A 56,170-nucleotide genomic window follows, 5' to 3' on the forward strand; every position below is an offset into this window, starting at 1 on the left:
CGCTGGGCTCATAACCCAGAGGTCGCAGGTTCAAATCCTGTCCCCGCTACTGAAAGACCGAGGGCCGGATCCATTGAGGATCCGGCCCTCGGTCGTATGCGCGCGCCAGTCGTGTACGCGCGCCGCACGGCGAAGGCCCGGCACCCACAGGTGCCGGGCCTTCGTGCGAGAAGGAGCGGGCGCTACGCCGTCGCCACGCAGTTCGGGCACACGCCTCGGTACGTGACCTCCACGTCCGAGATCGTGAAGCCGAAGCGCTCCGAGTCGGGGAGCGCCGAGAGCGGGTTCCCGATCGGGTGCACATCGCGGATGGCGCCGCAGCGGGCGCACACCAGGTGCTGGTGGGGGCGGTGCGCGTTCGGGTCGTACCGCTTGGCTCTGCGGTCCGTCGAGACCTCGAGGACCTCACCGAGCGAGACCAGCTCGCCCAGGGTGTTGTAGACGGTCGCCCGGGAGATCTCCGGCAGCTTGTCGACGGCGCGGGCGTGGACCTCGTCCGCCGTCAGGTGCACGTGCTCTCCGTCGAGGACCTCGGCCACGACACGCCGCTGCGCGGTCATCCGCCAGCCGCGTCCGCGCAGTCGTTCCAACAGGTCACTCATACAGCCAGCCTAACAGGCAAGGGGACCAGGTCCCGAACGGGTGTGACTTTGGAAGCTTACTTGACTTAGACATTGTCTATCGTAGGATCGAGTTCGGCATACGCCAAGGGACAGGACTTGCACCAGATGACGCAGGAGGCGCACGTGACGCAGGGACCCCTCACGACCGAGGCAGGCGCACCGGTCGCGGACAACCAGAACAGCGAGACCGCGGGCGTCGGCGGACCGGTCCTGGTGCAGGACCAGCTGCTGCTCGAGAAGCTGGCGCACTTCAACCGCGAGCGCATCCCGGAGCGCGTCGTGCACGCCCGGGGCGCGGGCGCCTACGGCACCTTCACGGTGACCGCCGACGTCACGAAGTACACGCGCGCCGCGTTCCTCTCCGAGGTCGGCAAGGAGACGGAGACCTTCCTCCGCTTCTCCACGGTGGCCGGCAACCTGGGCGCGGCCGACGCGGTGCGCGACCCGCGTGGCTTCTCGCTGAAGTTCTACACGGAGGAGGGGAACTACGACCTCGTCGGCAACAACACCCCGATCTTCTTCATCAGGGACGCCATCAAGTTCCCGGACTTCATCCACACGCAGAAGCGCGACCCGTACACGGGCTCGCAGGAGGCCGACAACGTCTGGGACTTCTGGGGCCTGAGCCCGGAGTCCACCCACCAGGTGACCTGGCTCTTCGGCGACCGCGGCATCCCGGCGTCGTACCGGCACATGGACGGCTTCGGCTCGCACACGTTCCAGTGGAACAACGAGGCGGGCGAGGTCTTCTGGGTCAAGTACCACTTCAAGACGGACCAGGGGATCAAGAACCTGACCGCCGCGGACGCCGAGGTCCTCGCGGGCAAGGACCCGGACTCCCACCAGCGCGACCTGCGTGAGTCCATCGAGCGCGGCGAGTTCCCGTCCTGGACCGTGCAGGTGCAGATCATGCCGGCGGCCGACGCGGCGAACTACCGCTTCAACCCCTTCGACCTCACCAAGGTCTGGCCGCACGAGGACTACCCGCCGATCGAGATCGGCAAGCTGGAGCTCAACCGCAACCCGGAGAACGTCTTCGCGGAGGTCGAGCAGGCCATCTTCAGCCCCGCCCACTTCGTGCCGGGCATCGGCCCGTCCCCGGACAAGATGCTCCAGGGCCGCCTGTTCGCGTACGGCGACGCCCACCGGTACCGCGTCGGCATCAACGCCGACCACCTGCCGGTGAACCGCCCGCACGCCACCGAGGCGCGCACGAACAGCCGGGACGGCTTCCTGTACGACGGCCGCCACAAGGGCGCGAAGAACTACGAGCCGAACAGCTTCGGCGGCCCCTTCCAGACGGACCGCGCGCTGTGGGCGTCCACGCCCGTCAGCGGCGGCACCGGCAACCACGAGACCCCGAGCCACGCCGAGGACGACGACTTCGTGCAGGCGGGCAACCTATACCGGCTGATGTCGGAGGACGAGAAGGCGCGGCTGATCGAGAACCTCGCGGGCAACATCGCGGGCGTCTCCCGTGACGACATCGCCGAGCGAGCCATCGACAACTTCCGTCAGGCGGACAGTGACTTCGGCAAGCGCCTGGAGGCCGCGGTCCAGGCCCTCCGCGGCTGACCGCAGGCGTTCCTGCCGTAGGCGACGGGCCGGATCCCCGCGGGGGTCCGGCCCGTCGGGCGTGCTCAGGCCAGGGTCGCGGCTTGACGGCGTATCGGTGCCCAGCAGCGGATGATGTCGCGTACGGAGACGATGCCCGCGGGCTCGTCGCCGTCGAGCACGATGAGGTGCCGGAACCCGCCGTGCGACATCGCGTCGGCGGCGTCCTCCAAGGTCCAGGTCGGCGCGGCGAAGACGACGTCGGTCGTCGTGTGCGTGCCCGCGGTCTCGGTGTCCGGGTCCTGGCCGAGGCCGAGGGAGATCAGGACGTCGCGCTCGGTCAGGATGCCGAGGCCGTAGGTGTCGGGGTCGAGGACGACGGCCGCGCCGACGCGGCGGGCCGACATCAGCCGGGCGGCCTGCCGGAGGGTGTGGGCGGGGCCGATGGTGAGGACCATCGTGCTCATGGCGTCGCGGACGAGCATGGGCTGGAGCCACCTCCTTGGTGAACCCGTGGTCCACGCGATGCCGAAGGATTGCCTCCGTTTCACGACGGAGGGGGTCTCCCCGTCATCGACTTGGAGAACGGGTTCACAAGTTCACAAGTGGGAGAACTCTCAGAGTCGCAGGCGTGCGGAGCGGCAACAAGAGGGCGTGCGGGGTCAGTTCGCCGGACGCCACGAGCGCCGGTTCACGTCGGCTCCCCGCACGCCGACGGCGGCGGTCCGCGTCGGCGGCGCCGGGGTCGGCGGTGCCGGATTCAGCGGTGCCGGACTCAGTAGCGCTGGTTGAGGTAGCCGAGCAGCTCGTCGTGGAGCAGGCCGTTCGACGCCGCGGCGTTGCCGCTGTGCGGGCCGGGGGTGCCGTCGAGGCCGGTGAAGCTGCCGCCCGCCTCCGTCACGACGATCGCGTTCGCCGCCATGTCCCAGAGCGAGAGCTCCGGCTCCGCGCACAGGTCGACCGAGCCCTCGGCGACCATCATGTACGGCCAGAAGTCCCCGTAGCCGCGGGTGCGCCAGCAGGCCCGGGTGAGGTCGAGGAAGCCGTCGAGGCGCCCCTGGTCCTCCCAGCCGCTCAGCGAGGAGTACGCGAGCGAGGCGTCCTGGAGCCGCGAGACCTCGGAGACGCGCAGCCGCGTCGCGGACGTCAGGCTGCGGCCCGTGTACGCGCCGCCGCCCTTCGCCGCCCACCAGCGGCGGCCGAGCGCGGGTGCCGAGACGACGCCGACGACCGGCTGATAGCCCCCCTCGCCCGCTTCCATGAGGGAGATGAGCGTGGCCCAGACGGGTACGCCGCGTACGTAGTTCTTGGTGCCGTCGATCGGGTCGATGACCCAGCGGCGCGGGCCGGTGCCCTCGATGCCGTACTCCTCGCCGAGGATCGCGTCGCGCGGCCGTGCCCGCTGGAGCTGGCCGCGGATCAGCTCCTCGGCGGCCTTGTCGGCCTCGCTGACCGGCGTCATGTCCGGCTTGGTCTCGACCTTGAGGTCGAGGGCCTTGAACCGGTCCATGGTCGCGGCGTCGGCGGCGTCCGCGAGGACGTGGGCGAGGCGCAGATCATCGTGGTAGTCGGGCATGGGTGAACAGTATCGATCTCGATTCGGACGGGCCACAGCGCGTATCGGGCGGTGCCCGCAGGAACCCTTGACAGTGCCCGTGGGCGCGTCAACTCTGACGAGCAGGACCGCAAGGGCCGTCCAGGCCCGGGGCAGCGGGAGGCGACGATGCCTGCAGCGCGGGAGTCATTGCTGGACGCGGCCTACACCGCGCTGGCCCGCAGGCCGTGGGCCGGGGTGCGGATGGTCGACGTGGCAGCCGTCGCCGGGGTGTCCCGGCAGACCCTCTACAACGAGTTCGGCAGCAAGGACGGTCTCGCCCGGGCACTGCTCCGGCGCGAGACCGACACGTATCTGCGAGGCGTCGAACGGGCGCTCGCGCAGGCCCGCGACCCCGTGGACCGGCTTGCGGCGGTGAGCGCGTGGACGATCGGGGCGGCGCGCGACAACGTTCTGGTGCGGGCGGTGCTCACCGGCTTCTGGGGCGAGCGGCTCCCGATGCCGAGCCGGGCGGTCGTGTCCAGCTCCCCGGTCCCCGCCCAGCGCCGCGCCGACGCGGGCGTGCCCACCCCCGCCGAACTCCTGGCCCAGGTCAGGGACCGCGCGATGGCCGCCCTCACCGAGCGGGGCCGCCCCTCGGAGACGGAGGAGCTGGCGCGGGCGTGCGAGAGCGCGGTGCGGGTGGCGCTTTCGTACGTGGTGGCGCCCGCGGGGCGGGAGGAGGACCCGGCGCGGCTCGTGCGGAGGGTGATCGCGGGGGTGGCGGGCCGCTAGCCGGCCGGTGTCAGTGCGCCGAGCCCGAGAGCTGGAGGCCGATGACGCCGACGATCACCAGCGAGATGGAGACGATCTTCAGCGTGGAGACCAGGTCGCCGAGGAAGATCATGCCGTAGATCGCCGTGCCCGCCGCCCCGATGCCGGTCCAGACCGCGTACGCCGGGCCCACGTCCAGCTTCTTCAGGGCCAGCGTGAGCAGCCCGAAGCTGCCGAGCGCGAAGGCCGCGAACGCGATGGTGGGCCAGAGCCGGGTGAAGCCGTGCGACAGCTTCAGGCAGACCGCGAAGCCCGTCTCGAGGATCCCGGCGACAATGACCAGCAGCCACGCCATGGTTGTGCCTCCCACGTCCGTACGTTCCGTGACCGCTTCACCAAAGCTTGATTCAATCTTGGTGCGATTATGCACTTACCGGAGCGACGGGGGCGTAAACAACGCGGAGATCAGGGCGAGATGACGGAGCGTCGGACGGCCGGGCCCGCCGGACGGCTCAGTCGCCCTCGTGCCGCTCCCGCGTCGCGAGCAGGCGGCGCAGCGAGTACAGCCGCGCCGGATCCGCGTGCCCCGCGGCCACCCACTCGTCGAGCGCGCAGTCCGGTTCGTCGTGGCTGCACGCGCGCGGGCAGTTCTCCGTGCCGGGCTCCAGGTCGGGGAAGGCGTGGATGACGCGCGACGGGTCGACGTGGTGCAGGCCGAAGGAGCGCACGCCCGGGGTGTCGACGACCCAGCCCGCGTCGTCGGGCAGCGGCAGCGCGAGGGCGGAGGTGGTGGTGTGCCGGCCGCGCCCGGTCACCGCGTTCACATGGCCGGTGGTGCGCCGCCGCTCCGGCGGGACGAGGGCGTTCACGAGGGTCGTCTTGCCGACGCCGGAGTGGCCGACGAACGCCGTGATCTTCCCGGCGAGTTCGGCGCGCACACGGTCGGCGGCGTCGCCGTTCTCCAGTTCGTCGCGGTTGGTGACGACGTAGGGGATGTCCAGGTCCCCGTACAGCTCCAGGAGTTTGTCCGGGGGCGCGAGGTCGGACTTGGTGAGGACGAGCAGCGGGGTGAGGCCGCCGTCGTAGGCCGCGACGAGACAGCGGTCGATCATGCGGGGGCGCGGCTCGGGGTCGGCGAGGGCGGTGACGATGGCGAGCTGGTCGGCGTTGGCGACGACCACGCGCTCGTAGGGATCGTCGTCGTCGGCGGTGCGGCGCAGCACCGAGGTGCGCCCCTCGATGCGGACGATGCGCGCGAGGGTGTCCTTCTTGCCGGACAGATCGCCCACGATGCCGACGCGGTCGCCGACGACGGCGGCCTTGCGGCCCAGCTCACGGGCCTTCATGGCGACGATGACGCGGTCCTCGACGAGGCAGGTGAGACGGCCTCGGTCGACGGTGAGGACCATGCCCTCGGCGGCGTCCTCGTGCTTGGGGCGGATGTGCGTGCGCGGGCGGTTGCCCTTGCGGTTGGGGCGGACGCGGATGTCGTCCTCGTCCGGGTTCTTGCCGTAGCGGCGCATGGTCGTGATCGCCCGTCAGTTCCCGAGCATCCCGGCCCACAGCTCGGGGAAGTCGGGCAGCGTCTTGGCGGTGGTCGCGACGTTCTCGATCTGTACGCCGGGCACGGCGAGGCCGATGATCGCGCCCGCGGTGGCCATGCGGTGGTCGTCGTACGTGTGGAAGATGCCGCCGTGCAGCTTGCGCGGGCGGATGTGCAGGCCGTCGGCGGTCTCGGTGACGTCGCCGCCCAGCTCGTTGATCTCCTTGGTGAGCGCGGCCAGGCGGTCGGTCTCGTGCAGACGCAGATGGGCGACGCCGCGCAGGGTGGAGGGGGAGTCGGCGAGGGCGGCGACGGCGGCGATGCCCGGGGTGAGCTCGCCGACCTCGCTGAGGTCGACGTCGATGCCGTGCACCGAGCCGGAGCCGGTGAAGGTGAGGCCCTGCTCGGTCAGCTCGCAGGAACCGCCCATCTCGGTGAAGATCCGGCGCAGCGCGTCACCGGGCTGCGTGGTGCGGGCGGGCCAGTCGGGGACGGTGACGCGACCGCCGGTGACCAGGGCCGCGGCCAGGAACGGCTGGGCGTTGGACAGGTCCGGCTCGACGGTCAGGTCGCGGCCGAGCAGGGCTCCGGGCGTGACCCGCCAGACGTTGGGCTCGCCGCCCGCCTCGGGGGTGTCGACCTGGGCGCCGCACGCGCGCAGCATGTCGACGGTCATCCGGATGTGCGGCATGGAGGGCAGGGCGCTGCCGACGTGCCGCACCTCCACGCCCTGGTTGAAGCGCGGGCCCGAGAGCAGCAGCGCGCTCACGAACTGGGACGACGAGGAGGCGTCGATCTCGACCTGGCCGCCCTCCAGGGCGCCGCCGCCGTGCACCGTCAGGGGCAGCGCGCCGGGGTTGCCGTTGGCGGTGTCGTCGATGCGGGCGCCGAGGGCGCGCAGCGCGTCGATCACGCCGTGCAGGGGGCGCTCGTACGAACGGGGGTCGCCGTCGAAGCGGATCGGGCCGTCGGCGAGGGCGGCGACCGGCGGCAGGAAGCGCATGACCGTGCCCGCGTTGCCGACGTCGACCGTGGCCGGGCCGCGCAGGCCGGAGGGGATCACACGCCAGGCCTCACCGGAGCCGTCGGGGCCCACGCCTTCCTCGATGCCCACGCCCATGGCGCGCAGCGCGGCCGCCATCAGGAGGGTGTCGCGGGAGCGCAGCGGGCGGCGCAGCCAGCCCGGCTCGGCGGCGAGCGCGGCGAGGACGAGGCCACGGTTGGTGACCGACTTCGAGCCCGGCACGTGGACCGTCGCGGCGACGGCTCCGCTCGCGTGCGGGGCGGGCCAGAGGGCGGTGTGTGTCGGGTTCACGGTCATGCTCACACTTTAGTGGCTGGCGCCGACCGCAGATCTTGATCAAAAGCGGCGAAACCCAGGCGAAACAGAGAACGGGTAGGGAGCGCCCGGGCACCATGGGGTCGCCAGGCCCCGGCGCCCGGATGCCGCGGCACGGCCGGCCCGTCCGGCCCGCCCGACGTCACGCCGTGAGCAGCCAGCGCGCGCCCCCTATCAACGAGCACAGCGAGACGGCGTGGAACAGGAACAGCCACATTCCGGCCGGGACGTGCGTGAGCCGCGACAGCTGGTCCGCGTCGGAGTCGCCCGCGCCCCCGTGCCTGCGCTTGGCCTGCAGCTCGAAGGCGGGACGCACGCCGCCGAGCAGCAGGAACCACACCACCGTGTACGCGAAGGCCGCCTGCACGTCCGTGTCCGCGAGCCAGGAGACGCCCAGGAACACCCCGCCGGAGACGATCACGGTGAGCGCGCCGTAGGCGTTGCGGATCATCACCAGCATGGCGACGAGCAGGGCCGTGGCGACCCACAGCAGCGCCGTGATGCGGCCCTCGCCGAGCAGCGCGGCGCCCGCGAGGCCGAGCAGCGGCGGCGCGGTGTAGCCCGCGGCGGCGGTGAGGATCATGCCGAGGCCGGTGGGCTTGCCGCGGCTGACGGTCAGGCCGCTGGTGTCGGAGTGCAGCCGGATGCCGTCCAGGCGGCGGCCGGTGAGCAGGGCGACAAGGCCGTGGCCGCCCTCGTGGGCGATGGTGACGGCGTTGCGGGAGACCCGCCAGACGGCGTGCGGCAGGACGGCGGCGAGGGCGGCGGCCGCGGTGACGAACACGAGCCACTGCTCGGGGGCCGCCTGGGTGCCGGTGAGGCGGTCCCAGAGGTCGCCCAGGCTGGCGGAAGCGGAGGTGTGCATTGCTCGGTTGGCTCCCTGTCGTAGGCCGCGGCGTGGCAGTGTTGCACGTATGTGCGGACGGTATGCATCGAGTCGTGGACCAGAGGATCTCGCAGGAATCTTCGAGATCGAGAAGTGGGAGCCGGAAGAGGCCCTGGAGCCCGACTACAACGTCGCTCCCACCAAGGAGGTCTACGCCGTCCTCGACCGTCCTCTTAAGGACGCCGAGGACCGCCGTCCGGTTCGTCAGCTGCGCAAGCTGAAGTGGGGACTCGTACCGTCCTGGGCGAAGACGCCCGAGGGCGGCGCGCGGATGATCAACGCCCGCGCGGAGACGGTGCACGAGAAGCCGTCGTACCGGCGGGCCTTCAGCACGCGCCGGTGCGTGCTGCCCGCGGACGGCTATTACGAGTGGGTGACCGGCCAGGCCGAGCGGGACCTGGAGGTCGAGGGGAAGAAGAAGCGGCCGCGCAAGCAGCCGTACTTCGTCACCCCGGCCGACGGGTCGGTGTTCGCGATGGCCGGGCTCTACGAATTCTGGCGGGACAAGACGCTGCCGGACGAGCACCCGCTCGCCTGGTGGGTGACCTGCTCCGTGATCACCACGGAGGCGGAGACCACGCCGCTCGGCGTCGCCCCGGAGGAGGGCCCCAAGGCGCTCGCCGACATCCACCCGCGCATGCCCCTGATGCTGACCCCCGACCGCTGGGACGCCTGGCTCGACCCCGCCCGCACGGACGTGGACGACCTGCGCCCCCTCCTGGAGCCGCCCCCGCAGGGCCTCATGCGGGCGTATCCGGTGTCGACGGCGGTGAGCAGTGTGAAGAACAACGGGCCGGAGCTGCTGACGGAGCTGGAGGGTCCGGAAGAGGGCACACTCTTCTGACGTGACCAAGAGCGAGTCGGCCGGTACGGCCAGAAGCGGGGCCGGTACGGCCAGGACCGAGACCGTCGAGACCGACGCCGGAACGGCCAGGATCACCTGGCACCCGGCGAAGAAGAAGGCGCGGCTCGTCCTCGCCGTCAGCCACGGCGCGGGCGGCGGCATCGAGGCACGGGACCTCCAGGCCCTCGCCGCCGCCCTGCCCGCACACGGCGTGACCGTGGCCCTGGTGGAGCAGCCCTGGCGGGTGGCGGGCAAGAAGGTGGCGCCCGCGCCCAAGACCCTGGACGTCGGCTGGCGGGGGCTGTGGCCCGCGCTCACGAAGCCCGGCCTCCCGGTGATCGCGGGCGGCCGCAGCGCCGGGGCCCGCGTGGCCTGCCGCACGGCCGCCGAGCTGGGCGCCGCCGCCGTGCTCGCGCTCAGCTTCCCGCTGCACCCGCCGGGCAGGCCGGAGAAGTCCCGCGCGGACGAACTCCTCGGCGCCGGGGTGGCGACCCTCGTCGTCCAGGGCGGCAACGACCCCTTCGGCAAACCGGCGGAGTTCCCCGCCGGCGACGCGTACGAACTCGTCGCGATCCCCTTCGCCGATCACTCCTTCGCCGTGCCCAAAAGGGCGGACATCGGACAGGACGAGGCAGTGAAACGCATCACGGACGCCGTCGTCCGGTGGGCGGGAATGTTGGGTGCGTGACGGCTGTTGTCGCCAGCAGACCCCCACAGCCGTTCGTACGAGAGGGAGCCCACCGCATGGGATCGACCATCTGCCCGAACCGCTCCACCACGTCTGACCTGGAGTGGACGGTGCTGAGCGCGCCCAAGGCCGCGCCTATTCGGGCGGCGCGCGGAGGGGGTCGTCGTCTATCCTCCGATTCGAGTGGGGCCGCTTTCGGACCCGCCACGTCGTTGGAGGAGGTGGGTCCGGTCACTGGGACCGACGCAGGGACCGAGAACGGCCACGCCGAGCAGTCCGGGCAGCCCGAGGAGACGGCCGCGGAGCGCACGGCCCGCTTCGAGCGGGACGCGCTGATGTTCCTCGACCAGATGTACTCCGCGGCGCTGCGCATGACGCGCAACCCGGCGGACGCGGAGGACCTGGTGCAGGAGACCTACGCGAAGGCGTACGCGTCGTTCCACCAGTTCCGCGAGGGCACCAACCTCAAGGCGTGGCTGTACCGCATCCTCACGAACACGTTCATCAACTCGTACCGCAAGAAGCAGCGCGAGCCCCAGCGCAGCGCCGCCGAGGAGATCGAGGACTGGCAGCTCGCGCGTGCCGAGTCGCACATGTCCACCGGTCTGCGCTCGGCCGAGTCGCAGGCGCTCGACCACCTGCCGGACTCCGACGTGAAGAACGCGCTGCAGGCGATTCCGGAGGAATTCCGCATCGCCGTCTATCTCGCGGACGTAGAGGGCTTTGCGTACAAGGAGATCGCCGACATCATGGGTACACCCATCGGTACGGTGATGTCCCGTCTTCACCGCGGCCGCCGCCAACTCCGCGGCATGCTGGAGGACTACGCGCGTGACCGCGGCCTGGTCCCGGCCGGTGCCGGGGAGTCGAACGAAGCGAAAGGCTCGGGCTCATGAGCTGCGGAGAGCCGCACGAGACTGACTGCAGTGAGGTCCTGGACCATCTCTATGAGTTCCTGGACCACGAGATGCCGGACAGTGACTGCACCAAGTTCGAGACGCACTTCGAGGAGTGCTCTCCGTGCCTGGAGAAGTACGGCCTCGAGCAGGCGGTCAAGAAGCTGGTGAAGCGCTGCTGCGGCCAGGACGACGTGCCCGCCGACCTGCGGGCCAAGGTCATGGGCCGGATCGACCTGATCCGCTCGGGCCAGGCGGTGCCCGACCAGGATCTGACGGCGGCGCCCGTGGACGGCGCGGCCGCCCGGGTCACCGAGGCCTGATCTGGCCCCCCGGGCCCTGACCCGGGCGGCGGATTTCGGCCGCCGGTCGTTCGTTTCTCTTCTTTCTCACGCGCTTTCTCACTCGAAGGTGCTAATTCGCGGCTGCGAGCCGTGGCATGCCCGAACCCCGTTCTAGTCTCCGGATCTCCGGATCTGGATCGGGGGAGGAGGCGGCCATGCGCTCGGTTCCGGCACGGGCCCGCGGATACGTCCTGTGCGTCGCCCTCGGCGGCGCGGCCTGCGTCGCGCCCGCCCTTGCCCCCGACACCCGGTGGACCGTCGTCGCGCTGCTCGCCGCCCTGTACGCTGGGGGCGAGCGCGCCGTCAGACACGAGGTCGCCGCCCGCACGTTCTTCCCCGTCCTGCTCGCCGGGGTCTTCCTGCTGCCGCCCGCGGCCGCCGCCCTCGTCGCCGTACCGGGAGCCCTGTGCGCCCGCGTCGAGCGGCAGCCGCGGTGGCTGCGCCGGGCCTGGCGCGCGGCGCAGCTCGCCCTGGCCGCCTGGGCCGCCGGACAGACGTACGCCGTGCTCGACGGCCCCCCGGCGGCCTCGGCGCCCCACTTCCCGTACGTCCTGCTGCCCGCCGCGGCCGCCGTGCTGGCCTTCGCCGGGGCCCTCGCCGCGCTCGACGGCGGGATCCTCGTGACGGCGGAGCGGGTGCCCGCGCGGACCGCCTGGCACGGACTGCTGCCCCGCTCGCTCGCGCCCGTCGCCGTGCACGGGCTCGCCGGGCTGATGATGGCCGTCCTGTGGCAGAGCCCCTACGGCCCGCCCGCCGCCCTCCTCGTGCTGCTTCCGATGGGCGTCTCGTGCTGGGTGTTCGCCCAGTACCACCGCGAACGCGCCGCCCACCAGGCCACCATCCGCGCGCTCGTGCAGGCCGTCGACCTCAAGGACCGCTACACCCGCGGCCACAGCGAGCGCGTCGGCCGCGCCGCCGTGCTGATCGCCCGTGAACTCGGCATGGCCGACGAGCGCGTGGAGGTCCTCCGCTTCGCCGGGATCCTGCACGACGTCGGCAAACTCGGCGTCCCCACCCGGCTGTTGCGCAAGGAGGGGCCGCTGACCCCGCAGGAGCGCCGGGTCATCGAGCTGCACCCCGAGTACGGGCACGAGATGGTCCGGGGCATCGGCTTCCTCGGCGACGCGCGGGCGGCGATCCTGCACCACCACGAACGCATCGACGGCAGCGGCTACCCCTACGGCCTGACCGGCACCCAGATCCCCGAGTCCGCCCGCGTGGTCGCCGTCGCCGACGCCTTCGACGCCATGACCTCCTCCCGCTCCTACCGCCGCGCCCGCCCCGTCCCCGCCGCCGTCGCCGAGCTGGAACGCTGCGCCGGAGCCCAGTTCGACGCGGCGATGGTCCGGGCCCTCGTGCGGGCCCTGGACCGCCACGGGTGGGACTCGGAGGTGACGGCCGGGGGCGGGGCCGAGCCGGACGACCTCGCGGCCGCCCCCGACCCCGCCCCCGAGGCCGGTGCCGCCCCGCGCCTCCCCGAAGCGTTCCGCCCCCTCCGCCGGTGACCCCGCGCAGCGGGGCGCGGCTGCCCGCCGTCGTGACGGGCGTGGTCCGCGGCGCCGCCGGGCTCCTCGCCGCCGGGGCGCTCGGGGCGACCCTCTGGGGCGGGGCCGAGGAGCCGGGGGTCGCGCTGGCCTTCGGGGTGCTCATAGCCGTGGGGGAGCTGGCGCGGTGGGGGAGCGGTGCGGAGCGGGAGCCCGCACCGCTCGGGTCCGCGGGCGCCCTCGCCTACGCCCTGCTCGGGGAGTGCGGCGGGCGGCCGACGCACCACGGGGTCCTGCAGGTCGTCGCCGTCGTCGTCGCGGCGGGCCTGGTCGCGGCCGTGCCGCACGTGGCGGTCGGCCGCGGCCCGTCCCTCGACCACATCGCCCGCCGGGTCCTCGCCGTGGCCTTCGCCGCGCTGTGCTTCCAACCCCTCTACAACTCGGGGCAGTTGGAGGCCGTCGCCGGACACGGACCCGGGTACGCCGCCGTCATCGTGACGCTCCTCGCGCTCACCGCGCTGTGCGACGCCGTGCTCGCCGCCGCCATGGCGCACGCCCGGTCGGGGTGGCCGTTCGGGCCGCTGCTGCGGGACGAGCTGCGGGGCATGGCCGGGATCGGGTCCGCCGTGTGCGCGACGGGGGCCGTGATGGCGCTCGCGGTCGCCGTGGCCGGGCTGTGGGCGCTGCCCGTCTTCAGCCTGCCGCTGCTCCTGACCCAGCTGGCCTTCCGCCGGTACGCGGCCGTCCGGACCACCTACCGGCAGACCATCGCCTCCCTCGCCCGCGCCACCGAGATCGCCGGGTACACCCCGCCCGGCCACGCCCGCCGCGTCGCCGACCTCAGCCGCGCCACCGGCCGCGAACTCGGCCTCACCGGCCCCGACCTCGGCGTCCTTGAGCACGCCGCCCTGATGCACGACATCGGCCAGCTCTCCCTCGTCGACCCCGTCCCCGCGGGCGCCACCGCCGCCCTGCCCGAGGCCGAGCAGCGCCGGATAGCCCTGCTCGGCGGCGCCGTCGTACGCCAGACAGGTGTCCGCTCCGACGTCGCCGTGGTCGTGGAGCGCCAGGCCGATCCGTACCGCGACCAGCCGCTCACGGCGCGCATCGTGCGGGTCGCGAACGCATACGACGAGATGGCTCGGGAACACGGGCCGCAGGGGCCACTCAGCGCCCTGGAGAGGCTGCGCCTCGCCACCGGCAGGGACTACCAGCCGGAGGTCGTGGAGGCCCTGGCCCGGGTGCTCGCACGGGGCCGGGGGCGGCCGGGGGAGCGGCGGCAGGTCCCCGGGCCGCCGGAGCCGCCCCAGGAGGGCTCCGACGGGCTCCGTGAGGGGCCCGTGGGGGAGCGCGGGTGACGGCGCGGTGGTGTGTGCCACGTGCCGTCTGACCCCGTGCCCAGCTGGGTAACCCATGGGTAATGAGCGGTCGTCCGACGGTCCGTGGTTGGATGCGAAGGAAGCGCGTGAGCGCGACAGCACGGCAGCGGGGAAACCCCGACAAGAGCTGGCAGGCGGGAATCGTGAGGATCTTCGGCAAGGGACGGCACCGGCCCTCCGCCTCCTGGCGGCAGGCCACCGACCGGGCGTTCACGCTCATCGGCGACGGCCGCTACGAGGACGCGGGCGCGCTCCTGACACGTGCCGCCGATCTCGAACCCTGGCTGTCCGAGTCCTGGTTCAACCTCGCGCTCCTGCACAAGTTCCGGCACGACTGGGAGCAGGCGCGGGCCGCGGGCCTCAGGGCCGTGGCGCTGCTCGACCGCTCCGCAGGGGCCCCCGACTGGTGGAACGTGGGCATCGCGGCGACCGCGCTCCAGGACTGGCCGCTCGCGCGCCGCGCCTGGCAGGCGTACGGCCTGAAGGTGCCCGGCGGTGTCGCCGCCACGGGTGAACCCACGGGCATGGAGCTGGGCAGCGCGGCCGTGCGGCTCTCGCCGGAGGGCGAGGCGGAGGTCGTGTGGGGCCGCAGGCTGGACCCGGCGCGGATAGAGGTGCTCTCCATCCCGCTGCCGTCCTCCGGGCGCCGCTGGGGCGAGGTCGTCCTGCACGACGGGGTGCCGCACGGCGAGCGGACCACGGCCGCCGGGCACGCGTACCCCGTCTTCGACGAGATCGAGCTGTGGGCGCCCTCGCCGGTGCCCACCTGGGTGGTGCTCCTCGAGGCCGCCACCGAGGAGGACAGGGACGCCCTGGAGCGGCTCGCCGCCGACGCCGGGTTCGCCGCCGAGGACTGGTCGTCGTCCGTGCGGCTGCTGTGCCGGATGTGCTCGGAGTCGCGGATGCCGAGCGACGAGGGGGACGGGGAGCACCTGGACCCCCACGACCACAGCGAGCCCGGGCACCCGGGGCCGCTCGGGCACCGCAGCCCGGGGGCGCTGTGGGTGCCGGAGCGCGAGTGCGGGCTCGCCGCGCCGGCCGGGCTCGTGCGGGGGCTGCTCGACGGGTGGGTGGCCGACAGCCCGGACTCGCGCGACTGGCGGGACCTCGAGGAGGTCTGCTAGCCCCTGGGCAGAGCCTGTCCGGCACGTGCCGACGCCGTACCCTGTACGGGCACCACAGGCAGCGGTTCCCAGGAAGAAGGCATACGGCGGACATGGCGCAGGACACTGAGCAGAGTTTCACGGGTGGAGTGCTCCCGGTGGACGACGAGGGCTTCGTCATCGACACCGAGGACGCCGAGGAGCGCGAGACGGCCTACCGCGAGCGCGGCACCTCCCGGCCGATCACGGTCGTCGGCAACCCGGTCCTGCACAAGGAGTGCAAGGACGTCACCGCCTTCGACGACGAGCTCGCGAAGCTGGTCGACGACATGTTCGCCAGCCAGCGCACCGCGCAGGGCGTGGGCCTGGCCGCCAACCAGATCGGCGTGGACCTGAAGGTCTTCGTCTACGACTGCATGGACGACGACGGCGTCCGGCACGTCGGCGTCGTGTGCAACCCCGTGCTCCAGGAGCTGCCCGCCGATCAGCGCAGCCTGGACGACTCGGGCGAGGGCTGCCTGTCCGTGCCCACCGCCTACGCGCCGCTGGCCCGCCCGGACTACGCCGTCGTGACGGGCCAGGACGAGAAGGGCAACCCCATCCAGGTGCGCGGCACCGGCTACTTCGCGCGCTGCCTGCAGCACGAGACGGACCACCTGTACGGGTATCTGTACATCGACCGTCTTTCCAAGCGGGAGCGCAAGGAAGCGCTGCGGCAGATGGAGGAAGGCACACCGCGCTACCCCGTGGTGCCGAATGACTGAACTGCGCCCCGGTTGAGGCGCACGTTAAGCACGTGACAGCAGCGGCCCCTGGTCGGGAACACCCCACTGACCAGGGGCCGTTGGTGTACCCGTGCAGAACCGGACAGGACTAGCCCGCGATCGGACGCCGGTGATCCATATTCAGTCACGTAAGGGGATGTTCTCGGCACACCGGGGTAGTGAATGGCGCAAATCTGTTCCCTGAACGGTCAGTTGTGGTGCTGAATGGAAAGCGCGGGGATACGCAACGGCGCGCGCCCGGCACGGCGGGAGGGGCGTGTGTCATCAGGCGGTCGAGAGGGGTTTGTTCGTGCCTGCTTCCTCACGCAGCACTTCACGGTCGGACCGGACGGCACGGGTACCGACAAGGCTTCCGGCATATGCGGCGGAACGCGTACCGCGGCAACGCCGCAAGCCGACCGGGCCGATGCGTCCGGGCGTTCGAACGCGGGCGGTATCGGTACCGCCCCCACTGGCCCTTCCGGTGGTGGAGTCGGAGTTTCCCCGTCATCTGCATCCGTATTGGCCAAAGCTTCAGGAGAACTCGCGGGCTTGGCTCCTGGAAAAGGGGCTCATGCCCCCCGACAAGGTTGCGGCATATGCCGACAGCCTTTGCTACACCGACCTGGTAGCTGGGTACTACATCGGTGCCCCGGACGAACTGCTCGCCGCCATCGCGGACTTGAGCTCCTGGTTCTTCGGCTGGGACGACCGGCACGACCGCGACGCGGTGCACGGCAGGACGACGCAGTGGCGGCGGCTGTGCCAGGGACTGCACGCGACGCTGGAGCACCCACGGCAGCAACTGGCCCATCCGGACCCACTGGTCGCGGGCTTCGCGGACTGCGTCCTGCGGCTCTACTCGCACCTCGGGCCACGCTGGAACGCGCGGTTCGCCCGGCACTTCCACCCGGTGATCGACGCGTACGACCACGAGTTCGGCAACCGGCGCACCGGGACCGTCCCGGCCGTCGAGGCGTATGTGGAGCTGCGGCGCCTCACCTTCGCGCACTGGGTGTGGATCGATCTGCTCGAACCCACCGCACGATGCGAATTGCCGGACGCCGTCCGTAAGCACCCGGCATATCGCGCGGCGGCGCTCGCGACCCAGGATTTCTCCGCCTGGTACAACGACCTCTGCTCGCTTCCCAAGGAATTGGCGGGCGACGAGGTGCACAACCTCGGGATATCCCTCATGCAGCACGAGGGACTCTCGCTCCAGGAAGCGGTGGCGGAAGTGCACCGGCGCGTGAGCGAATGCGTCGAGGATTTCCTGGCGGTGGAGCCGGAACTCCTTTTGCTGGCCGATGAGATGTCGGCCGAAGGCGCGCACGGAAGGCGCATCGGAGCCGCGCTCCAGTCCTGTGTCTTCAACATGCGGAACTGGTTCAGTTCCGTGTACTGGTTCCACCATGAATCCGGCAGGTATCGCGTCGACAGTTGGGACGACAGGGCCCTTCCTCCGTATGTGTCCGACGCCGGAATTCCCGAGTTCGTGAGCACCGACCTGGCAGAAACCGATCCCTCTGGTGGTGAAGAATGACCGTCGAATCCACGGCATCAGCGATACCCGCGACCACGGCCACCGCGCAGCTCCGCACCCCACCGGTGGTGCAGGGCGGAGCACCGGTTCTCGGCCACGCCTGGAACCTGGTGCGCGACCCACTCGGCTTCCTCGCCGCCCTGCGTGACCATGGGGATCTCGTCCGGATCAGGCTGGGGCCGAAGACCGCGTACGCGGTGAACGATCCCGAACTGGTCGGGCGGATGCTGAAGAGCCCGGAGTACATCGTCGGCGGGCCCCTCTGGGACACCCTGGAGGTCCTGCTCGGCAAGGGCGTTGCCACCAGCAACGGCCAGGTGCACCGCCGCCAGCGCCGCATGATGCAGCCCGCGTTCCGGCCCGAGCGCATCGTCGACTACGCACGTGTGATGGCCGAGGAGGCACAGGCGACGGCGGCCCGCTGGGACCACGGCGGCACGGTGGACGTGAGCGCGGAGATGTTCCGCACCGCCGTGCGCATCGTGTCCCGCTCGCTCCTGGAGGTCGACTCGATCGGTGAGAAGGCGGACCGCATCAGCGACTCGCTGCACACCGTCTTCGAAGGTCTCTACCGCCGCATGGTGCTCTCCGTCGGCCCGCTCTACCGCGTGCCGACCCCCGCCAACCGGCGCTTCGAGCGTGCGCTCGCCGATCTGCACGCGCTCGTCGACGAGATCATCGCCGAACGCCGCGCCCTCGGCACCGGCCAGGAACAGGACCTACTGGCCGAATTGCTCGGAGCACGCGACGAATCCGGGGAGCCGCTCGCCGATCAGGAGATCCACGACCATGTGGTCTCGCTGGTGGTCGCGGGTGCGGAGAATGTCGCGTCCACGCTGGCGTGGACGTTCCATCTGCTCACCGAACACCCGGAGCAGGAAAGGCGGTTGGTTGAAGAAGTAAATTCCGTGACGTCGGGACGTCCGGTGGCCTTCGCCGATCTCAAGGAGCTGCCGCACACCCGCAATGTCGTCACGGAAGCGATGCGTATACGTCCGGCCGCGTGGATTTTCACGCGCCGCTCGGTGGCCGAGACCGCTCTCGGCGGCTATCGGATTCCGGCCGACGCCGACATCGTCTACAGCGTGTACGCGATGCAGCGCGATCCGCGTTCGTTCGAGCGGCATCTGGAGTTCGACCCGGACCGCTGGAATCCGGAACGCGCCGCGAGCGTGCCGGAGTTCGCGATGATGCCGTTCAGCGTCGGCAACCGTAAGTGCCCCGGGGATCACTTCAGCCTGGCGGAGCTGACCCTGATCCTGGCCACCGTCCTGCCGAAGTGGCGGCTCAGCCCGGTCGGGGCGACCGACACGGCCACCAAGGTGGGCATCACACTGCACCCGAAGAAGCTGGTCCTGCGCGCCGAACGGCGCTGACCCGGGGCCCGCGGCCGACTCGCCCCCGTCGTCAGGCGGCCGAGTCGGCCTCGGGCCCGCGGAACGTACGGCGGTAGGCGTTGGGTGTCGTGCCGAGCGCGCGGACGAACTGATGGCGCAGCGCGGCCGCGTTCCCGAAGCCGGCGCGGCCCGCGATCGCGTCCACCGTCTCGTCCGTCGCCTCCAGCAACTCCTGGGCGTGAAGCAGGCGTTGCCGCAGCAACCAGCGGTAGGGCGTCGTGCCCGTCTCCTGCTGGAAGCGACGCGCGAACGTACGCGGCGACATATGGGCGCGGGCGGCGAGCTGGTCGACGGTCAGCTCCCGGTCGAGGTGGCGCTCCATCCACGCGAGCACCTCGCCGACGGTGTCGCAGCGGGTGCGGGGCAGCGGCCGCTCGATGTACTGGGCCTGGCCGCCGTCGCGGTGCGGCGGGACGATCATCCGGCGCGCGATGGCGTTGGCGACCTCCATGCCGTTCTCCCTGCGGACGAGGTGCAGGCAGGCGTCGATGCCCGCGGCGGTGCCCGCGGAGGTGATGACCGGGTCCGCGTCGACGTACAGCACGTCCGGTTCGACGATCGCGCGCGGATGGCGCCGCTTGAGCTCCTCGGCGTGCCGCCAGTGCACGGCGCACCGCCGCCCGTCGAGCAGTCCGGCGGCGCCGAGCACGAAGACGCCCGTGCAGACGCTCAGCACCCGGGTGCCCCGGTCGGCGGCGCGGCGCAGCGCTTCGAGCAGGTCGGGCGGGAACTGTCTGGTCACGTAGGAGTCGCCGGCCGGGATGGTGATGAGGTCGGCCTCTTCGAGGCGGTCCAGGCCGTGCGCGGTGGTGATCGAGTACCCGGCGTGGGTGGAGAGCACGGGGCCCTCGGCGGAGGCGACCGCGAAGTCGTACACCGGCAGCCCCTCGTCGCTGCGGTCGAGGCCGAACACCTCGCACACGACGCCGAGCTCGAAGGGATGCACACCGTCGAGCACGACGGCGGCCACGTTGTTCAGCATCCTGCCAGTGTGCCGTAGGGCTGGCAGGAAATCGAGGTTGTGCGACAGTCCTGCCACTGCCGACGGAGGACGGCCGGCGCGAGAGTGGATGTCATGAACGCACACGACGCACTCAACACGCTGGCCGTCCTCGGAGTCTTCCTGCTCATGGCGCTGCCCTCGCTGATCGGCCACGCGCACGACCGGCGGATCGACCGCCAGCTGCGCGAGGCCGAGCGAGGGCAGCAACAGCTCTCAAGCCGGAGCCCGGCCCAGGACCCGGTGCGGAGCCCGACCCGGGGTCCGGTTCAGGACCTGACTCAGAACTCGTCGTCGAAGGAGACCGAACCCTCCACGGCGACCTGGTACGCCGACGGGCGCCGCTCGAAGAAGTTGGTCAGTTCCTGAACGCCCTGCAGCTCCATGAACGAGAACGGGTTCTCGGAGCCGTAGACCGGCGCGAAGCCGAGGCGCTGGAGGCGCTGGTCGGCGACGCACTGCAGGTACTCGCGCATCGACTCGGTGTTCATGCCGGGCAGGCCGTCACCGCACAGGTCGCGCGCGAACTGCAGCTCGGCGTCGACCGCCTCCTTCAGCATGTCCGTGACCTGCTGCTGCAGCTGGTCGTCGAACAGCTCCGGCTCCTCCTTGCGGACGGTGTCCACGACCTCGAAGGCGAAGCTCATGTGCATCGTCTCGTCGCGGAACACCCAGTTGGTGCCGGTCGCGAGGCCGTGCAGCAGACCGCGGCTGCGCAGCCAGTAGACGTACGCGAAGGCACCGTAGAAGAACAGGCCCTCGATGCACGCCGCGAAGCAGATCAGGTTCAGCACGAACCGGCGCCGGTCGGCCTGGGACTCCAGGCGGTCCAGCTTCTCCACCGAGTCCATCCACTTGAAGCAGAACTCGGCCTTCTCCCGGATGGACGGGATGTTCTCCACGGCCGCGAAGGCGGCGGCGCGGTCGTCCGGGTCGGGGAGATAGGTGTCGAGCAGCGTCAGATAGAACTGGACGTGCACGGCCTCCTCGAACAGCTGCCGGCTCAGGTAGAGCCGCGCCTCGGGGGAGTTGATGTGCTTGTACAGCGTGAGCACGAGGTTGTTCGCCACGATCGAGTCGCCGGTCGCGAAGAACGCGACCAGACGGCCGATCAGGTGCTGCTCCTCGGGCGTGAGCTTGGCCAGGTCGGCCACGTCCGAGTGGAGGTCGACCTCCTCGACGGTCCAGGTGTTCTTGATCGCGTCGCGGTAGCGCTCGTAGAAGTCCGGGTAGCGCATGGGGCGGAGCGTCAGCTCGAAGCCCGGGTCGAGCAGGTTCTTCTCACCAGTCGTCGTGGTGGTGTGGTTCGCGGACTGGGACATTACTGGCAGGCCTCGCAGGACTCGGGGTTTTCCAGGGAGCAGGCGATCGCCTCGGGGTCGGTCACCTGCTGGGGGACGGGGGCAGCGGCGGCGGCCTGGCCGGACGCCGCGCGGGCGATGCGCGTCGCCGGGCGCGAGCGCAGGTAGTACGTGGTCTTCAGACCGCGCTGCCAGGCGTAGGCGTACATCGAGGAGAGCTTGCCGATGGTGGGCGTCTCCAGGAACAGGTTCAGGGACTGCGCCTGGTCCAGGAACGGCGTGCGGTCGGCGGCCATGTCGATGAGGCCGCGCTGGGGGATCTCCCAGGCCGTGCGGTACAGGTCGCGGACGTCCTGGGGAACCCAGGTGAAGCCCTGCACCGAGCCGTTGGACTCGCGCAGCGCCTCCCGGGTCTGCGCGTCCCACACGCCGAGCCGCTTCAGCTCCTGCACCAGGTAGGAGTTGACCTGGAGGAACTCACCGGACAGGGTCTCGCGCTTGAAGAGGTTGGAGACCTGCGGCTCGATGCACTCGTACACGCCCGCGATGGACGCGATGGTGGCGGTCGGCGCGATGGCGAGAAGGAGCGAGTTGCGCATGCCCGTCTCGCCGATACGTTCCCGCAGCGCCGCCCACCGGTCGGGCCAGGTCAGCTCGACGTCGTAGTGGTCGGGGTGCAGGACGCCGCGCGCGGTGCGGGTCTTCTCCCAGGCGGGGAGCGGGCCGTTCCTCTCGGCGAGGTCGGCGGACGCCTCGTACGAAGCGAGCATGATGCGCTCGGCGATCCGGGTGGAGAGGGCGCGCGCCTCGGGCGAGTCGAACGGCAGCTTCAGCTGGAAGAAGACGTCCTGGAGGCCCATCGCGCCCAGGCCCACGGGCCGCCACTTGGCGTTGGAGCGCCCGGCCTGCTCGGTCGGGTAGAAGTTGATGTCCACGACGCGGTCGAGGAAGGTGACGGCCGTGCGCACGGTGGCGTCGAGCCGCTCCCAGTCGATGTCGCCGCTCGCCGTGTCGACGAACGCGCCCAGGTTCACCGAACCCAGGTTGCACACGGCCGTCTCACCGTCGTCCGTGACCTCCAGGATCTCCGTGCAGAGGTTGGAGGAGTGGACGGTGTGGCCCGGCTCGGCGGTCTGGTTGGCGGTGCGGTTGGCGGTGTCCTTGAAGGTCATCCAGCCGTTGCCGGTCTGCGCGAGGGTGCGCATCATGCGGCCGTACAGCTCACGGGCGGGGATGGTCTTCTGCGCGAGACCGGCCGCCTCCGCCTTCTTGTACGCGGCGTCGAACTCCTCGCCCCACAGGTCGACGAGCTCGGGCACGTCGGCGGGGGAGAACAGCGACCACGCCTGGTCGGCGGCCACGCGGCGCATGAACTCGTCGGGGATCCAGTGCGCCAGGTTCAGGTTGTGGGTGCGCCGGGCGTCCTCGCCGGTGTTGTCCCGCAGCTCCAGGAACTCCTCGATGTCGGAGTGCCAGGTCTCCAGGTAGACCGCGGCGGCGCCCTTGCGGCGGCCGCCCTGGTTCACGGCGGCGACGGAGGCGTCGAGCGTCTTCAGGAACGGCACGATGCCGTTGGAGTGCCCGTTGGTGCCGCGGATCAGGGAGCCGCGCGAGCGGATGCGGGAGTACGAGAGCCCGATGCCGCCGGCGTGCTTGGAGAGCCGCGCGACCTGGTGGTAGCGGTCGTAGATGGAGTCCAGCTCGTCGAGCGGCGAGTCGAGGAGGTAGCAGGACGACATCTGCGGGTGCCGGGTGCCGGAGTTGAAGAGCGTCGGCGAGGACGGCAGGTAGTCCAGACGGCTCATCAGGCGGTAGAGCGCGGCGACCTCGTCCAGGGCGCGCTCGGAGGCGTCCTCGGCGAGACCGGCGGCCACGCGCAGCATGAAGTGCTGCGGGGTCTCGACGACCTTGCGGGTGATCGGGTGCCGGAGCAGGTAGCGGCTGTGCAGGGTGCGCAGGCCGAAGTAGCCGAAGCGGCGGTCGGCGCCGTCGGCGAGCGCGGCGTCCACGAGGCCGTCGAGGGCTTCCGCGTGCAGGGTGGTGAACTCGGCGGTGCGGTCCGCGATCAGGCCCTCGCGGTGGCCGACGGCGACGGACTGGGAGAACGACGTGACGCCCTGCGAGGCGGCTTCCTCGCGGATACCGATGGTCAGGAGCCGGGCCGCGAGCTGGGAGTACGCGGGGTCCTCGGAGATGAGCCCGGCGGCCGCCTCGGTCGCCAGCTCCCGCAGCTCCACCTCGTCGGCCTTGGCCGAGCGGCCGCGCAGCGCGGCGGCGGCGACCCGGCCGGGGTCGGCGTCGGGGAGGTCGGCGGTGAGGTCGGTCAGGACGCGCAGCAGGGCGGTCCCCGGTCCGTCGGTGGTCTGCGCGGCCTGCTCGGCCTCGGCCTGCTTGCCGGCCTGCGCCGACTTCTGGGCCTGCGCTGACGCGGGTTCGGCGGGCGCGATGGTCACGTGGTGCTCTCCCTCGCTCGGCTCTGGGCCTTCGAGGGGGCGGGACGGCACGGACGCGCCCGCGCAGGGGCGACTCCGCGTCCACCAACCCATTCCGCGAGGCCCGGACGTCTCTGGCACCGGGACCGGACGGTCCAGGTGCGCTGTCGGCAGGTCGTCGGACTCACCGGCGCATGTTGCGGGCGCGAGCGCACAAATGCGTACCAGTACACCGTTGCGGGACAGTTCCGGACTTGCACCGGATTCCCCTGCGGCGACAGCGAGGACGAGCATACATCTTGTGCTGGCTTTCGGTGCCACCCCTAGATGTTGTGTCGGAGGGTAGCGGCGTTGTCGCGGGACGGGGCGCCCTGAACCTCAACTCGGGGGCGGGGCGTGGCATTCCAAGGGCGCGTCCGGTTGCCGCCCGGGGCCCGCTCGGAGGTGGCCGAGGCCCCGCTCAGAGGCCGCCCAGGCCCCGCTCGGCCGTCACTGCGGCGCCGTTCAGCCGCCCGCGCCCGGCGGGTCCTGGGGTGCGCCGTCGCCGTCGCGTGGGATGTCGCCGCGCTCCACCGGCGCGGCGGGGGAGGTCTTCTTCGGCAGTACGGCGTCCAGCTCGGCCGCGTCCGCGCGATGGGCCTTCTCGGCGGCGGCGCGCAGGGTGTCGCGGTCCACGAGGCCGGGGTCGGCGGAGAGCTGGATGCGCAGGCCGTGCTCGGAGCGGGCGTACTCGTGCCAGGAGCCGGACGCGTCGGTGCTGCCGGACGAGCCGGGGCCCGGCGTGCGGTACCAGCCCTTGCCGTCCTTCTCGCAGCGCTTCGCGGGCGGGTAGAGGCCTCGGCAGGACTTGTCGTCGACGGTGCCCCGCTCCACGCCGACCTTGATCTGTGCGCCCCCCTCCTTCGCCACGTACACCGCCTGGAAGCCGTCGTCCCCGAGGACGCCCACGGACTGCTCCGCCAGTGTGAACCCGTCGGCCTCGGTCACGTACACGTGCGCCGTCCGGGTCTGGGCGGCGCGGGCGCGGTCCTCCAGCTCGGCGCGGGAGGGCGTCGATCCGGCGGCGGAGCCCGGGTGCTCGGAGCCGCAGCCGGTGAGGGCCAGGGGCGCGAGCAGCAGCAGGGCGGCGGGGAGCAGGAGGCGAGGGCGCGGCATGGGCCCATTCTTTCGTACGCCGGTTCGGGGCCGGAGGCGGCACGGCGAAGGCCGCCGCGTCCCGAACGGAACGCGGCGGCCTCCAGGGTGGGCGGGAGCCCGGGACGTCAGTGCCCGGCGCCCACCTTCGGCAGTTCCACCGCCACGCCCTTGTCGCCGGCGTCCGCGGTGTAGTCCTCCGGGGACGTCTCGTCGACGCCGTCGGGGGCGCCCACGGCCTTCAGGACGAAGGTGAGGACGACGGTCACGACGACGTTCAGGACGAAGGCCGTCAGGCCGATGTAGCCGATCTCACCGATGCCCGGGATCTCCTTGGACGAGCCGCCGAAGTGCTTCTGCGTCGGCGAGGCGACCCCGTACGCGGCGACCGTCCCGTAGACCATGCCGACCGCCCATCCGGCGAGCAGCGCCCACCGGTGGAACCAGCGCGTGAACAGGCCGCCGACGAGCGCGGGCATGGTCTGCAGGATCCAGATGCCACCGAGCAGCTGGAAGTTGATGGCGACGGTCTTGTCCATGGTGAGGACGAAGGCGAGCGCGCCCACCTTCACCAGGAGCGAGACCAGCTTGGAGACCTTCGTCTCCTGGGCGGGTGTCGCGTCGGGCCTGATGAAGTCCTTGTAGATGTTGCGGGTGAAGAGATTCGCGGCCGCGATGGACATGATGGCGGCCGGGACGAGCGCGCCGATGCCGATGGCCGCGAAGGCGACGCCCGTGAACCAGTCCGGGAACATGTCCTCGAACAGCTGCGGGATCGCCAACTGCCCGTTCTCGACCTTCACCCCGGCCGCGATCGCCATGAACCCGAGCAGCGCGAGCAGTCCGAGCATCAGCGAGTACAGCGGCAGGATGGTGGTGTTGCGGCGGATCACGTCGCGGCTGCGCGAGGAGAGCGTCGCGGTGATCGAGTGCGGGTACATGAAGAGGGCGAGCGCGGAGCCGAGGGCCAGGGTCGCGTACGTCCAGGTGCCCGCTTCGCCCGGCACGAGGGAGCCGACGGGTTTGCCGGTGGCCTCGTTCGTCGCGGAGAACTTCTCGTTGGCCGCGCTGAAGATGTCGTCGAACCCGCCGAGCTTGATCGGGATGTAGATGATGGCCACCACGATCACGATGTAGATCAGGGTGTCCTTCACGAACGCGATCAGCGCGGGCGCCCGCAGACCGGACGAGTAGGTGTACGCGGCCAGCACGCCGAAGGCGATGAGCAGCGGCAGGTCCTTGATGAACCAGTTGGTGTCCTCGCCGCCGCCGACGCCCATCACGTCGAGGACGGCCTGGATGCCGACCAGTTGGAGCGCGATGTACGGCATCGTCGCGAGGATGCCGGTGACCGCCACGGCCAGCGAGAGCCCCTTGGACCCGAAGCGGCCCCGGACGAAGTCCGACGTCGTCACGTACCCGTGCTTGTGCGAGACCGACCAGAGCCGCGGCAGGAAGGTGAAGATCAGCGGGTAGACGAGGATGGTGTACGGCACGGCGAAGAAGCCGGCCGCGCCCGCCGCGTAGATCGCCGCGGGGACGGCCACGAAGGTGTACGCGGTGTAGAGGTCGCCGCCGAGCAGGAACCAGGTCACCCAGGTCCCGAACGACCGGCCGCCCAGGCCCCATTCGTCGAGGCTCTGCTCGTTCTCGGCCTTGCGCCAGCGGGACGCCAGGAAGCCCATGACGGTGACCGCGAGGAAGAAGAAGATGAAGACGGCGAGCGCGACGCCGTTCACGCCGTCGTTCACCGGGACGCACCTTCCTTGAGGGCCTTGCGGGCCCGCTGGTCACGCTGCCACAGCTGGTAGGCGATCATCGTGAGCGCGGTCGAGATCAGCACCCACAGCATCTGGTACCAGTAGAAGAACGGGATCCCGATGAAGGTCGGGTCGGCCTTCGCGTACGAACTCACCCAGAGCATGGCCACGAAGGGCGCCACGAGGCAGAGGGCGATGACCACGCGGACCGGCGTGACCACCGGCTGTCTCACTTCAGGCGCAACTGGCACTTCAGGCGCATCTGACATACCGCGGCTCCGTTCCCTCACTTATCCCGTTCTTAACGTGCGGGAAATCTAAGTCAGAGATCTCGCGGCATGGAACCCCCGTCCGTATAACGGACGGGTACCGGAAGTGCCGTCGTGCCTGCTCAGCAGCAGCGGAAGCCCTGTCTGGGGTCCGACTCCTGCCGGTCCGTCCGCATCCGCTCGAACGCGCGGCGGCTCGGCACGACGGCGTCCGGATGATCTTTGCGGATGTGCGCCACGTACCGCTCGTACGCGGACTCGTCGGTCAACTCCCTTACGTACCAACGGAGTCCGCGCAGCGCACGCAGGAGCGGACCGCTCATGACGAGCCCGCGGTTTCCCGCTCCCCGGCCGACGCCAGTTCCGCCTTCTCCTCCTTCGTGGCGAAAAGACCGGCGGGCGCGACCGTCTTGGACTCCACGAACGGCGCCTCGCTCAGCTTCGAGGAGAGCGGATCGCGGATGTGGCGGACGCAGATGCGGAGCGCGTCGGCGATCACGATCACGATGAGGAGCGCGAGCGCCGCCGAAAGGACGCCGTCCACGGTGGAGTTGGTGACGACGGTGTGCATGTCGTCCATCGACTTGGCGGGCGGCAGGACCTTGCCGTCGTCGATGGCGTCCTGGTAGATCGAGCGCTGCTTGAAGAAGCCGACGCGCGGGTCGCTGGAGAACACCTTCTGCCAGCTCGCGGTGAGCGTCACCGTCGCGTCCCAGACCAGCGGGATCCCGGTGATCCAGGCCCACTTGAGACGGCCGGACTTCACCAGGAGGGTGGTGCAGACGGCGAGGGCGACGGCCGCGAGCAGCTGGTTGGCGATGCCGAAGATCGGGAAGAGCTGGTTGATGCCGCCGAGCGGCTCGTGCACGCCGACCCAGAGGAAGTAGCCCCACAGGCCGGTCACGGCGGCGCTGGTGAGGACGAGGCCGGGCTTCCAGCTGATGTTCTTGAAGGGCTTGTAGACGTTGCCCAGCATGTCCTGGAGCATGAAGCGGCCCACGCGCGTGCCCGCGTCGAGCGCCGTGAGGATGAACAGCGCCTCGAACATGATCGCGAAGTGATACCAGAAGGCCTTCAGGGAGCCGCCGGTGACCTTGGAGAAGATCTCCGAGACGCCGATCGCGAGGGTGGGCGCACCACCGGTGCGCGAGAGCAGCGAACTCTCCTCCACGTTCTTGGCGGCCTGCGCCAAGTCCTCGGGGGAGATGGTGTATCCGAAGCCCGCGACGGCCTTCGACGCCTCCTGCACGGTGTCGCCGACCACGCCCGCGGGCGCGTTCATCGCGAAGTAGAGGCCCGGGTCGATGATCGACGCGGCCACCAGGGCCATGATCGCCACCGCCGACTCCATCAGCATGGAGCCGTAGCCGATCATCCGGACCTGCGTCTCCTTCTGGATCATCTTCGGCGTCGTACCGGAGGAGATCAGGGAGTGGAAGCCGGAGAGCGCGCCGCACGCGATGGTGATGAACACGAACGGGAAGAGCGAGCCCGCGAAGACCGGACCGTCGCCGCGCGAGGCGAAGTCGGTGACCGGGTCCATCTTCAGCGTCGGCAGCGCGATGAGCACGCCGAGCGCGAGCAGCACGATGGTGCCGATCTTCATGAACGTCGACAGGTAGTCGCGCGGCGCGAGCAGCATCCACACCGGCAGGATCGAGGCGATGAAGCCGTACGCCACCAGCCAGATCACCAGCGTCGACGGCGCGAGCGTGAACGCCTCCGCCCAGGAGGACTCCGCCACCCAGCGCCCCGCGATCAGCGCGAAGAGCAGCAGCGCGACCCCGATGAGCGAGACCTCGCTGACCCGTCCCGGCCGCAGGATCCGCAGGTAGAAGCCCATGAACAGGGCGATCGGGATGGTCATCGCGATGGAGAAGGTGCCCCACGGCGACTCCGCGAGCGCGTTCACGATCACCAGGGCGAGCACGCCGAGCAGGATGATCATGATGGCGAAGGCGGCGAGCAGCGCCGCGGCCCCGCCGAACGGGCCGATCTCGTCCCGCGCCATCTGACCGAGCGAGCGGCCGTCGCGGCGGGTGGAGAAGAACAGGACCACCATGTCCTGCACGGCCCCCGCGAAGATCACCCCCGCGATGATCCAGATCGTGCCCGGCAAATAACCCATCTGGGCGGCGAGCACGGGACCGACCAGCGGCCCGGCGCCCGCGATGGCCGCGAAGTGATGACCGAGCAGCACCCGCCGGTCGGTCGGGTGGTAGTCGATGCCGTTGTCGAGCCGCTCGGCGGGCGTGGCCCGGCGCTTGTCGACCTTGAGCACCTTGTACGCGATGAACTTCGCGTAGAAGCGGTAGGCGATGGCGTACGAGCCGAGGGCGGCGGCCACCATCCAGGCGGCGGACACCTCCTCGTCCCGGGAGAGGGCGAGTACGGTCCAGCCGGAGGCGCCGATCAGCGCGACGACTGTCCAGAGGGCGATGCTCTTGGGGTTCGCTGTGCGCACGGGCCGTCCTCCCGTTCACGATCTGCGGTGACGGGAGGACGGTAGGACACGAACGTGATCCGCGCTACAGGGCGGGCGGGATCAGTCCTGCGGTCGTTTGAGCCGGGCCACGAACTTGTACCGGTCGCCCCGGTACACCGACCGCACCCACTCCACCGGCTGGCCCTGGCCGTCCAGGGAGTGCCGCGACAGCATCAGCATGGGCAGGCCGACGTCGGTGCCGAGCAGGCCGGCCTCGCGCGGGGTGGCGAGGGAGGTCTCGATGGTCTCCTCGGCCTCCGCGAGGTGCACGTCGTACACCTCGGCGAGCGCCGTGTAGAGCGAGGTGTACTTCACCAGGGAGCGCCTGAGCGCGGGGAAGCGCTTGGCCGACAGGTGCGTGGTCTCGATGGCCATCGGCTCGCCGCTGGCCAGGCGCAGGCGCTCGATGCGCAGGACGCGGCCGCCGGTGGCGATGTCGAGGAGGCCGGCGAGGGTGTCGTCGGCGGTGATGTAGCCGATGTCGAGGAGCTGGGAGGTCGGCTCCAGGCCCTGGGCCCGCATGTCCTCGGTGTACGAGGTGAGTTGGAGCGCCTGCGAGACCTTCGGCTTGGCCACGAAGGTGCCCTTGCCCTGGATCCGCTCCAGGCGGCCCTCGACGACCAGCTCCTGCAGGGCCTGGCGGACCGTCGTGCGCGAGGTGTCGAACTCGGCGGCGAGCGTGCGCTCGGGCGGGACCGGGGTGCCGGGCGGCAGGGTCTCGGTCATGTCGAGCAGGTGCCGCTTCAGGCGGTAGTACTTCGGCACCCGCGCCGGACGTACCGACTTGCCGGGGCCCGAGCCCTCCGCCGTCGTGGCGGCGGCCGGGGTTCCCGTCACGGACGCTCCCCCCGTCACGGACGTGCCCGCCCCGGCCTGGGTACTGCCCGCCTCTGTGCCCATGCTCCGCCTTCCCGGCTCCTGTGCTGCTGTTGTCACCGGCTCCTGTGCTGTGGTCACCGGGTCCTCCGTCTGTCGCGGCTCACATCGTGGCACGGTCCGGGGCGAGGGGCTCCCTCCGCTCGTGCGAAGGGCGTGCGAGGCCGCGTTCCCGGGGTGACTCCGGGGGTGCGACACGGGCCCGTACCCACTCAGGTGTCGGTCCGATAACGGACGTGACTGCCCTTCTTATACACCCTTGACACCTATAAAGGTCTAGGCCAAGCTCCCCGTACTGGTCTACACCATTAAAGACCAGGTCCAGTCCCACGGGCAGTCTTTCGGTCCTCTTGGTCGCTGCGGGTGGGGGGTTGGCTGGCATCCAAAGGAGGATGACTGTGAAGCGCAAGCTCATAGCGGCTATCGGTGTCGCGGGCATGTTGGTCTCGGTCGCGGCGTGTGGCGGCGACGACAAGGACGACAAGAAGTCCGGGGCGGACGGCTTCAAGGGCGAGACGCTGACGCTCTGGGCCATGGACGGCTCGACGCCGGACCAGTGGCAGAAGGACGTCACGGCGGCCTTCGAGAAGAAGACCGGCGCGAAGCTGAAGTTCGAGGTCCAGCAGTGGAACGGCATTCAGCAGAAGCTGACGACCGCCCTCTCCGAGGAGAACCCGCCGGACGTCTTCGAGATCGGCAACACCCAGACCGCCGCGTACGCCAAGACCGGTGGCCTCGCCGAGCTCGATGACCTCAAGGAGAGCATCGGCGCCGACTGGACCGAGTCGATGAACAAGGCCTCGGTCATCGACGGCAAGCAGTACGCCGCCCCGTGGTTCGTCCTCAACCGCGTCGTCGTCTACAACAAGAAGGTCTGGGCCGACGCCGGCATCAAGAAGACCCCCAAGACCCGCGCCGAGTTCCTCAAGAACCTCAAGCAGATCGGCGAGAAGACCGACGCCGAGCCGATCTACCTGCCCGGCCAGAACTGGTACCACTTCGTCGGCCTGACCATCGGTGAGGGCGCCGAGCTGGTCAAGAAGGACGGCGACAAGTACGTCTCCAACCTCGACGACCCCAAGGTCACCGCGGCCATGAAGACGTACAAGCAGTTCGCGGACCTCTCCAAGGCGCCCAAGAACAAGGACGAGGCCACCCCGCAGCAGGCCGAGGTCTTCGCCAAGGGCAAGACCGGCGCCTTCATCGGCATGAGCTGGGAGGCCGCGACCGCGATCAAGGCCAACAAGAAGATCGAGAAGGACATCGGCTACTTCACGATCCCCGGCGCCACGGCCGACAAGCCCGAGGGCGTCTTCCTCGGCGGCTCCAACTTCGCCGTCGCCGCGACCAGCAAGAAGCAGGAGCTCGCCAAGGAGTTCCTGAAGATCGCGCTGTCCGACAAGTACGAGGGCGCGCTCGCCAAGGAGAGCGGGGTCATCCCGAACAAGAAGGCCCTGGAGTCCAACCTCAAGGGCAACGCGGCCGCCGAGGCCGCCGCTCCCGCCACCGCCGGCGGCGGCACCACCCCGCTGATCCCGGAGTGGGGCGCGGTCGAGAACCCGCCGAACCCGCTCAAGAACTACATGACCGCGGTGCTCAACGGTAAGTCGCCCGCCGACGCCGCCGAGCAGGTCGAGGGCGAGCTCAACAAGCGCCTGTCGCAGAAGCAGTAGGAACTCCAAGAACACTGACCCCGCCGGGGGCGGCGGGTGAACCGACCCCGCTGCCCCCGGCGTCCCCATGCGTTCTCCGCGCTGCCCGGCGCGCCCCTGCGTTCCCCGCGCTGCCGCGGCCGCCTTCCGCGCCGCCCACAGCGTTTCGCGTTGCCCACGAAAGAGATGGCGAGCATGACCGTGCAGAAGACCGAACGGCCGCCCTCCGGCCCGACGGAGGTGCAGACACCGGACGGCGGGTCACGACCAAGGGGCCCGCGCAGGTCCTCAGGACGTCTCGCCGGCCTGACGCCCTATCTGCTTCTTGCCCCCGCGATCATCGTCACCCTGCTGCTGCTCGGCTGGCCGCTGGTCAACAACGGGATCCTGTCGTTCCAGAACCTCAACATGCGGCAGTTCATTCTGCACTTGACCGAGTGGAACGGATTCGACAACTACAAGGAGATCCTCACCGGCGAGGACTTCTGGCGGGTCACCGGCCGCTCGGTCGCCTTCACCGCCGTCAACGTCGCGCTCATCATGATTCTCGGCACGTTGGTGGGACTGCTCCTCGCCCGGCTCGGCCGCAAGATGCGCACGTTCCTCCTGCTCGGCCTCGTCCTCGCCTGGGCGATGCCCGTCGTCGCGGCGAGCACGGTCTACCAGTGGCTGTTCGCGCAGCGCTTCGGCGTCGTCAACTGGGTGCTCGCCAAGATCGGCTTCGACTCGATGGCCGACCATGACTGGCTGGCCACGCAGTACTCCACGTTCTTCGTGGTCCTGCTGCTCATCGTCTGGATGTCCATCCCCTTCGTGGCGATCAACCTGTACGCCGCCACGACCACCATTCCCAAGGAGCTGTACGAGGCCGCGGCGCTCGACGGCGCCGGGGCCTGGAAGCAGTTCACCCAGGTGACGCTGCCGTATCTGAAGCCCTTCCTCTACGCCACGACGTTCCTGGAGATCATCTGGGTCTTCAAGGCGTTCGTGCAGGTCTTCACGATCAACGAGGGCGGCCCCGACCGGCTCACCGAGATCCTTCCCGTCTACGCCTACATCGAGGGCATGGGCAACCAGCACTTCGGCATGGGTGCCGCGATCGCGCTGCTCACCATCATCATCCTGCTGGCCATCACCTCGTTCTACCTGCGGATCGTGCTCAAGCAAGAGGAGGACGAGCTGTGAAGCGCTCGCTGATGGGCCGTCTGTGGCCCAACCTGGTCGCCGTCGTACTCTTCGTCTTCTGCGTCTTCCCCGTGTACTGGATGTTCGCGACGGCCTTCAAGCCGACCGGCGACATCATCTCCGAGGACCCGGTCTGGTTCCCGACCGACGCCACGCTCGAGCACTTCAAGACGGCGATGGACGCCGACCACTTCTGGACCATGGTCGTCAACTCCCTCACCGTGACGATCCTCGCGGTCGTCTTCTCCCTCATCATCGGCGTGACGGCGGCGTTCGCCCTCGCCCGGATGCGCTTCAAGGGCCGGCGCGGCTTCATCATCGGCTTCATGCTGGCGCAGATGGCGCCGTGGGAAGTCATGGTCATCGCGATCTACATCATCGTGCGCGACGCGGACATGCTGAACAGCCTGATCCCGCTGACCCTCTTCTACATGGTGATGATCCTGCCCTTCACCCTCCTCACGCTGCGCGGCTTCGTCGCCGCCGTGCCGAAGGAGCTGGAGGAGTCCGCCATGGTCGACGGCTGCACCCGGATGCAGGCCTTCCGCCGGGTGATCCTGCCGCTGCTCGCGCCCGGCCTGATGTCGACGTCGCTCTTCGGCTTCATCACCGCCTGGAACGAGTTCCCGCTGGTCCTCGTGCTCAACAAGGAAGCCGAGTCCAAGACCCTGCCGGTGTGGCTGTCCAGCTTCCAGACCGCCTTCGGCGACGACTGGGGCGCCACCATGGCCGCGGCCTCGCTGTTCGCCATCCCGATCCTGATCCTCTTCGTCTTCCTCCAGCGCAGGGCCGTCGCCGGTCTGACCGACGGCGCTGTGAAGGGATAACGCACCATGACCTCCAGCTTCACCTCCGGCGCCCCGGACACCCTGACCCGCGACGCCCTGACCGTCCTCCAGCCCGGCTTCGGCGGCACCACCGCCCCCGACTGGCTGCTGCGCCGCATCGGCGAGGGCCTCGCCTCCGTCGGCCTGTTCGGACGCAACATCCAGACGCCCGAACAGGTCGCCGCGCTCACCGCCCAACTACGGGCCGAGCGCGAGGACATCGTCGTCGCCATCGACGAGGAGAGCGGCGACGTCACCCGCCTCGAGGTGCGCACCGGCTCCTCCTTCCCCGGCAACCACGCGCTCGGCGCCGTGGACGACGTCTCGCTCACCCGGGGCGTCGCCGCGGAGCTCGGCCGCCGCCTCGCCGACTGCGGCGTCACCTTCAACTGGGCGCCGTCCGCCGACGTCAACTCCGACCCCGGCAACCCGGTCATCGGCGTACGCTCCTTCGGCTCCGACCCGGACCTGGTGGCCCGGCACACCGGCGCCTACATCGAGGGCATGCAGTCCTCCGGCGTCGCCGCCTGCGCCAAGCACTTCCCCGGCCACGGCGACACCGCGGTCGACTCGCACCACGCCGTACCGCACATCGACGTCGACGCGGACGTCCTGAACGCCCGCGAACTCGTCCCCTTCCGCGCGGCCATCGCCGCCGGTACGCGCGCGGTGATGAGCGCCCACATCAGCGTCCCCGCCCTCGACCCTGAGCTGCCCGGCACCCTGTCCCGGCGCATCCTCACCGACCTGCTCCGCGGCGAACTCGGCTTCGACGGCCTGATCGTCACCGACGGCATCGAGATGCGGGCCATCTCCGGGACCTACGGCATCGAGCGCGGCACCGTCCTCGCCGTCGCCGCGGGCTGCGACGCGATCTGTGTGGGCGGCGGTCTGCACGACGAGCTGACGGTCCTTCGGCTGCGGGACGCCCTGGTGGCCGCGGTCCGCGCGGGCGAACTCCCCGAGGAGCGGCTCGCCGACGCAGCCGCCCGGGTGCGCGCCCTCGCCGACTGGGCCTCGGCCTCGCGCCGGGCCGCCGCGGGGACCCAGGCCGACCCGGAGATCGGCCTGCGCGCGGCCCGCCGCGCCCTGACGGTCACCCACACCGAGTCCTCCGCGGGCACGCTCACCGAGGCGCCCTACGTCGCCGCCTTCACCCCTCTGGCCAACATCGCCGTCGGCGACGAGACCCCGTGGGGCGTCGCCGCCGAGCTGACCCGCCGTCTGCCCGGCACGGAGACCGGCTCCTTCAGCGGCGACGACGCGGGCGCCAAGGCCCTCGCGGCGGCGGGCTCCCGACGCGTGGTCGCCGTCGTCCGCGACGCCCACCGCCACCCGTGGATGGCCGCCGCCGTCGACCACCTCCTCACGGCCCGCCCCGACACCGTCGTCGTCGAGATGGGCGTACCCCAGTCCAAGCCCACCGGCTCCCTGCACATCGCCACATACGGCGCCGCGCGGGTCTGCGGGCAGGCTGCGGCGGAGGTCCTGACAGGCGCGTGAGCGCCTGCGGCGCGAGTCCGGGGTGGTTCGTTCACCCCCACCCCGGCCCGAGCCTGAGCCCGGCCCGAGCCTGAGCCCGGCCCGAGCCTGAGCCCGGCCCGAGCCTGAGCCCGGCCCGAGCCTGAGCCCGGCCCGAGCCCGAGCCCGGCCCGAGCCCGAGCCCCCGGTCCGAGCCTGATCGCGGCCCGAGCCCGAGCCCGGCCCGAGCTCGATCTCGCCCGATCCCGATGACCGGGCGGCACCTGTACGCAAACGGCGCCGGGCACCCCACCACTGGCGGGGCGCCCGGCGCCGTGTCCGTAACCGGCCGGAGGCCTAAAGCCCCTGCCACGCCGGCTTGTTGGCGTACGTGTGCCGGAAGTAGTCCGCCAGCTTCAGCTTGGACGCGGCGGCCTCGTCCACGACCACCGTCGCGTGCGGGTGCAGCTGGAGCGCCGAGGCGGGGACCACGGACGCCACCGGACCCTCGACCGTCGCCGCCACGGCGTCGGCCTTGCCCTCACCCGTCGCGAGGAGCACCAGGTGCCGGGCCTCCAGGATCGTGCCGATGCCCTGCGTGATGACGTGGTGCGGGACCTGGTCGATGTCGCCGTCGAAGAACCGCGCGTTGTCCACCCGGGTCTGCTCGGTCAGCGTCTTGATCCGGGTCCGCGACGCCAGCGACGAGCACGGCTCGTTGAACCCGATGTGCCCGTCCGTGCCGATCCCCAGCAACTGCAGGTCGACACCGCCCGCCTCCGCCAGCGCCCGGTCGTACGCCTCACACGCACCCTGCACGTCCGCGGCGCTGCCGTCCGGCCCCATGAAGGCCGACTCGTCGAGCCCGAGCGGCGCCACGACCTCACGCAGCACCACCGAGCGATACGACTCCGGGTGCCCGGCCGGCAGCCCCACATACTCGTCGAGCTGGCAGATCCGCGCCCGCGACGCGTCCACCTCGCCCGCGCGGACCTTCGCCGCCAGCGCCTCGTAGATGGGCAGCGGGGTCGAGCCGGTGGCGACACCGAGCAGGGCGTCGGACTTGCGGCGCACGAGGGCGGCCATGGCCTCCGCGATGAGCTCGCCGCCTGCCTTGGCGTCCGGGACGATGACAACTTCCACGCTGAGCCTGCCGATCTGGTGTAGGTGAGGAGCGGGACTGGCGCTCGGAGGAGTGTGGTATAGACCAATCTAGCAGAGCTGTACGGCCCAGGTGCAGGGGCTGGACGCCCGGGGTTGCAGGGGGCGGACGCTGGGGATTGCGGGGGTTGACGCCAAGGACGCCCACGACACCAGCGGTTTCCCAACCGCACACGCGTACGTCCACGTACGGCCACGTACGTCCATGCTCCGGCCCGAAGCCCGCCTCCGCCCGATGAGCCAGAACACCCTCGCCCGCCCCGGACTCCTGCCCACCGCCCCCCGACGACCGGCCTTCGGCGCCCGCCCCAACGACCGACCCTCGGCAACAGCCCGGCGACCTACCCCCCCACGGCGTCGAACTTGGCTCAGCCCGCAGCCGTGGACCCGCCCCCCCGGGCAGCCAGCCCCACCACCGCACCCCGCCTCCCGCGCAGGGCCCAGCCTCCCGCACGCACGGCCCCCAGCCCGGATCCGCCCCCCCACCCCACCCGGAGGGCAAGCGCTCCCGGCCAGTAGCAAGCACAGTGGGAAGCATGACTGCGATGTCGTCCTCCCCTTACAGCGAGCAGCCCGGCCGCATCATGTCCCGTGAGATGGCCGAACAGCCCGAGGTCCTGCGGCGGCTCCTCGGCACCGGTGCTCCGACGATCCACGAGACCGCCCGACAGGTGGCCGCGCAACGCCCCCGCTTCGTCCTCCTCACCGCCCGTGGCACCTCCGACCACGCCGCCCTCTACGCCAAGTACCTCCTCGAAGTCCGCCTCGGTCTGCCCTGCGGCCTCACCTCCATGTCCACGACCACGGCCTACGGCGCCAAGCCCGACCTCCGGGACGTCCTGGTCGTCACCGTGAGCCAGTCCGGTGGCTCGCCCGACCTCGTCGCCTCCACCCAGGCCGCCCGCGAGGCCGGGGCCATCACCCTCGCGGTCACCAACAACCCCGACTCTCCGCTCGCCGCCGTCTCCGAGCACCACATCGACATCCTCGCGGGCCCGGAGAAGGCCCTCCCGGCCACGAAGACCTACACCGCGTCCCTGCTCGCCCTCTACCTCTTCATCGAGGGGCTGCGCGACGGCGACGGCGCCGCCGCCGGCCCGCTGCCCGATCTCGCCGCCGACCTCCTGGCCCGCCAACCGGAGATCCGGACGCTCGCCGCCCGCTACCGCTTCGCCGAGCGCATGGTGATCACCTCTCGCGGCTACGGCTATCCCACGGCCAAGGAAGCCGCCCTGAAGCTGATGGAGACCAGCTACATCCCGGCCCTGGCCTACTCCGGCGCCGACCTTCTGCACGGCCCCCTCGCCATGGTCGACAACATCTCGCCGGTCATCGCCGTCGTGCCGGACGGCAGGGGAGGGGAGGCGCTCCAGCCCGTCCTCGACCGGCTGCGGGGACGCGGCGCCGACCTCGTGGTCATCGGGCCCAAGGCCCAGGTCGAGCAGGCCTCCGCCGGATTCGCCCTGCCGACGGACGGGGTCCCCGAGGAGGTCCAGCCCATCCTGGAGATCATCCCGCTCCAACTCCTCGCCTACGAGGTGACGATCGCCCGCGGCCAGGACCCGGACGCGCCCAGGGCCCTCGCCAAGGTGACGGAGACGAGATGAGATGAGGCGGGGCGGGTGATGGGGGAGGGGTGAGGCGGCGGGGAGGGGAGGGGTGAGGCGGCGAGGGGGGAAGGGCCTCCCGGTGGCCCGGTCCGGGGCGCACCCATCCTCCCGACGCCCGCCCGTGTCCTGCTCCTGCCCCGCCGGGCCGAGGCCCTTCAGCTCAGCGACCCGCCCGTCGCGTCGAGCCAGTGCCCCGTCACCCACCGCCCGTCCTCCGAGGCGAGGAACGCGACCGCGTCGGCTATGTCCTGCGGTGTCCCGACCTTGCCGAGGGCCGACATGGCCGCCGCGCCCTCCCACGCTTCCTTGTTCTCCTCGCCGCGCAGCCAGGCGGCGTTGACGTCCGTGTCCACGATGCCCGGGGCCACGGAGTTGACCGTGATGCCGCGGGCGCCGAGCACCTTCGACAGGTTCTGTGTGAAGACGTCCAGGGCGCCCTTGGTCATGGCGTACGTCATGATCTGCGGCATCACGGCGGCGCGGGAGAGGCCGGACGAGATGTTGATGACGCGCCCGCCGTCCCGCAGCCGCTCCGCGCCGAGCTGGGTGATGAAGAACGGCGCCTTGACGTTCACCGCGAACAGCCGGTCGTGCTCGTCCTCCTCCGCTTCCGTGAACGAGCGCGACGTGCCGATTCCGGCGTTGTTCACCAGGATGTCCAGGCCGTCCGCGTGCGCGTCGAACGCCGCCCACAGCGCTGCCGCGTCACCCGGCACGCCCAACTCCGTGCCGATCGCGAACGCGGAGCCGCCCGCCTGCTCGATCGCCGAGACCGTCTCCTTCGCGGCCGCCTCATTGCTGCCGTAGTGCACGGCGACCCGCGCGCCGTCCTGGGCCAGTCTCTCGGCGATCCCTCGCCCGATGCCCCGGCTTCCGCCCGTGACCAGGGCGGTCTTGCCCGCGAGCCGCTTCGCCCGCGCCCCGTCTCCCGCGCTCGGCTCCGCCGCCTCGGCAGTCTGCGCGGTGGTGGTCTTCTCCGTCAGCGCACCCATGATCAGGCGCCCCCCAACTTTCTCTAGCGGTCGCTACACAAAGAACCGTACCGGATCGCCGACCGCTTTTCTAGCGACCGCTATAGAATTTTCCCCATGGCGACGAAACAGCGAGGCAGGCCGCGCTCCTTCGACCGCGAGACGGCGCTGGAGAAGGCCCTGCGCCAGTTCTGGGAGCACGGGTACGAGGCGACGTCCGTCGCCGACCTCACCCGCGAGATGGGCATCGGCGCCCCGAGCCTGTACGCGGCCTTCGGTGACAAGCGGACGCTCTTCGAGGAGGTCCTGGTGCGCTACGCCGGCTCGTACGGAGCCTTCGGCGGGCGCGCGCTGGCCGAGGAGCCGACGGCCCGCGCCGCGATGGAGCGCGTCCTGCGCGAGGCCGCCGACTCCTTCACCGAGCCGGGGCAGCCGCACGGATGCCTCGTCATCCACGCGGCGACCAACTGCACCACGCCGGAGATCGAGCAGACCCTGCGCGAGCAGCGCAATGCGAACGTCGGGACCTTCGCGGCCCGCATCCAGCAAGGCATCGACGCGGGCGAGATCGCCGCCGGCGTCGACGCCGGGGACGTCGCCCGCTACGTCGGCGCGGTGTTCCAGGGCCTGTCCCAGCAGTCCCGCGACGGTGCCACCAGGGAGAACCTGCAGGCCGTGGTCGACCTGGCGATGCGGGCCTGGCCGGAGGCCTGAGCGCGGCCTGGGGGAGGTCCGGGGGAGGCCTGGATGAGGGCGGGCCGGGAGGAGGGCCGGGAGGCGGATCGGGAGTCGGAGCGGGCGGCGGTCGCGGAAGAGGTCGCGGCGGCGGTCGGGTGAGGTCCCGGCCCGGGCTCCCCGCCGGGCCCGGCCCTGCCCCTCATGCTGGCCCTGCCCCCGATTCTGGAGGAAGATCCGACAACAAACCGTGTCCCACGCATAGACATGGGAGAATGGTCTAGTCCACAATGCGGGAGTAAAGCTCCGCTCTTCCCGCACAGAAGAGCGGCCGAGGAGCCGGTGCTCTCTGCCCTGACCGCGCCGGGCACTCCTCAGTCGGCGGCCGGTACCGCACATTCTGGCTGCCGATGCACCTGAAGGGCCGCGGTGTTGGGGTCGGGTTGAGGGTCCCGCCCCGGCGCCGCTGCCCGACGGGGACCGGCGCCGCCACCACGTACGGCCGCGACCATCGACCCCGTACCGAACATCCCGTACCGGGAGACGAACACCCGGGCCCGTCCGGACCGCCAGGTACGCTCGCACACGTGCCCTCCATGAACGACCTCGTACGCCAGCACACGGCCCTCGGCGACTCCGACCTCGAGTGGCTCCATCTGCTGGTCTCGGAGTGGCAGCTGCTCTCCGACCTCTCCTTCGCCGACCTCGTGCTGTGGGTGCCCACGCGCGACGGCACGCGCTATGTCTCCGTCGCGCAGATGCGGCCCAACACCGGCCCGACGTCCTACCAGGACGACATGGTCGGCCACCTCGTCCCGCGCGGCCGCCGCCCGCTGCTCGACGCGGCCCTCGACGAGGGGCGCATCGTGCGCGAGGGCGACCCGGAGTGGCGCGAGGAAGTGCCGGTGCGGGTCGAGTCCATCCCCGTACGCAGGGAGGGGCGCGTCCTCGGAGTCATCGCCCGCAACACCAACCTCCTTACGGTGCGCACCCCTTCGCGCCTCGAACTCACCTACCTCCAGTCGGCGTCCGACCTCGCGCAGATGATCGCCGCGGGATCGTTTCCCTTCGAGGGGCAGCAGGTCGACATGGACGCCTCCCCGCGCGTGGGCGACGGACTGCTGCGCCTGGACGCGGACGGCATCGTCCAGTACGCCTCGCCGAACGCCCTCTCCGCGTACCACCGCCTCGGCCTCGCCGCCGACCTGGTGGGTCACCACCTGGGCAAGGCCACCGCCGAACTCGCCCCGTCCCGGGGCCCGGTGGACGAGGCCCTGACCAAGCTCGCCAGCGGCTGGGCGCCCCGCGAGTTCGAGATCGAGGGCGGCGACGGCGTGATCCAGCTGCGCGCCATCCCGCTCAAGCCCAAGGGGCCGCGCATCGGTTCGCTCGTACTGCTGCGGGACGTCACCGAACTGCGCCGCCGCGAGCGAGAGTTGATCACCAAGGACGCCACCATCCGGGAGATCCACCACCGGGTGAAGAACAACCTCCAGACCGTCGCCGCTCTGCTGCGCCTGCAGGCGCGCCGCATCGACTCCGTCTCCGGCCGCGAGGCCCTGGAGGAGGCGGTGCGGCGCGTGGGCTCCATCGCCATCGTCCACGAGACGCTCTCCCAGAACCTGGACGAGCGCGTGGAGTTCGACGAGATCGCCGACCGTGTCCTGGCCATGGTCGCCGAGATCTCGCCCGGTACGGTCACGGGTCGGCGCACGGGCCGTTTCGGCATCCTCGACGCCGAGGTCGCGACGCCGCTGTCGATGGTTCTCACGGAGATCCTGCAGAACGCCCTGGAGCACGGTTTCACGCAGGGGGAGACCGGCACCGTCGAGGTCTCCGCGGTCCGCGGCGGCACCGCGAAGGACGCCCGGCTCCTGATCACCGTCCAGGACGACGGCGTCGGACTGCCCGACGACTTCGACCCGCATCGCTCGGGCAACCTGGGCCTGCAAATCGTGCGCACCCTCGTCGAGGGCGAGCTGGGCGGCACGTTCGACATGGTCAAGGCGCCGGAGCGGGGGACCCGCGTCGTCCTGGACATTCCGGTACGCGGCGACAAGTAGCACCCGCACACAGCAAGGGCAGTGACAGACAGTGGCGGTCCCGCGTGGCGGGACACAGGGCGCCGCACACAGCAGGAAGCCCCGGACCGTGTCGGTCCGGGGCTTCCTGCTCACGTTGCGATGCGCATCGGGGGTACTGCGCGGCTGCGGCTCGGGGGCGGGGGTTGCGTACGCGCTGTCTACGGAGTAATGCCGTCAGGCACACGCGCCGCCAAGCTCAGGCTCGTAAGGGGCGTGGGCGTCAGGCGCTGGCCTGGCGCGCCCGGTTGCGGGCGGCGCGGCGCTTCATCGCGCGGCGCTCGTCCTCGCTGAGGCCACCCCAGACGCCGGAGTCCTGGCCGGACTCGAGCGCCCACTGCAGGCACTGCTCCATGACGGGGCAGCGACGGCAGACGGCCTTGGCTTCCTCGATCTGCAGCAGCGCAGGACCGGTGTTGCCGATGGGGAAGAACAGCTCGGGGTCTTCCTCGCGGCAAACGGCGTTGTGACGCCAGTCCATGGCTGCTACCTCTCCTTGGTCTTACATGAAGATTGCTTGTGAATGTGAACGCTTTCACGAATCCCCCCGCACGGGAAGGGTCGACTCCCAGTTGCCTGGGGCGGACCTTGTGGTGAGAGGAGGGGTTCTGGCGACCTGTAGAGGCCGATGTTGCGGGCCGTCCCGATCGCCATGTAGAGATTCGCAAACCTCGGCGGCGGATACAACCCCTTCCGGAAAGTTTTTTTTGATTCCTCGGTGTCGACTGAGTCACAGCCGTACTTCCATGGGGTGGATCCTGGCCTAAACGTTCGAGTGAAAGGACTTTAGGCCCTTCCACTCACACAATCACACGCAGTGCACGGCGTACGCCTGTGAACGTCACGCTCGTCCGCAGCCCCAGGTGGTCGCCGTCCATCTGGAGGGGGAGGGGCACCTTCGAATGCAAGGTGAAGTCCGTCAGGTCGTGCAGCGAGACGGCGTTCTTTCCGTGGGGCCCGCGTTCGGGTGTCGACCGCAGCAGCTGGGTGCCGTACCGGGCCACCGAAGCCGTCGAAAGACGCTTGAGTCCGAGCACGTCCAGGCCCGTCTCGAAGGACGCCTTCGGGGACGCGTACAGCGGGCGATTCCCCAGGTAGGACCAGGGAGAGGTGTTGCAGACTATGGACATCACGAGGTCCGTCACCGGCTCCTCGCCGGCCCGCTCCAGCGTGATCGACCCGTGCCGGCGGTCGCCCTCGCCGAGGAACTGGCGTACCACCTGGCGCACGTAAAGAGCGTGCGTCGAGCGCTTCCCGCGCTCCCGGTGCTGTTCGACCCGACCGACCACACCGGCGTCGAATCCCAGCCCCGCCGCGAACGTGAACCAGCGCGACGGCACCGCTTCGTCATCCGTCCCGGGGGTCCCGGAGACCCGGCCGAGGCTCACTGTGCGTTCACTTCCCTCACGCAGCGCGTCCAGGAGGGCGCCGGTCGCCTCCACGGCGTCGTTCGGCAGGCCCAGGGCGCGCGCGAAGACATTCGTCGAGCCCCCGGGGACGACGGCGAGGCGGGGCAGGTTCTCCGGAGAGGGGCCGTTGTGCAGCAGACCGTTGACGACCTCGTTGACCGTGCCGTCGCCGCCGAGGGCCACGACCAGCTCGATGTCCTTGCTCTCCGCGGCCTGTCGGCCGAGGTCCCGGGCGTGACCGCGGTACTCCGTAGTGACCGCTTCCAGCTTCATCTCGCTCGCGAGCGCGTGGATCAGTACGTCACGTGTGCGCGCACTGGTGGTAGTAGCCGCCGGGTTGACCACGAGAAGTGCACGCATGCGCAGCAGACTACCTAGGGGTCTTTACCTGGCCCAGACCGAGGTCTGGCCCGAACCATACCGACGTGCCGCTCCCCGGACGCCCGGGGCTACCCTCGATGCGTGAGCACTGAGCCGAAGACCACCCCCGAAGCCCCCGCGTCGGGCCCCCGCCCCGGGCGCCTCACGGCCGCCGCGGCGCTCGCCGCGCTGGAGGGCCTGGCCCTCGTCGTCGGCGGTGCCTACATGCTCGTCATGGGGCTCGCGGGCGACCCCGACAACCCGCGCCAGGCGACGACGGGCGGCGTCACGCTGATCGTCCTCGCGCTCCTTCCGCTGCTCGCCGCGCGCGGTCTGCTGCGGCTGCGCAGCTGGGCGCGCGGGCCCGCGATCATCACGCAGATCATGGCCCTGCCCGTGGCCTGGCAGCTGCTCCAGGCGGACAGCGCGATGATCCCCGGCGGCATCGCGCTCGCGGCGATCGCGGTCGCGACGCTGGTGCTGCTGATCCACCCCGCCACCACCGAGGCGCTCGGCATCGGCAGGCCCGGCGACGTACAAGAAGGCAGCAAGTAGCCGGTACGGACCGGCACGAGGTCGTACGGACGCCATTGGGGGCGGCGAGGACATCCTCGCCGCCCCCAATGGCGTCGCTGTGCGGCCGTGCGGTCCGCTCGCTCCTCGCTCACTCCTCCACGAGGAGCTTTTCGCGCAGTTGCGCCAGGGTGCGCGCGAGCAGCCGGGAGACGTGCATCTGGGAGATGCCGACCTCCTGGGCGATCTGCGACTGCGTCATGTTCCCGAAGAACCGCAGCAGCAGGATGCGCTTCTCGCGCGGCGGCAGGTCCTCCAGGAGCGGCTTGAGGGATTCGCGGTACTCGACGCCCTCAAGGGCCTCGTCCTCGGCGCCGAGGGTGTCCGCCACGGCCGGTGACTCGTCGTCCGTGTCCGGGACGTCCAGGGACAGCGTGGAGTACGCGTTCGCCGACTCCAGGCCCTCCAGGACCTCCTCTTCGGAGATCGCCAGCTTCTCGGCCAGCTCGTGCACGGTCGGGGAGCGGCCGTGCAGCTGCGACAGCTCGGCCGTGGCCGTCGTCAGCGCGAGCCGCAGCTCCTGCAGGCGCCGCGGCACCCGCACCGCCCAGCCCTTGTCGCGGAAGTGGCGCTTGATCTCACCGACGACCGTCGGGGTGGCGTACGTGGAGAACTCGACGCCGCGGTCCGGGTCGAACCGGTCCACCGACTTGATGAGGCCGATCGTGGCGACCTGGGTCAGGTCGTCCAGGGGCTCGCCGCGGTTGCGGAAGCGGCGGGCCAGGTGCTCCACGAGCGGCAGATGCATGCGGACCAGCTGATTGCGCAGCTCCGCGTACTCCGCGCTGCCGTTCTCCAGGGCGCGCAGCTCGACGAACTTCGCCCGCGCGCCGCTGCGGTCCTGTGGATCGTGCCGGCTGTGCTGCTCGTGCTCGCTCATCGTCCCGCCCGTCACCCGCCGCCGCCCTTCTGGGGAATCGCCCCCAGTGCTGGACGCCCGGGGGGACCCCCTGCGTGCGGCGCCTGCTTGGTCCTGTCGCCCGCCCGGGCCGGACAGCTCGTCGGTCCCGTCCCCGGCGGTCGGCTCTGCCTGCTCTCGCGCGGCGGCCGTCCCTGCCGCCGCCCGCTGACCCTGCTGCTCCGGGTCCTGTGGGTGCGGCCTGGCCTGCTGCTCGGGGATGCCGCCCGGGGCAGGCCCCGGCTCCACCGGACCGCGCCCGGAGGCCGGACGCGTGCCGCCCCTGCCGCGGGCGGGCAGACCGTGTGTGCCACGTGTGCCGCGCTCTTCGTCCCGCACCGGCCCGTCCCCGTTCCTCACGCCGGCCCGGGTCCCGCGCCGCGCTGTTTGTAGAGGCTGATCGAAACGGTTTTGTCGTCGGCGACCGAGGAGTTCACCTTGCCCGCGAGGGCCGAGAGGACGGTCCATGCGAAGGTGTCGCGCTCCGGGGCACGGCCGTCCGTGGTGGGCGCCGAGACGGTCACCTCCAGGGAGTCGTCGACGAGCCGGAAGACGCAGCTGAGCACGGAACCGGGCACGGCCTGCTGGAGCAGGATCGCGCACGCCTCGTCGACAGCGATGCGGAGGTCCTCGATCTCGTCCAGGGTGAAGTCCAAGCGCGCCGCGAGGCCGGCCGTGGCCGTACGCAGCACCGACAGGTAGGCACCCGCAGCCGGAAGGCGGACCTCCACGAAGTCCTGATTCCCGGGCTCGCCTGCGATCTGGGACACCCTCACCTCCAAGGTGGTACAAGCACTTTCGGGGCTCCGGCCGTCGCGCCGCGGCGGTCCGGACTGCGTCACACGGGTGACGCACCACGTTTTTCAGCGGTGACGCTACCGCGCTGCTCAGTTCCGTGTCCCGGGGCCCCACCCCGTTGCTGTCACTCATAGTAAGCCTACGGGTACGGACAGTGGCTAGGGGTTTCGCGGACCCAATTGGAAAGAACGAGCGTCGGGTTGACGTACCCAGGCCTCAGACGATCGAACCGTCGACAAAGCACCAACGCCACTTCTCGCCGGGCTCGAAGGTCCGCATCACCGGATGCCCGGTCTCCTTGAAGTGCGCCGTCGCGTGCTGGAAGGGCGAGGAGTCACAGCAGCCCACGTGCCCGCAGAGCAGACACAGCCGCAGCTGCACGGGGTGGCTGCCGGCCGCGAGACATTCCAGGCACGTTTCGCTCAGGGGGGCAGGTTCGGGGTGGGGCAGCGCGCTGACGTGCGAGCACTCGTTCATGATGGCCAGGTTACGACGGGAGAGCGGACGGCGGAGGGCCTAGCCGATGGACGTATTGCCCCTGGTGGCGCTGATCGCCGCGAGCGCCGCGGTCGCGGGTGCCGCACGCCGCACCCCGGTGCCCGCGCCGCTGCTCCTGGTGGGCGTGGGCCTGATCGCGGCGTACGTACCCGGGGTCCCGGAATACCACCTCGACCCGCATGTGGTGCTGCCGCTGATCCTGCCGCCGCTGTTGCACACGGCCGCCCTGGAGAGCTCGTATCTGGATCTGCGGGCCAATGTGCGGCCCGTCGCGCTCCTCTCCGTTGGTTACGTTCTGTTCGCGACACTGGTCGTCGGCTGGCTCGCCTATCTGCTGATCCCCGATCTTCCGCTGACCGCCGCGCTCGTCCTGGGCGCGGTGATCGCGCCGCCGGACGCCGTGGCGGCCACCGCCATCGCGCGCCGTGTGGGACTGCCCTCGCGGATCACGACGATCCTCCAGGGCGAGTCCCTGGTGAACGACGCCACCGCGATCACCGCCTACAAGGTGGCGCTCGCGGCGGCCGTCGGCGAGGGCGCGAGCTGGGGCGGCGGCATCCGGGAGTTCCTGGTGGCCGCGGTCGGCGGGATCGGCGTGGGGCTGATCCTGATGGTGCCGATCCACTGGCTGCGCACCCACCTGAAGGAATCGCTGCTGCAGAACACGCTGTCGCTGCTCATCCCCTTCGTCGCGTACGCCGCCGCGGAGCAGTTCCACGCCTCCGGAGTGCTCGCCGTGGTCGTGGTGGCCCTCTACTTGGGGCACCGTTCCTGGCAGGTCGACTTCGAGACGCGACTCCAGGAGGCCGCGGTCTGGAAGGTCGTGGGCTTCCTCCTGGAGTCGGCGGTCTTCGCGCTCATCGGGCTGCAGCTGCCCGTGGTGCTCGGGGAACTCGGCGAGTACAGCGTCGGGCAGGCGATCTGGTACGCCGTCGCGGTGTTCGTGTGCGTCGTGGTGGTGCGCTTCGTGTGGTCGTATCCGGCGACGTACCTGCCGCGTGCGCTGTCGGCGCGGATCCGCGAGCGCGAGGGCGACATGGACTGGCGGCGGCCGCTGATCGTCAGCTGGGCCGGGATGCGGGGCGTGGTGTCCCTCGCGATCGCGTTCTCCATCCCGCTGATGACGGACGACGACGAGCCGTTCCCGGGCCGCAACCTCGTGCTCTTCCTGACCTTCACGACGGTCATCGGGACGCTGGTGGTCCAGGGGCTCTCGCTGCCGTGGCTGATCCGGGTCCTGAAGGTGCCGGGGCGGGACGCGCAGGCGCAGACCCTGGCCGAGGCGCAGGCCCAGAACGCCGCCTCGCAGGCCGCGGAGGCCCGGCTGCGGGAGCTGATGCAGGACGAGCGCAACCGGCTGCCAGGGCCCCTTGAGGACCGTCTGCGCACCGTTCTCGAGCGGCGCCGCAACTCGGTGTGGGAGCGGCTCGGCCAGCCCAACCCCGTCACCGGGGAGTCCGTGGACGACACCTACCGCAGGCTCGCGCGCGAGGCGATCGCCGCGGAGCGCGAGGTGTTCGTACGGATGCGGGACGAGCGGCGCATCGACGACGAGCTGCTGCGGACCCTGCTGCGGAAGCTGGACCTGGAGGAGGCGGCGGCCCACCGGGAGATCGAGGAGTGAGCGGAGGGCTGCCTCGCGAGGCCGGGGCGGGCCGGATGGTCCAGGGGCGGGTCAGCCGGGCGGCGTGCCCGTGATGACGGCCGTGACCGTCGTCCCAGGGGCGAAAGCGCCCTCTTCGGAGAGCGCGGTCAGCGCGTACAGGAGCTTGGCCACGTACACGCGCTCCACAGGGAGACCGTGGCGCTGCTCGAAGTCGTCGGCGAAGGCGGTGAGTTCGCCGGTGGTGCGGGCGTAGCCGCCGCAGTGGAAGCGGTCGTCGAGGGTCCAGTTGGTGCCGGGGGCGCCGAAGGCGGCGCGTTGCAGGCCCGCTATCTCGGGGCCCAGGAAGTCGCCCTTGAGGACGGGTATGCCGAGCGCGCGCTGGCCCGGGGCGAGGCCCGCGGCCAGGCCCGCGAGGGTGCCGCCGGTGCCGCAGGCGACGGCGGCGACGTCGGTGTGGCCGCGCAGCTCCGCGCCGAGCGCCGTGCAGCCCTGGACGGCGAGGGAGTTGCTGCCCCCTTCAGGGATGACGTACGCGTCCTCGGTGGCCGTCTGCCGCTGGAGCGCGGCCAGGACCGTGGGATCCGTCTTCTGCCGGTACGTCGATCTGTCGACGAAGCGCAGCCGCATGCCGTCCGCCGCGCACCGGGCGAGCGACGGGTTCAAGGGGCGGTCGGCCAGCTCGTCGCCGCGCACCACGCCGACGGTGGCGAAGCCCAGCAGGCGGCCCGCCGCGGCGGTGGCCCGCAGATGGTTGGAGTAGGCGCCGCCGAAGGTGAGCAGCGTCCGGTGGCCCGCCGCGCGCGCTCGCTCCAGGTTGAGGGCGAGCTTGCGGTACTTGTTGCCGGGCAGGTCCGGGTGTATCCGGTCGTCGCGCTTGAGGAGCAGGCGGACGTCGCGGGCCTCGAAACGGGCGTCCGTGACCGGCTGGAGCGGAGTGGGGAGCCGGGGCCGCAGGGCGGAGGTGGGCGGGGTGGGGGGCACCCCGCCATTCTCCCTCGTGGTGGGCGGGCCGGGTCTGGTGGAGCGTGGCGGAGCGAAGGTGGGGGGTTGGGGGAAGAGGCGCGGAAAGGGGAAAGCGCCTGGTCGGGGCCTCGCGGACTGCTTGAGTCGTCCGAGGCCTCGCGGACTACTTCAGTCGCTCTCCGATCCGCTCCCGCATCGAGTCCATCGTGAACCCCTTGGGGTCGATCTTCCCGGGCTGCCACTCCAGGTGACCGATGACGGAGCGCTCGGTCCAGCCGTGGTGGCGGCAGACGGCGGCCGAGACCCTCTCGATGGCGTCCAGCTGCTCCTCGGTCCAGGGGTCGTCCCCGTCGCCGAGGTTCTCGCACTCGAAGCCGTAGAAGTGGCGGTTGCCGTCGGTGTTGGCCTCGTTGTCCGGAGGGAGGCGCTTCTCCGCGATGACGGCGCGCAGGACGTCGTCGTCGCCGAGTCCGGCGTGGTTGGAGCGGCCGTAGCCGACGAGGTGGACCCGGCCGTCCTTGGTGATGACGCCGTGGCAGAGCGGGCCGGGCAGGGTGGAGTGGCCGTCACGACAGATGCGCACGGTCTGCTCCGTGCCGGACGTGACCGTGTGGTGGATCATCACGCCGTGCACCGGACCCCAGGGGCCCACGTGATTGCGGTTGTGCTCGCGCCAGTTGCCGACTTCGACGACCGTGACGCCTTCGTCCTTCAACAGGGCCAGGAACCTGTTCGCGGACATGGGTGGGGCCATGACCGCCTCCTTTGCGGGCGCGACGGTCGCCGGTCGCGAACCGCCTCGTACGCAGCTTGTACCGGAACCGCCGGTGCCCGAACCATCTGTTCGGGCACCGTGCGAGTCGTTCCGGTCAGCCGAAGGGGCTGGTCGGCGCGGGTCGGTCAGGCGCGCAGGAAGCCGTCGCCGTGCGTCGCGATGTGTGTCTCCAGGGCGGAGAGCGCCTGCTGGGTGGCGTCCGGAGTGCCGCTGCCGCGCCGCTCCGCGTAGTACGCCGCGCCGAGCTGCTTGAGCAGGTCGTTGCCCGCTCGCTGCGCCTGGACGTCGTCCAGCTTCTGCTTGCCCTGGGTGAGACCCTGCTGCACCTGTTCTCTGGCGCGGTCCAGGAAGCCTGCCATGTCGCTTCTCCCGATGGTTCGGTGCTGATGGTGCGTACGCTGCGCTCGCCCTTGTGAACGAACGCACGGATCTTGGAGTTCCCCCTCGCCCCGCCGCCGTACCCGGTGCGCGCCCGTGTCAGCCGGTCGGCCCGCACCTCAGGGGTTGGCCGGAATCATTCGGCTCGGCGGCTGATATTCCGCTTCTGGGGACGCGCGGAGCGCCGTCGTCGAGGGTCCTGGACGGACGTACGAGGGATCGGGCCTGGTTAGCGGCAATGTGCCCCGTCCACCTCGATCCATTCCCGCTCATTTGTGTAATGGCGCCCGTACTCAGCGTGCTGGAAGGGTTGCGAGCCAGGTCAGCGCATTGATTGGGAGGGCATTGTCCATGTCGGTAGGCGAAGAGATCCGTTCGGAGCAGGACCAGCCGCAGCAGAGTCTCGGCACATCCGCCGCGCGGAATCTGGCCACCACCACCAAGTCCGCACCGCAGATGCAGGAGATCAGCTCCCGCTGGCTGCTGCGGATGCTGCCCTGGGTGCAGGTGCAAGGCGGTACGTACCGGGTGAACCGCAGGACGAGCTACTCGGTCGGGGACGGCCGTGTCACGTTCGTCAAGACGGGAGATCGCGTCGAGGTGATCCCCGCCGAGCTCGGCGAGCTGCCGGTTCTCCGGGACTTCGAGGACCAGGAGGTGCTCGGCGAGCTGGCGCGCCGCTGCCAGCAGCGCGAGTTCGAGGCGGGCGGGGTCCTCACGTCGTTCGGCAGCCAGGCCGACGAGGTGTTCCTGCTGGCCCACGGCCGCGCCGAGAAGGTGGGCACGGGGCCCTACGGAGACGACACGGTCCTCGGCACGCTCGCCGACGGCGCGTACTTCGGCGAGCAGGCCCTGATCGACCCGGAGACCATCTGGGAGTACACGGTCCGCGCGGTGACGGCCTGTACGGTCCTCACGCTCCCGCGCCAGGACCTGGAACAGGTCGCGGAGCGCTCCGAGTCCCTGCGGGCCCACCTCGACCGCCTGCGGGCCGTTCCGGCCCAGCGCACCAACAACTACGGAGAGGCCCCCATCGACCTCTCCGCGGGCCACGTGGGCGAAGCGGTCCTGCCGGGCACGTACGTGGACTACGACGCGCGACCGCGCGAGTACGAACTGAGCGTCGCCCAGACCGTGCTGCGCATCCACACGCGCGTGGCCGACCTCTACAACCAGCCGATGAACCAGACCGAGCAGCAACTGCGGCTGACCGTGGAGGCACTGAAGGAGCGCCAGGAGCACGAACTCATCAACAACCGGGAGTTCGGACTCCTCAACAACTGCGAGTACGACCAGCGCCTGCAGCCGCACGACGGCGTACCGAGCCCCGACGACATGGACGAACTGCTCACGCGCAGGCGCGGATCGAAGCTGTTCCTCGCGCACCCGCGCGCGATCGCCGCGTTCGGCCGCGAGTGCAACAAGCGCGGCCTCGTCCCCGAGACCATCGAGGTGTCCGGCAACCGCATCCCCACCTGGCGCGGCGTGCCGATCTTCCCGTGCAACAAGATCCCGGTGACCGAGGAGCGCACCTCCTCGATCATCTGCATGCGTACGGGCGAGGACGAGCAGGGCGTCGTCGGGCTGCACCAGGCGGGCATCCCGGACGAGATCGAGCCGAGCCTGTCCGTGCGCTTCATGGGCATCAGCGACCAGGCGATCATCTCCTACCTGGTGTCGACGTACTACTCCGCGGCCGTCCTGGTGCCGGACGCGCTCGGCATTCTGGAGAACGTCGAGATCGGCCGGTGGAGGTGAGGCGACGCCCTGCCGGGACGGGCGGCGGGCAGCCGCCCGTGTCCGCGGGCGCGCCAGCGGGTAGGCCCCTGGCGTACGCGCCCGCAGGCCCAGGATCCGCCACCGTCCGCCGCCCCGCCGGAGTGAGTCCATGACGGACACCACGGACATGACGGAACGCGTGCCCCGCGCGCGAGGGCAGGCCCTCGGGGAGGGGTACGAGGCCGCGGAGATCCTGACGTCCGCACGCCTGTGCGTCGACCCGGAGCTGCGCGCCGCGGTCGACTCCCTGCCGGGTTCGCTGCGCCGCATCGCGCTGTACCACTTCGGATGGGAACACGCCGACGGCACGCCCGCGGCCGGGAACGCGGGCAAGGCCATCAGGCCCGCCCTCGTCCTGGCCGCGGTCCGGGCCATCGGCGGGGACCCGCTGAGCGCGGCGAGGGCGGCCGCCGCCGTGGAGCTGACGCACAACTTCACGCTGCTCCACGACGACGTCATGGACCGCGACGCGACCCGCAGACACCGCCCCACCGCGTGGACCGTGTTCGGCGACGCCGACGCGATCCTCGCCGGGGACGCGCTGCAGGCCCTTGCACAGCGGCTGCTCGCCGAGGACCCCCACCCGGGGGCCCCGGCGGCGGCCGCCCGCCTGGCCGCCTGCGTCGTCGAGCTGTGCGCGGGACAGCACGCCGACTGCGCCCTGGAGAGCCGGGGCCCGGACGAGGTCTCGCTCGCGGAGTGCCTGGCCATGGCCGAGGCCAAGACGGGCGCGCTCCTCGGCTGCGCCTGCGCGATCGGCGCGGTGTACGCGGGCGCGGGAGCCGACACGGTGGAGGCGCTCGACGCGTTCGGCCGGCAGGCGGGGCTCGCCTTCCAGCTCATCGACGACGTGATCGGCATCTGGGGGGACCCCGTGCGCACCGGCAAGCCCGCGCGCGCGGACCTCGCCGCCCGCAAGAAGTCGCTGCCGGTGGTCGCCGCGCTGGCCTCCGGCACGCCCGAGGGGGCGGAGCTCGCCGACTTGTACGGCCGGGAGCCGGACCAGGGCGACCTGGAACGGATGGCCCGCGCCGTGGAGGGGGCGGGGGGCCGCGACTGGGCGCAGCTCCACGCCGCGGACCGGATGTCGAGGGCGCTCGGGGAACTAGCCCGCGCGGTCCCCGACCCGGAGCGTGCGGGTGGCCTGCTGGCACTCGCGGAGTTCGTCACACGCCGGTCGCACTGACCGTCCGGGGGCTTTCGGCGGGGCGTGAGAGGGGGCGCTCCGCCGGGGGTTCGACGGTCGTCCAAGGGCAGCCGGTGATGCGGGAGGGGGTGGGGCGCTGCCGGTCGGCGTGCGGTCAGGGGGCCGTACGCCGACCGGCTCGCCGTGCGTCGCGGGGCGGCCGGTGCGGGTCCGGGCGGCGTGGTCGGCCGCCTCCGAACCGGTGCCCGCACGACCATCGTCGTGCGCGAAGTGATCACTTAGGCTGCAACCGGCCGCGCCGGGCCCGGGGTTGACGGCCGCGAGGCGGGCCGGGCCCCGGGGTTGCCGGGTCCGGGTCGGCCGGCCCCGGGGCGAGGGCGATGTGGCGAGGACGAGGCGAAGGGGGAGACGTCGTGGGCGTGCCGATCCGGAGAGCCGAGGAGAGCGACCGGGCCGAGGTGGTCGGGCTGCTCGACGAGGCGTTCATGTGGGATCCGGTGAGCAGTTGGGTGTTCCCGGACGAGGAGTGGCGGCGGAAACGGCACGGCGGGCTGATGGAGGCCTTCCTCGACATGGCCCTCGCCGAGGGGTACGTCGACATCGCCGAGGACGGCTCGGGGGTCGCCCTGTGGTGGTCCGTGCCCGCGGGCCCGGCGCCCGAGGGCGCCGCCGACGGGCCCGTGCACCTGCGGCAGGTCGTCGACCCGGGCAACGAGCGCGTCGAGACGATCGGCCGCCTGACGATGGAGATCCACCCGTCCGACCGGCCGCACCAGTACCTGCACATGATCGGCGTGAAGCCGGAGCGGCAGGGGAAGGGCATCGGTTCGGCGCTGGTCGCGCCGGTGCTCGCGCGGTGCGACCGCGAAGGGCTGCACGCCTACCTGGAGGCGAGCAGCGTGCGCGGCCGGGAGCTGTATCTGCGGCTCGGCTTCACCGACCTCGGCAGCGCCCTCGACCTGCCGGACGGGCCGCGGATGTGGCCCATGTGGCGCGAGCCGCAGGTGGTGTGACGGCCGGCTCACGGTTCGGCCCCGGAATCGGCCCTGGCGCAGAGAGCCAGGACCCCGGGGCCGATTTTTTTGTGGCTGTTCCGGAGAAACACTTGAAACCACTGCGAGTGAAGCACTATAAATGCAGTTGTTCGAGCCGAGGTGGCCACGGCCACCCCGCCTCACCCCTACTGTCATCTGCGGAAAGAGAATCAGCTTGCGAAAGCTCACCTACTTCGTCGCCGTCTCGATCGACGGGTTCATCGGTGACCCGAGTGGCGACGCCAACTCCTTCATGCCGTTCGTGGACGAGGAGTTCCTGGGGTTCCTCAAGTCCGAGTACCCGGAGACCGTCTCCGCGACCGGACGCAGGATCCTCGGCTTCGGCGACGACGTGCCGAACCAGAAGTTCGACACCGTCATCCAGGGCATGGGCAGCTACCAGCTCGGCCTGGACGAGGGCGAACCGAGCCCCTACGGACACCTGCGTGAGTACGTCGCCTCCCGCAGCATCGGGACGTCGCCCTCCGCGAACGTCGAGATCATCACCGACGACCTGCTCGGCAAGGTCCGCGCGCTCAAGGCCGAGGACGGCGAACTCGGCATCTGGCTGTGCGGCGGCGCGCAGATCGCCGGTCAGCTGATCGACGAGGTCGACGAGCTGGTGCTCAAGACCTACCCGGTGCTGCTCGGCTCGGGCATGCCCATGTTCGCGGGCGTGGAGTCCGCCGTCGGAGAGTTCGAGCTGGCCTCGTCCCGGGTCTTCGGCAACGGCGTCGTCGTCCGTACGTACTCCCGCAAGCGCGGGAAGAACTGACCGCTGGGCTGTCCGACCTCGGGAAACCGCCCTACCCTGGGGTTATGGGCAGCGATGGACGCCGGTCCGGCCCCCGTCCGCAGAGCGACCCCGTGTGCAAGCACTGCGGACGGCCCGTCGGTACGGCCATCAAGCGGCGCAAGGTGCTCGGGGCGTACGTCCCGGTGTGGGGCCCGGCCCCTTGCCGCAACCCGGAGTGCGACGCGTGCGTCGTCGACGAGCCGGACGAGAAGCCGCGCGCGGGCCGCGGCCACAAGAGCAAGTACAAGCGCGGGCATCTGCCGAGGTATGCCCCGGAGGCAGGCACCAAGGCCGCCCCGGACCCCGGCGAGAAGCCCGCGCCGAAGATCGACCTGGAGCCCGGCGCGACCGCGGCCGACCCCCGGGCCGCCCCCGACCCCCAGGCCGCACCGCGGGCGGAGCCGCAGCCCGGCCCCTAGCCCGGCCCTCCGTGCCGGTCCCGACGCCATCCGCGCCCACCCCGACTGTCAGTGGGCGCGGTTAGGGTTCTGCGCATGAAGGTGACGTGGGGGGTGCGAGGGTCACGCCGCGTGGCTGTCGCAGTGGCCGTCGTGGCGCTGGCGGCACTGGTGAAGTGCGGGTCCGCGGCGGGCGGATCCGGTGGGGACGCCGCGCGTGACTCGGGCGTGCCCGAGGTCGACGACGAGAAGGACCTGTCCGGACTGCCGCTGGAGCGCTACGAGTTCAGTGTGCGTGACGACGAACTCCGGGAGCGGGCGGCCACCCGCTTCACCCAGCGCTGCATGCGGTCCCGCGGCTTCGCCGACTTCCCCCGGCAGTGGCGCGAGCAGAACATCGAGATGTCCAACTCCCTGTGGGCGGTGGCTGTCTCGACGACCTTGCACGGCTCGCTGGATCTCGACGGCGCACGCACCCGGGGCTACGGCATCGACCGTGAGGCGCTCAAGAAGCTCAAGAAGAAGCGCGAGCCGAAGGGACGCCTGGTCACGTCGGACGAGTACAGCGCGCTGCACGCGGCCAAAGGCGGCTGCGCCCAGGTCGGGGCGCGGCGCGTGCTGGTGGGCGTCAAGGACGAGACCCGCATGACGGCGTACGTCGTCGGCCGGCGCGCGGCGATCGACAAGGCCGTCGCCAAGGACCCGCGGATGCGCCGCGCCCTCGACACCTGGGCGGACTGCGTCGTCGACAAGGGCTTCAAGCGGTACGCGAGCCCCGAAGCGGCCTTCCGCGACAAGGCGTGGCACCGAGGCGACAACGGTGACACCCGGCGCACCCGGCGCGAGCGGGACACGGCGGTCGCCGACATCGAGTGCAAGCGCGAGCACAACACCGCCGGGGTGTGGCGGGCCGTCACGGCCGAGCGGCAGCGACGCGACATATCCCGGCACAGATCCGCGTACGAAGCCGTGCGCGCCGACCAGGAAAGGGTGCGGTCGACCGTGCGGAGCGTGCTGGGGGCCGGTGGATGAGCGAGAGCGTGCCCGGAGCCCCGTGGATCAGCGTGAGTGCGCTGGGAGCCTGTGGATGAGCGGCCACAGGCGAATACCTTCCCCGTCCCCTCTCCCGTTCGACGCGGTCCTCACCGACCTCGACGGAGTCATCCGCTTCTACGACATGGCG

General features: G+C 71.0%; 55 protein-coding genes and 1 riboswitch (1 of these 56 cut by a window edge). Of the genes, 29 read left to right on the forward strand and 26 right to left on the reverse strand.

The window, feature by feature from the left end:
- Positions 1–182: 182 nt before the first annotated feature.
- A complete protein-coding gene (locus ACFVHO_RS29355) occupies positions 183–602 on the reverse strand; it encodes a Fur family transcriptional regulator (RefSeq protein ID WP_385720961.1) in 420 nt (139 codons plus the stop codon).
- Positions 603–746: 144 nt separating this feature from the next.
- On the opposite strand from ACFVHO_RS29355, the gene ACFVHO_RS29360 reads away from it, so the two are divergent.
- Positions 747–2,198: a catalase gene (locus ACFVHO_RS29360; protein ID WP_385720964.1), complete on the forward strand. Its 1,452-nt coding sequence runs from the start codon at positions 747–749 to the stop codon at positions 2,196–2,198.
- Between the two features lie 65 nt (positions 2,199–2,263).
- On the opposite strand, the gene ACFVHO_RS29365 is transcribed toward ACFVHO_RS29360, so the two are convergent.
- Entirely contained in the window at positions 2,264–2,662 is a 399-nt protein-coding gene (locus ACFVHO_RS29365; protein WP_385720967.1) for a cyclic nucleotide-binding/CBS domain-containing protein, read from the reverse strand.
- A gap of 290 nt (positions 2,663–2,952) precedes the next feature.
- The gene (gene hisN / locus ACFVHO_RS29370) at positions 2,953–3,753 is read right to left on the reverse strand and encodes a histidinol-phosphatase (RefSeq protein ID WP_385720970.1); all 801 of its coding nucleotides are present in this window, start codon (positions 3,751–3,753) and stop codon (positions 2,953–2,955) included.
- A gap of 147 nt (positions 3,754–3,900) precedes the next feature.
- Here hisN and ACFVHO_RS29375 point away from each other — a divergent pair, with 147 nt between their 5' ends.
- The gene (locus tag ACFVHO_RS29375; RefSeq protein WP_385720973.1) at positions 3,901–4,506 is read left to right on the forward strand and encodes a TetR/AcrR family transcriptional regulator; all 606 of its coding nucleotides are present in this window, start codon (positions 3,901–3,903) and stop codon (positions 4,504–4,506) included.
- 10 nt (positions 4,507–4,516) lie between these two features.
- Here ACFVHO_RS29375 and ACFVHO_RS29380 read toward each other — a convergent pair whose 3' ends face one another.
- The 4 genes from ACFVHO_RS29380 to ACFVHO_RS29395 form a co-directional block, all read right to left on the reverse strand.
- Entirely contained in the window at positions 4,517–4,840 is a 324-nt protein-coding gene (locus ACFVHO_RS29380; RefSeq protein WP_030359842.1) for a multidrug efflux SMR transporter, read from the reverse strand.
- Positions 4,841–4,997: 157 nt separating this feature from the next.
- Positions 4,998–6,008 carry a ribosome small subunit-dependent GTPase A gene (rsgA, locus tag ACFVHO_RS29385; protein WP_385720975.1) on the reverse strand — a complete coding sequence of 337 codons (1,011 nt, stop codon included), beginning with the start codon at positions 6,006–6,008 and terminating at the stop codon, positions 4,998–5,000.
- Between the two features lie 15 nt (positions 6,009–6,023).
- Complete coding sequence (aroA, locus tag ACFVHO_RS29390; RefSeq protein WP_385720978.1) at positions 6,024–7,349, reverse strand: 3-phosphoshikimate 1-carboxyvinyltransferase; 1,326 nt, start codon at positions 7,347–7,349, stop codon at positions 6,024–6,026.
- A gap of 160 nt (positions 7,350–7,509) precedes the next feature.
- Positions 7,510–8,232 carry a M50 family metallopeptidase gene (locus ACFVHO_RS29395; protein WP_385720981.1) on the reverse strand — a complete coding sequence of 241 codons (723 nt, stop codon included), beginning with the start codon at positions 8,230–8,232 and terminating at the stop codon, positions 7,510–7,512.
- Positions 8,233–8,281: 49 nt separating this feature from the next.
- Between ACFVHO_RS29395 and ACFVHO_RS29400 the strand changes: the two genes are divergently transcribed.
- From ACFVHO_RS29400 to ACFVHO_RS29445, 10 genes are all read left to right on the forward strand, one after another.
- A complete protein-coding gene (locus ACFVHO_RS29400; protein WP_385720984.1) occupies positions 8,282–9,097 on the forward strand; it encodes an SOS response-associated peptidase in 816 nt (271 codons plus the stop codon).
- Position 9,098: 1 nt separating this feature from the next.
- Positions 9,099–9,785: an alpha/beta family hydrolase gene (locus ACFVHO_RS29405; protein WP_385720987.1), complete on the forward strand. Its 687-nt coding sequence runs from the start codon at positions 9,099–9,101 to the stop codon at positions 9,783–9,785.
- Positions 9,786–10,006: 221 nt separating this feature from the next.
- A complete protein-coding gene (locus ACFVHO_RS29410; RefSeq protein ID WP_385720990.1) occupies positions 10,007–10,681 on the forward strand; it encodes a sigma-70 family RNA polymerase sigma factor in 675 nt (224 codons plus the stop codon).
- Positions 10,678–11,004, forward strand: coding sequence for a mycothiol system anti-sigma-R factor (gene rsrA / locus ACFVHO_RS29415; RefSeq protein ID WP_385720993.1), 327 nt, complete (start codon positions 10,678–10,680; stop codon positions 11,002–11,004). The genes ACFVHO_RS29410 and rsrA overlap by 4 nt, the downstream gene beginning before the upstream one ends.
- 176 nt (positions 11,005–11,180) lie before the next feature.
- Positions 11,181–12,530, forward strand: a complete 1,350-nt coding sequence (locus ACFVHO_RS29420) for an HD-GYP domain-containing protein (protein ID WP_385720996.1) — start codon at positions 11,181–11,183, stop codon at positions 12,528–12,530.
- Positions 12,527–13,867 carry an HD-GYP domain-containing protein gene (locus ACFVHO_RS29425; RefSeq protein ID WP_385721000.1) on the forward strand — a complete coding sequence of 447 codons (1,341 nt, stop codon included), beginning with the start codon at positions 12,527–12,529 and terminating at the stop codon, positions 13,865–13,867. The genes ACFVHO_RS29420 and ACFVHO_RS29425 overlap by 4 nt, the downstream gene beginning before the upstream one ends.
- Positions 13,868–14,031: 164 nt before the next feature.
- Positions 14,032–15,012, forward strand: coding sequence for a tetratricopeptide repeat protein (locus tag ACFVHO_RS29430; protein WP_385721180.1), 981 nt, complete (start codon positions 14,032–14,034; stop codon positions 15,010–15,012).
- Between the two features lie 92 nt (positions 15,013–15,104).
- A complete protein-coding gene (gene def, locus ACFVHO_RS29435) occupies positions 15,105–15,755 on the forward strand; it encodes a peptide deformylase (protein WP_385721003.1) in 651 nt (216 codons plus the stop codon).
- Positions 15,756–16,182: 427 nt separating this feature from the next.
- Positions 16,183–17,298, forward strand: coding sequence for a multidrug MFS transporter (locus ACFVHO_RS29440; protein WP_385721006.1), 1,116 nt, complete (start codon positions 16,183–16,185; stop codon positions 17,296–17,298).
- Positions 17,295–18,674: a cytochrome P450 gene (locus ACFVHO_RS29445; RefSeq protein WP_385721009.1), complete on the forward strand. Its 1,380-nt coding sequence runs from the start codon at positions 17,295–17,297 to the stop codon at positions 18,672–18,674. The genes ACFVHO_RS29440 and ACFVHO_RS29445 overlap by 4 nt, the downstream gene beginning before the upstream one ends.
- A 31-nt stretch (positions 18,675–18,705) precedes the next feature.
- Here ACFVHO_RS29445 and ACFVHO_RS29450 read toward each other — a convergent pair whose 3' ends face one another.
- Positions 18,706–19,677 carry a helix-turn-helix domain-containing protein gene (locus tag ACFVHO_RS29450; RefSeq protein ID WP_385721011.1) on the reverse strand — a complete coding sequence of 324 codons (972 nt, stop codon included), beginning with the start codon at positions 19,675–19,677 and terminating at the stop codon, positions 18,706–18,708.
- A 93-nt stretch (positions 19,678–19,770) separates the two neighbouring features.
- Between ACFVHO_RS29450 and ACFVHO_RS29455 the strand changes: the two genes are divergently transcribed.
- A complete protein-coding gene (locus tag ACFVHO_RS29455; RefSeq protein WP_385721014.1) occupies positions 19,771–20,064 on the forward strand; it encodes a hypothetical protein in 294 nt (97 codons plus the stop codon).
- On the opposite strand, the gene ACFVHO_RS29460 is transcribed toward ACFVHO_RS29455, so the two are convergent.
- The 8 genes from ACFVHO_RS29460 to ACFVHO_RS29495 form a co-directional block, all read right to left on the reverse strand.
- Positions 19,977–21,017: a ribonucleotide-diphosphate reductase subunit beta gene (locus ACFVHO_RS29460; RefSeq protein ID WP_385721017.1), complete on the reverse strand. Its 1,041-nt coding sequence runs from the start codon at positions 21,015–21,017 to the stop codon at positions 19,977–19,979. The genes ACFVHO_RS29455 and ACFVHO_RS29460 overlap by 88 nt on opposite strands.
- A complete protein-coding gene (locus ACFVHO_RS29465; RefSeq protein ID WP_385721019.1) occupies positions 21,017–23,449 on the reverse strand; it encodes a ribonucleoside-diphosphate reductase subunit alpha in 2,433 nt (810 codons plus the stop codon). Before ACFVHO_RS29465 ends, ACFVHO_RS29460 begins: the two co-directional genes overlap by 1 nt.
- A 130-nt stretch (positions 23,450–23,579) precedes the next feature.
- A riboswitch (cobalamin riboswitch) is annotated at positions 23,580–23,739 on the reverse strand.
- A 193-nt stretch (positions 23,740–23,932) separates the two neighbouring features.
- Entirely contained in the window at positions 23,933–24,583 is a 651-nt protein-coding gene (locus ACFVHO_RS29470) for a hypothetical protein (RefSeq protein ID WP_385721022.1), read from the reverse strand.
- Between the two features lie 107 nt (positions 24,584–24,690).
- A complete protein-coding gene (gene mctP, locus ACFVHO_RS29475; RefSeq protein ID WP_385721025.1) occupies positions 24,691–26,313 on the reverse strand; it encodes a monocarboxylate uptake permease MctP in 1,623 nt (540 codons plus the stop codon).
- Positions 26,310–26,591: a DUF3311 domain-containing protein gene (locus ACFVHO_RS29480; RefSeq protein ID WP_385721028.1), complete on the reverse strand. Its 282-nt coding sequence runs from the start codon at positions 26,589–26,591 to the stop codon at positions 26,310–26,312. The genes mctP and ACFVHO_RS29480 overlap by 4 nt, the downstream gene beginning before the upstream one ends.
- A gap of 122 nt (positions 26,592–26,713) precedes the next feature.
- Positions 26,714–26,914 (reverse strand): YbdD/YjiX family protein, encoded by a 201-nt coding sequence (locus ACFVHO_RS29485; protein ID WP_385721031.1) that lies wholly within the window; start codon positions 26,912–26,914, stop codon positions 26,714–26,716.
- Complete coding sequence (locus ACFVHO_RS29490; RefSeq protein WP_385721033.1) at positions 26,911–29,055, reverse strand: carbon starvation CstA family protein; 2,145 nt, start codon at positions 29,053–29,055, stop codon at positions 26,911–26,913. Before ACFVHO_RS29490 ends, ACFVHO_RS29485 begins: the two co-directional genes overlap by 4 nt.
- Before the next feature lie 81 nt (positions 29,056–29,136).
- Complete coding sequence (locus tag ACFVHO_RS29495) at positions 29,137–29,976, reverse strand: GntR family transcriptional regulator (protein ID WP_385721036.1); 840 nt, start codon at positions 29,974–29,976, stop codon at positions 29,137–29,139.
- Between the two features lie 374 nt (positions 29,977–30,350).
- Between ACFVHO_RS29495 and ACFVHO_RS29500 the strand changes: the two genes are divergently transcribed.
- The 4 genes from ACFVHO_RS29500 to ACFVHO_RS29515 all read left to right on the forward strand — a co-directional run bounded on the left by ACFVHO_RS29500 (position 30,351) and on the right by ACFVHO_RS29515 (position 35,119).
- Positions 30,351–31,625 (forward strand): extracellular solute-binding protein, encoded by a 1,275-nt coding sequence (locus tag ACFVHO_RS29500; RefSeq protein ID WP_385721039.1) that lies wholly within the window; start codon positions 30,351–30,353, stop codon positions 31,623–31,625.
- 174 nt (positions 31,626–31,799) lie between these two features.
- Positions 31,800–32,789, forward strand: coding sequence for a carbohydrate ABC transporter permease (locus ACFVHO_RS29505; RefSeq protein ID WP_385721041.1), 990 nt, complete (start codon positions 31,800–31,802; stop codon positions 32,787–32,789).
- Positions 32,786–33,616: a carbohydrate ABC transporter permease gene (locus ACFVHO_RS29510; RefSeq protein ID WP_385721044.1), complete on the forward strand. Its 831-nt coding sequence runs from the start codon at positions 32,786–32,788 to the stop codon at positions 33,614–33,616. Before ACFVHO_RS29505 ends, ACFVHO_RS29510 begins: the two co-directional genes overlap by 4 nt.
- Before the next feature lie 6 nt (positions 33,617–33,622).
- Entirely contained in the window at positions 33,623–35,119 is a 1,497-nt protein-coding gene (locus ACFVHO_RS29515; protein WP_385721047.1) for a glycoside hydrolase family 3 protein, read from the forward strand.
- Positions 35,120–35,434: 315 nt separating this feature from the next.
- Here the strand turns inward: ACFVHO_RS29515 and nagB are convergent, their stop codons facing one another.
- Complete coding sequence (nagB, locus tag ACFVHO_RS29520; protein WP_385721050.1) at positions 35,435–36,220, reverse strand: glucosamine-6-phosphate deaminase; 786 nt, start codon at positions 36,218–36,220, stop codon at positions 35,435–35,437.
- Positions 36,221–36,774: 554 nt separating this feature from the next.
- On the opposite strand from nagB, the gene ACFVHO_RS29525 reads away from it, so the two are divergent.
- Entirely contained in the window at positions 36,775–37,845 is a 1,071-nt protein-coding gene (locus ACFVHO_RS29525; protein ID WP_385721052.1) for an SIS domain-containing protein, read from the forward strand.
- Between the two features lie 158 nt (positions 37,846–38,003).
- Here ACFVHO_RS29525 and ACFVHO_RS29530 read toward each other — a convergent pair whose 3' ends face one another.
- Positions 38,004–38,840: an SDR family oxidoreductase gene (locus ACFVHO_RS29530; RefSeq protein ID WP_385721055.1), complete on the reverse strand. Its 837-nt coding sequence runs from the start codon at positions 38,838–38,840 to the stop codon at positions 38,004–38,006.
- Between the two features lie 96 nt (positions 38,841–38,936).
- Here ACFVHO_RS29530 and ACFVHO_RS29535 point away from each other — a divergent pair, with 96 nt between their 5' ends.
- Together ACFVHO_RS29535 and ACFVHO_RS29540 are read left to right on the forward strand one after the other, a co-directional pair.
- Positions 38,937–39,533 carry a TetR/AcrR family transcriptional regulator gene (locus ACFVHO_RS29535; RefSeq protein ID WP_385721058.1) on the forward strand — a complete coding sequence of 199 codons (597 nt, stop codon included), beginning with the start codon at positions 38,937–38,939 and terminating at the stop codon, positions 39,531–39,533.
- A gap of 557 nt (positions 39,534–40,090) precedes the next feature.
- Entirely contained in the window at positions 40,091–41,557 is a 1,467-nt protein-coding gene (locus tag ACFVHO_RS29540) for a sensor histidine kinase (RefSeq protein ID WP_385721183.1), read from the forward strand.
- A 241-nt stretch (positions 41,558–41,798) separates the two neighbouring features.
- Here the strand turns inward: ACFVHO_RS29540 and ACFVHO_RS29545 are convergent, their stop codons facing one another.
- On the reverse strand, positions 41,799–42,056 hold the full coding sequence (locus tag ACFVHO_RS29545; RefSeq protein ID WP_016639615.1) for a WhiB family transcriptional regulator: 258 nt from the start codon (positions 42,054–42,056) through the stop codon (positions 41,799–41,801).
- Positions 42,057–42,375: 319 nt separating this feature from the next.
- The gene (locus tag ACFVHO_RS29550) at positions 42,376–43,344 is read right to left on the reverse strand and encodes a diacylglycerol/lipid kinase family protein (protein ID WP_385721061.1); all 969 of its coding nucleotides are present in this window, start codon (positions 43,342–43,344) and stop codon (positions 42,376–42,378) included.
- A gap of 102 nt (positions 43,345–43,446) precedes the next feature.
- On the opposite strand from ACFVHO_RS29550, the gene ACFVHO_RS29555 reads away from it, so the two are divergent.
- Positions 43,447–43,899 (forward strand): hypothetical protein, encoded by a 453-nt coding sequence (locus ACFVHO_RS29555; protein WP_385721063.1) that lies wholly within the window; start codon positions 43,447–43,449, stop codon positions 43,897–43,899.
- 109 nt (positions 43,900–44,008) lie between these two features.
- On the opposite strand, the gene ACFVHO_RS29560 is transcribed toward ACFVHO_RS29555, so the two are convergent.
- The 3 genes from ACFVHO_RS29560 to ACFVHO_RS29570 all read right to left on the reverse strand — a co-directional run bounded on the left by ACFVHO_RS29560 (position 44,009) and on the right by ACFVHO_RS29570 (position 46,090).
- A complete protein-coding gene (locus ACFVHO_RS29560; protein ID WP_385721065.1) occupies positions 44,009–45,175 on the reverse strand; it encodes an RNA polymerase sigma factor SigF in 1,167 nt (388 codons plus the stop codon).
- Positions 45,172–45,585 (reverse strand): anti-sigma regulatory factor, encoded by a 414-nt coding sequence (locus tag ACFVHO_RS29565; protein WP_030359877.1) that lies wholly within the window; start codon positions 45,583–45,585, stop codon positions 45,172–45,174. The genes ACFVHO_RS29560 and ACFVHO_RS29565 overlap by 4 nt, the downstream gene beginning before the upstream one ends.
- A 244-nt stretch (positions 45,586–45,829) precedes the next feature.
- A complete protein-coding gene (locus tag ACFVHO_RS29570) occupies positions 45,830–46,090 on the reverse strand; it encodes a UBP-type zinc finger domain-containing protein (RefSeq protein ID WP_385721068.1) in 261 nt (86 codons plus the stop codon).
- 46 nt (positions 46,091–46,136) lie between these two features.
- Between ACFVHO_RS29570 and ACFVHO_RS29575 the strand changes: the two genes are divergently transcribed.
- A complete protein-coding gene (locus ACFVHO_RS29575) occupies positions 46,137–47,735 on the forward strand; it encodes a Na+/H+ antiporter (RefSeq protein WP_385721071.1) in 1,599 nt (532 codons plus the stop codon).
- 51 nt (positions 47,736–47,786) lie between these two features.
- Here the strand turns inward: ACFVHO_RS29575 and ACFVHO_RS29580 are convergent, their stop codons facing one another.
- The 3 genes from ACFVHO_RS29580 to ACFVHO_RS29590 all read right to left on the reverse strand — a co-directional run bounded on the left by ACFVHO_RS29580 (position 47,787) and on the right by ACFVHO_RS29590 (position 49,814).
- The gene (locus ACFVHO_RS29580) at positions 47,787–48,698 is read right to left on the reverse strand and encodes a 1-aminocyclopropane-1-carboxylate deaminase/D-cysteine desulfhydrase (RefSeq protein WP_385721074.1); all 912 of its coding nucleotides are present in this window, start codon (positions 48,696–48,698) and stop codon (positions 47,787–47,789) included.
- Between the two features lie 145 nt (positions 48,699–48,843).
- Positions 48,844–49,434, reverse strand: a complete 591-nt coding sequence (locus tag ACFVHO_RS29585) for an N-acetylmuramoyl-L-alanine amidase (RefSeq protein ID WP_385721077.1) — start codon at positions 49,432–49,434, stop codon at positions 48,844–48,846.
- Between the two features lie 146 nt (positions 49,435–49,580).
- A complete protein-coding gene (locus ACFVHO_RS29590) occupies positions 49,581–49,814 on the reverse strand; it encodes a hypothetical protein (protein ID WP_385721078.1) in 234 nt (77 codons plus the stop codon).
- A gap of 370 nt (positions 49,815–50,184) precedes the next feature.
- Here ACFVHO_RS29590 and ACFVHO_RS29595 point away from each other — a divergent pair, with 370 nt between their 5' ends.
- The 7 genes from ACFVHO_RS29595 to ACFVHO_RS29625 form a co-directional block, all read left to right on the forward strand.
- Positions 50,185–51,591, forward strand: coding sequence for a family 2B encapsulin nanocompartment shell protein (locus ACFVHO_RS29595; RefSeq protein WP_385721081.1), 1,407 nt, complete (start codon positions 50,185–50,187; stop codon positions 51,589–51,591).
- Positions 51,592–51,739: 148 nt separating this feature from the next.
- A complete protein-coding gene (locus ACFVHO_RS29600; protein WP_385721185.1) occupies positions 51,740–52,798 on the forward strand; it encodes a family 2 encapsulin nanocompartment cargo protein polyprenyl transferase in 1,059 nt (352 codons plus the stop codon).
- A gap of 374 nt (positions 52,799–53,172) precedes the next feature.
- A complete protein-coding gene (locus ACFVHO_RS29605) occupies positions 53,173–53,772 on the forward strand; it encodes a GNAT family N-acetyltransferase (RefSeq protein WP_385721084.1) in 600 nt (199 codons plus the stop codon).
- A gap of 196 nt (positions 53,773–53,968) precedes the next feature.
- Positions 53,969–54,568 carry a dihydrofolate reductase family protein gene (locus ACFVHO_RS29610; RefSeq protein ID WP_385721087.1) on the forward strand — a complete coding sequence of 200 codons (600 nt, stop codon included), beginning with the start codon at positions 53,969–53,971 and terminating at the stop codon, positions 54,566–54,568.
- A 44-nt stretch (positions 54,569–54,612) separates the two neighbouring features.
- Positions 54,613–55,008 carry a hypothetical protein gene (locus ACFVHO_RS29615; protein ID WP_385721090.1) on the forward strand — a complete coding sequence of 132 codons (396 nt, stop codon included), beginning with the start codon at positions 54,613–54,615 and terminating at the stop codon, positions 55,006–55,008.
- A 111-nt stretch (positions 55,009–55,119) separates the two neighbouring features.
- On the forward strand, positions 55,120–56,019 hold the full coding sequence (locus tag ACFVHO_RS29620; RefSeq protein ID WP_385721092.1) for a hypothetical protein: 900 nt from the start codon (positions 55,120–55,122) through the stop codon (positions 56,017–56,019).
- 55 nt (positions 56,020–56,074) lie between these two features.
- On the forward strand, positions 56,075–56,170 hold the beginning of the coding sequence (locus ACFVHO_RS29625) for an HAD-IA family hydrolase (protein WP_385721095.1). The gene runs 552 nt beyond the window's last position; 96 of the gene's 648 nt are visible here — the first part of the coding sequence; the start codon lies at positions 56,075–56,077; its stop codon lies beyond the right edge, outside the window.

Source organism: Streptomyces sp. NPDC127108 (assembly GCF_042677545.1).
In the GTDB taxonomy this organism is placed as follows: Bacteria; Actinomycetota; Actinomycetes; order Streptomycetales; family Streptomycetaceae; genus Streptomyces.

Coding starts and splice junctions, on each gene's coding strand:
- ACFVHO_RS29450 (WP_385721011.1), bottom strand. CDS start 19,677: ATGCTGAACAACGTGGCCGCCGTCGTGCTCGACGGTGTGCATCCCTTC.
- ACFVHO_RS29485 (WP_385721031.1), bottom strand. CDS start 26,914: ATGAGCGGTCCGCTCCTGCGTGCGCTGCGCGGACTCCGTTGGTACGTA.
- ACFVHO_RS29365 (WP_385720967.1), bottom strand. CDS start 2,662: ATGCTCGTCCGCGACGCCATGAGCACGATGGTCCTCACCATCGGCCCC.
- ACFVHO_RS29375 (WP_385720973.1), top strand. CDS start 3,901: ATGCCTGCAGCGCGGGAGTCATTGCTGGACGCGGCCTACACCGCGCTG.
- ACFVHO_RS29445 (WP_385721009.1), top strand. CDS start 17,295: ATGACCGTCGAATCCACGGCATCAGCGATACCCGCGACCACGGCCACC.
- ACFVHO_RS29495 (WP_385721036.1), bottom strand. CDS start 29,976: ATGGGCACAGAGGCGGGCAGTACCCAGGCCGGGGCGGGCACGTCCGTG.
- aroA (WP_385720978.1), bottom strand. CDS start 7,349: ATGACCGTGAACCCGACACACACCGCCCTCTGGCCCGCCCCGCACGCG.
- ACFVHO_RS29420 (WP_385720996.1), top strand. CDS start 11,181: ATGCGCTCGGTTCCGGCACGGGCCCGCGGATACGTCCTGTGCGTCGCC.
- ACFVHO_RS29575 (WP_385721071.1), top strand. CDS start 46,137: ATGGACGTATTGCCCCTGGTGGCGCTGATCGCCGCGAGCGCCGCGGTC.
- rsrA (WP_385720993.1), top strand. CDS start 10,678: ATGAGCTGCGGAGAGCCGCACGAGACTGACTGCAGTGAGGTCCTGGAC.
- ACFVHO_RS29505 (WP_385721041.1), top strand. CDS start 31,800: ATGACCGTGCAGAAGACCGAACGGCCGCCCTCCGGCCCGACGGAGGTG.
- def (WP_385721003.1), top strand. CDS start 15,105: ATGGCGCAGGACACTGAGCAGAGTTTCACGGGTGGAGTGCTCCCGGTG.
- ACFVHO_RS29530 (WP_385721055.1), bottom strand. CDS start 38,840: ATGGGTGCGCTGACGGAGAAGACCACCACCGCGCAGACTGCCGAGGCG.
- ACFVHO_RS29455 (WP_385721014.1), top strand. CDS start 19,771: ATGAACGCACACGACGCACTCAACACGCTGGCCGTCCTCGGAGTCTTC.
- ACFVHO_RS29400 (WP_385720984.1), top strand. CDS start 8,282: ATGTGCGGACGGTATGCATCGAGTCGTGGACCAGAGGATCTCGCAGGA.
- ACFVHO_RS29615 (WP_385721090.1), top strand. CDS start 54,613: ATGGGCAGCGATGGACGCCGGTCCGGCCCCCGTCCGCAGAGCGACCCC.
- rsgA (WP_385720975.1), bottom strand. CDS start 6,008: ATGCGCCGCTACGGCAAGAACCCGGACGAGGACGACATCCGCGTCCGC.
- ACFVHO_RS29460 (WP_385721017.1), bottom strand. CDS start 21,017: ATGTCCCAGTCCGCGAACCACACCACCACGACGACTGGTGAGAAGAAC.
- ACFVHO_RS29545 (WP_016639615.1), bottom strand. CDS start 42,056: ATGGACTGGCGTCACAACGCCGTTTGCCGCGAGGAAGACCCCGAGCTG.
- ACFVHO_RS29380 (WP_030359842.1), bottom strand. CDS start 4,840: ATGGCGTGGCTGCTGGTCATTGTCGCCGGGATCCTCGAGACGGGCTTC.
- ACFVHO_RS29355 (WP_385720961.1), bottom strand. CDS start 602: ATGAGTGACCTGTTGGAACGACTGCGCGGACGCGGCTGGCGGATGACC.
- ACFVHO_RS29595 (WP_385721081.1), top strand. CDS start 50,185: ATGTCGGTAGGCGAAGAGATCCGTTCGGAGCAGGACCAGCCGCAGCAG.
- ACFVHO_RS29470 (WP_385721022.1), bottom strand. CDS start 24,583: ATGCCGCGCCCTCGCCTCCTGCTCCCCGCCGCCCTGCTGCTGCTCGCG.
- ACFVHO_RS29585 (WP_385721077.1), bottom strand. CDS start 49,434: ATGGCCCCACCCATGTCCGCGAACAGGTTCCTGGCCCTGTTGAAGGAC.
- hisN (WP_385720970.1), bottom strand. CDS start 3,753: ATGCCCGACTACCACGATGATCTGCGCCTCGCCCACGTCCTCGCGGAC.
- ACFVHO_RS29440 (WP_385721006.1), top strand. CDS start 16,183: ATGCGTCCGGGCGTTCGAACGCGGGCGGTATCGGTACCGCCCCCACTG.
- ACFVHO_RS29515 (WP_385721047.1), top strand. CDS start 33,623: ATGACCTCCAGCTTCACCTCCGGCGCCCCGGACACCCTGACCCGCGAC.
- ACFVHO_RS29600 (WP_385721185.1), top strand. CDS start 51,740: ATGACGGAACGCGTGCCCCGCGCGCGAGGGCAGGCCCTCGGGGAGGGG.
- ACFVHO_RS29395 (WP_385720981.1), bottom strand. CDS start 8,232: ATGCACACCTCCGCTTCCGCCAGCCTGGGCGACCTCTGGGACCGCCTC.
- ACFVHO_RS29480 (WP_385721028.1), bottom strand. CDS start 26,591: ATGTCAGATGCGCCTGAAGTGCCAGTTGCGCCTGAAGTGAGACAGCCG.
- ACFVHO_RS29535 (WP_385721058.1), top strand. CDS start 38,937: ATGGCGACGAAACAGCGAGGCAGGCCGCGCTCCTTCGACCGCGAGACG.
- ACFVHO_RS29550 (WP_385721061.1), bottom strand. CDS start 43,344: ATGCGTGCACTTCTCGTGGTCAACCCGGCGGCTACTACCACCAGTGCG.
- ACFVHO_RS29525 (WP_385721052.1), top strand. CDS start 36,775: ATGACTGCGATGTCGTCCTCCCCTTACAGCGAGCAGCCCGGCCGCATC.
- ACFVHO_RS29570 (WP_385721068.1), bottom strand. CDS start 46,090: ATGAACGAGTGCTCGCACGTCAGCGCGCTGCCCCACCCCGAACCTGCC.
- ACFVHO_RS29590 (WP_385721078.1), bottom strand. CDS start 49,814: ATGGCAGGCTTCCTGGACCGCGCCAGAGAACAGGTGCAGCAGGGTCTC.
- ACFVHO_RS29540 (WP_385721183.1), top strand. CDS start 40,091: ATGAACGACCTCGTACGCCAGCACACGGCCCTCGGCGACTCCGACCTC.